This window comes from Comamonas humi, assembly GCF_054782535.1.
Window position 1 is genome coordinate 112,278 of sequence record NZ_BAAGSH010000008.1, and the last position, 55,728, is coordinate 168,005.

The 55,728-nt window shown below is 63.6% G+C and carries 52 protein-coding genes (2 of these 52 running past the window's edge); 32 read left to right on the forward strand and 20 right to left on the reverse strand.

Going from position 1 to position 55,728, the window contains the following annotated elements; translation table 11 throughout:
• The 15 genes from ACYVKR_RS10400 to ACYVKR_RS10470 all read left to right on the forward strand — a co-directional run.
• Positions 1 to 205, forward strand: the final stretch of a protein-coding gene (locus ACYVKR_RS10400) for a LysR family transcriptional regulator (protein ID WP_460480811.1). It extends 710 nt beyond the left edge of the window; only the last 205 of its 915 coding nucleotides appear in the window; the start codon falls outside the window, past its left edge; it ends in the stop codon at positions 203 to 205.
• 24 nt (positions 206 to 229) lie between these two features.
• Positions 230 to 460, forward strand: a complete 231-nt coding sequence (locus ACYVKR_RS10405) for an EexN family lipoprotein (RefSeq protein WP_460480812.1) — start codon at positions 230 to 232, stop codon at positions 458 to 460.
• A gap of 227 nt (positions 461 to 687) precedes the next feature.
• Complete coding sequence (locus ACYVKR_RS10410; protein ID WP_460480813.1) at positions 688 to 2,694, forward strand: conjugal transfer protein TraG; 2,007 nt, start codon at positions 688 to 690, stop codon at positions 2,692 to 2,694.
• Positions 2,691 to 3,137 carry a CopG family transcriptional regulator gene (locus ACYVKR_RS10415; RefSeq protein ID WP_460480814.1) on the forward strand — a complete coding sequence of 149 codons (447 nt, stop codon included), beginning with the start codon at positions 2,691 to 2,693 and terminating at the stop codon, positions 3,135 to 3,137. The genes ACYVKR_RS10410 and ACYVKR_RS10415 overlap by 4 nt, the downstream gene beginning before the upstream one ends.
• A complete protein-coding gene (gene trbB, locus ACYVKR_RS10420) occupies positions 3,134 to 4,156 on the forward strand; it encodes a P-loop NTPase family protein (protein WP_460480815.1) in 1,023 nt (340 codons plus the stop codon). The genes ACYVKR_RS10415 and trbB overlap by 4 nt, the downstream gene beginning before the upstream one ends.
• On the forward strand, positions 4,153 to 4,548 hold the full coding sequence (locus ACYVKR_RS10425) for a TrbC/VirB2 family type IV secretion system protein (protein WP_460480816.1): 396 nt from the start codon (positions 4,153 to 4,155) through the stop codon (positions 4,546 to 4,548). The genes trbB and ACYVKR_RS10425 overlap by 4 nt, the downstream gene beginning before the upstream one ends.
• Entirely contained in the window at positions 4,545 to 4,829 is a 285-nt protein-coding gene (locus ACYVKR_RS10430; RefSeq protein WP_460480817.1) for a VirB3 family type IV secretion system protein, read from the forward strand. The genes ACYVKR_RS10425 and ACYVKR_RS10430 overlap by 4 nt, the downstream gene beginning before the upstream one ends.
• 12 nt (positions 4,830 to 4,841) lie before the next feature.
• Positions 4,842 to 7,304, forward strand: coding sequence for a conjugal transfer protein TrbE (gene trbE, locus ACYVKR_RS10435; RefSeq protein ID WP_460480818.1), 2,463 nt, complete (start codon positions 4,842 to 4,844; stop codon positions 7,302 to 7,304).
• Positions 7,301 to 8,077 (forward strand): TrbJ/VirB5 family protein, encoded by a 777-nt coding sequence (gene trbJ, locus ACYVKR_RS10440; RefSeq protein ID WP_460480819.1) that lies wholly within the window; start codon positions 7,301 to 7,303, stop codon positions 8,075 to 8,077. Before trbE ends, trbJ begins: the two co-directional genes overlap by 4 nt.
• 21 nt (positions 8,078 to 8,098) lie before the next feature.
• The gene (gene trbL, locus ACYVKR_RS10445) at positions 8,099 to 9,430 is read left to right on the forward strand and encodes a P-type conjugative transfer protein TrbL (RefSeq protein WP_460480820.1); all 1,332 of its coding nucleotides are present in this window, start codon (positions 8,099 to 8,101) and stop codon (positions 9,428 to 9,430) included.
• A gap of 42 nt (positions 9,431 to 9,472) precedes the next feature.
• Positions 9,473 to 10,177, forward strand: coding sequence for a VirB8 family type IV secretion system protein (trbF, locus tag ACYVKR_RS10450; protein ID WP_460480821.1), 705 nt, complete (start codon positions 9,473 to 9,475; stop codon positions 10,175 to 10,177).
• Positions 10,174 to 11,175 (forward strand): TrbG/VirB9 family P-type conjugative transfer protein, encoded by a 1,002-nt coding sequence (trbG, locus tag ACYVKR_RS10455; protein ID WP_460480823.1) that lies wholly within the window; start codon positions 10,174 to 10,176, stop codon positions 11,173 to 11,175. Before trbF ends, trbG begins: the two co-directional genes overlap by 4 nt.
• A 2-nt stretch (positions 11,176 to 11,177) precedes the next feature.
• Positions 11,178 to 12,437 carry a TraB/TrbI/VirB10 family type IV secretion system protein gene (locus ACYVKR_RS10460; protein ID WP_460480824.1) on the forward strand — a complete coding sequence of 420 codons (1,260 nt, stop codon included), beginning with the start codon at positions 11,178 to 11,180 and terminating at the stop codon, positions 12,435 to 12,437.
• Positions 12,434 to 12,679, forward strand: coding sequence for a DUF2274 domain-containing protein (locus ACYVKR_RS10465; protein ID WP_395026082.1), 246 nt, complete (start codon positions 12,434 to 12,436; stop codon positions 12,677 to 12,679). The genes ACYVKR_RS10460 and ACYVKR_RS10465 overlap by 4 nt, the downstream gene beginning before the upstream one ends.
• Positions 12,680 to 12,810: 131 nt before the next feature.
• A complete protein-coding gene (locus ACYVKR_RS10470; protein ID WP_460480825.1) occupies positions 12,811 to 13,164 on the forward strand; it encodes a helix-turn-helix transcriptional regulator in 354 nt (117 codons plus the stop codon).
• Between the two features lie 252 nt (positions 13,165 to 13,416).
• Here ACYVKR_RS10470 and ACYVKR_RS10475 read toward each other — a convergent pair whose 3' ends face one another.
• Together ACYVKR_RS10475 and ACYVKR_RS10480 are read right to left on the reverse strand one after the other, a co-directional pair.
• On the reverse strand, positions 13,417 to 15,450 hold the full coding sequence (locus ACYVKR_RS10475) for a hypothetical protein (RefSeq protein WP_460480826.1): 2,034 nt from the start codon (positions 15,448 to 15,450) through the stop codon (positions 13,417 to 13,419).
• Between the two features lie 579 nt (positions 15,451 to 16,029).
• Positions 16,030 to 17,387, reverse strand: a protein-coding gene (locus ACYVKR_RS10480; RefSeq protein WP_460480827.1) for an IS3 family transposase whose coding sequence is annotated in 2 segments (ribosomal slippage) — positions 16,030 to 16,922 and positions 16,922 to 17,387 — 1,359 coding nt in all. Because the reading frame shifts where the segments join, the coding sequence is not laid out codon by codon here.
• 344 nt (positions 17,388 to 17,731) lie between these two features.
• Between ACYVKR_RS10480 and ACYVKR_RS10485 the strand changes: the two genes are divergently transcribed.
• The 3 genes from ACYVKR_RS10485 to ACYVKR_RS10495 are packed head-to-tail and all read left to right on the forward strand — an operon-like array spanning position 17,732 to position 20,605.
• Complete coding sequence (locus tag ACYVKR_RS10485; RefSeq protein WP_460480828.1) at positions 17,732 to 18,205, forward strand: glycine-rich domain-containing protein; 474 nt, start codon at positions 17,732 to 17,734, stop codon at positions 18,203 to 18,205.
• Positions 18,156 to 19,328, forward strand: a complete 1,173-nt coding sequence (locus tag ACYVKR_RS10490; RefSeq protein WP_460480829.1) for a ThiF family adenylyltransferase — start codon at positions 18,156 to 18,158, stop codon at positions 19,326 to 19,328. The genes ACYVKR_RS10485 and ACYVKR_RS10490 overlap by 50 nt, the downstream gene beginning before the upstream one ends.
• Entirely contained in the window at positions 19,325 to 20,605 is a 1,281-nt protein-coding gene (locus ACYVKR_RS10495) for a glycosyltransferase family protein (protein ID WP_460480830.1), read from the forward strand. Before ACYVKR_RS10490 ends, ACYVKR_RS10495 begins: the two co-directional genes overlap by 4 nt.
• Before the next feature lie 73 nt (positions 20,606 to 20,678).
• On the opposite strand, the gene ACYVKR_RS10500 is transcribed toward ACYVKR_RS10495, so the two are convergent.
• Entirely contained in the window at positions 20,679 to 21,839 is a 1,161-nt protein-coding gene (locus ACYVKR_RS10500) for an IS30 family transposase (RefSeq protein ID WP_460480831.1), read from the reverse strand.
• Positions 21,840 to 21,970: 131 nt separating this feature from the next.
• Here ACYVKR_RS10500 and ACYVKR_RS10505 point away from each other — a divergent pair, with 131 nt between their 5' ends.
• Positions 21,971 to 22,264 carry a hypothetical protein gene (locus tag ACYVKR_RS10505; RefSeq protein WP_460480832.1) on the forward strand — a complete coding sequence of 98 codons (294 nt, stop codon included), beginning with the start codon at positions 21,971 to 21,973 and terminating at the stop codon, positions 22,262 to 22,264.
• A 144-nt stretch (positions 22,265 to 22,408) separates the two neighbouring features.
• Here ACYVKR_RS10505 and ACYVKR_RS10510 read toward each other — a convergent pair whose 3' ends face one another.
• The 6 genes from ACYVKR_RS10510 to ACYVKR_RS10535 form a co-directional block, all read right to left on the reverse strand.
• Positions 22,409 to 23,233 carry a hypothetical protein gene (locus ACYVKR_RS10510; RefSeq protein ID WP_460480834.1) on the reverse strand — a complete coding sequence of 275 codons (825 nt, stop codon included), beginning with the start codon at positions 23,231 to 23,233 and terminating at the stop codon, positions 22,409 to 22,411.
• 85 nt (positions 23,234 to 23,318) lie between these two features.
• Positions 23,319 to 24,230 (reverse strand): AbiTii domain-containing protein, encoded by a 912-nt coding sequence (locus tag ACYVKR_RS10515; RefSeq protein ID WP_460480835.1) that lies wholly within the window; start codon positions 24,228 to 24,230, stop codon positions 23,319 to 23,321.
• Positions 24,231 to 24,311: 81 nt separating this feature from the next.
• Entirely contained in the window at positions 24,312 to 24,764 is a 453-nt protein-coding gene (locus tag ACYVKR_RS10520; RefSeq protein WP_460480836.1) for a hypothetical protein, read from the reverse strand.
• Positions 24,765 to 25,690: 926 nt separating this feature from the next.
• Positions 25,691 to 26,071: a hypothetical protein gene (locus ACYVKR_RS10525; protein WP_460480838.1), complete on the reverse strand. Its 381-nt coding sequence runs from the start codon at positions 26,069 to 26,071 to the stop codon at positions 25,691 to 25,693.
• Positions 26,068 to 26,739, reverse strand: coding sequence for an HNH endonuclease (locus ACYVKR_RS10530; RefSeq protein WP_460480839.1), 672 nt, complete (start codon positions 26,737 to 26,739; stop codon positions 26,068 to 26,070). Before ACYVKR_RS10530 ends, ACYVKR_RS10525 begins: the two co-directional genes overlap by 4 nt.
• Before the next feature lie 70 nt (positions 26,740 to 26,809).
• Positions 26,810 to 27,181, reverse strand: a complete 372-nt coding sequence (locus ACYVKR_RS10535; protein ID WP_460480841.1) for an NUDIX domain-containing protein — start codon at positions 27,179 to 27,181, stop codon at positions 26,810 to 26,812.
• 160 nt (positions 27,182 to 27,341) lie between these two features.
• On the opposite strand from ACYVKR_RS10535, the gene ACYVKR_RS10540 reads away from it, so the two are divergent.
• From ACYVKR_RS10540 to ACYVKR_RS10555, 4 genes are all read left to right on the forward strand, one after another.
• Positions 27,342 to 28,100, forward strand: coding sequence for a site-specific integrase (locus ACYVKR_RS10540; RefSeq protein ID WP_460480842.1), 759 nt, complete (start codon positions 27,342 to 27,344; stop codon positions 28,098 to 28,100).
• 7 nt (positions 28,101 to 28,107) lie between these two features.
• Positions 28,108 to 28,344: a tyrosine-type recombinase/integrase gene (locus ACYVKR_RS10545; protein WP_460480843.1), complete on the forward strand. Its 237-nt coding sequence runs from the start codon at positions 28,108 to 28,110 to the stop codon at positions 28,342 to 28,344.
• A 1,010-nt stretch (positions 28,345 to 29,354) separates the two neighbouring features.
• Entirely contained in the window at positions 29,355 to 30,860 is a 1,506-nt protein-coding gene (locus ACYVKR_RS10550; protein ID WP_460480845.1) for a CYTH and CHAD domain-containing protein, read from the forward strand.
• Between the two features lie 45 nt (positions 30,861 to 30,905).
• A complete protein-coding gene (locus tag ACYVKR_RS10555) occupies positions 30,906 to 31,298 on the forward strand; it encodes a YkvA family protein (protein WP_460480846.1) in 393 nt (130 codons plus the stop codon).
• Positions 31,299 to 31,368: 70 nt separating this feature from the next.
• Here the strand turns inward: ACYVKR_RS10555 and ACYVKR_RS10560 are convergent, their stop codons facing one another.
• Both ACYVKR_RS10560 and ACYVKR_RS10565 read right to left on the reverse strand, forming a co-directional pair.
• On the reverse strand, positions 31,369 to 32,067 hold the full coding sequence (locus ACYVKR_RS10560) for a response regulator transcription factor KdpE (RefSeq protein WP_460480847.1): 699 nt from the start codon (positions 32,065 to 32,067) through the stop codon (positions 31,369 to 31,371).
• Positions 32,064 to 34,766 carry a DUF4118 domain-containing protein gene (locus ACYVKR_RS10565; protein ID WP_460480848.1) on the reverse strand — a complete coding sequence of 901 codons (2,703 nt, stop codon included), beginning with the start codon at positions 34,764 to 34,766 and terminating at the stop codon, positions 32,064 to 32,066. Before ACYVKR_RS10565 ends, ACYVKR_RS10560 begins: the two co-directional genes overlap by 4 nt.
• A gap of 384 nt (positions 34,767 to 35,150) precedes the next feature.
• On the opposite strand from ACYVKR_RS10565, the gene kdpF reads away from it, so the two are divergent.
• From kdpF to kdpC, 4 genes are read left to right on the forward strand one after another with little or no spacing between them, the layout of a single operon-like run.
• Entirely contained in the window at positions 35,151 to 35,243 is a 93-nt protein-coding gene (gene kdpF / locus ACYVKR_RS10570) for a K(+)-transporting ATPase subunit F (RefSeq protein ID WP_460480849.1), read from the forward strand.
• Positions 35,240 to 36,943: a potassium-transporting ATPase subunit KdpA gene (kdpA, locus tag ACYVKR_RS10575; RefSeq protein WP_460480851.1), complete on the forward strand. Its 1,704-nt coding sequence runs from the start codon at positions 35,240 to 35,242 to the stop codon at positions 36,941 to 36,943. Before kdpF ends, kdpA begins: the two co-directional genes overlap by 4 nt.
• Positions 36,944 to 36,954: 11 nt before the next feature.
• Complete coding sequence (kdpB, locus tag ACYVKR_RS10580; protein ID WP_460480852.1) at positions 36,955 to 39,021, forward strand: potassium-transporting ATPase subunit KdpB; 2,067 nt, start codon at positions 36,955 to 36,957, stop codon at positions 39,019 to 39,021.
• A 14-nt stretch (positions 39,022 to 39,035) separates the two neighbouring features.
• Positions 39,036 to 39,614 (forward strand): potassium-transporting ATPase subunit C, encoded by a 579-nt coding sequence (gene kdpC, locus ACYVKR_RS10585; RefSeq protein ID WP_460480853.1) that lies wholly within the window; start codon positions 39,036 to 39,038, stop codon positions 39,612 to 39,614.
• Positions 39,615 to 39,820: 206 nt separating this feature from the next.
• On the opposite strand, the gene ACYVKR_RS10590 is transcribed toward kdpC, so the two are convergent.
• The 4 genes from ACYVKR_RS10590 to ACYVKR_RS10605 all read right to left on the reverse strand — a co-directional run bounded on the left by ACYVKR_RS10590 (position 39,821) and on the right by ACYVKR_RS10605 (position 43,967).
• Entirely contained in the window at positions 39,821 to 42,034 is a 2,214-nt protein-coding gene (locus ACYVKR_RS10590) for a RelA/SpoT family protein (RefSeq protein WP_460480996.1), read from the reverse strand.
• A 163-nt stretch (positions 42,035 to 42,197) separates the two neighbouring features.
• Entirely contained in the window at positions 42,198 to 42,401 is a 204-nt protein-coding gene (rpoZ, locus tag ACYVKR_RS10595) for a DNA-directed RNA polymerase subunit omega (RefSeq protein WP_460480854.1), read from the reverse strand.
• Positions 42,401 to 43,039 carry a guanylate kinase gene (gene gmk / locus ACYVKR_RS10600; protein ID WP_460480855.1) on the reverse strand — a complete coding sequence of 213 codons (639 nt, stop codon included), beginning with the start codon at positions 43,037 to 43,039 and terminating at the stop codon, positions 42,401 to 42,403. The genes rpoZ and gmk overlap by 1 nt, the downstream gene beginning before the upstream one ends.
• A 19-nt stretch (positions 43,040 to 43,058) precedes the next feature.
• A complete protein-coding gene (locus ACYVKR_RS10605) occupies positions 43,059 to 43,967 on the reverse strand; it encodes a YicC/YloC family endoribonuclease (RefSeq protein ID WP_460480857.1) in 909 nt (302 codons plus the stop codon).
• Positions 43,968 to 44,038: 71 nt separating this feature from the next.
• On the opposite strand from ACYVKR_RS10605, the gene ACYVKR_RS10610 reads away from it, so the two are divergent.
• From ACYVKR_RS10610 to ACYVKR_RS10630, 5 genes are all read left to right on the forward strand, one after another.
• Positions 44,039 to 45,040 carry a serine/threonine protein kinase gene (locus ACYVKR_RS10610; protein WP_460480858.1) on the forward strand — a complete coding sequence of 334 codons (1,002 nt, stop codon included), beginning with the start codon at positions 44,039 to 44,041 and terminating at the stop codon, positions 45,038 to 45,040.
• Positions 45,037 to 45,858 carry a PP2C family protein-serine/threonine phosphatase gene (locus tag ACYVKR_RS10615; RefSeq protein WP_460480859.1) on the forward strand — a complete coding sequence of 274 codons (822 nt, stop codon included), beginning with the start codon at positions 45,037 to 45,039 and terminating at the stop codon, positions 45,856 to 45,858. The genes ACYVKR_RS10610 and ACYVKR_RS10615 overlap by 4 nt, the downstream gene beginning before the upstream one ends.
• Before the next feature lie 78 nt (positions 45,859 to 45,936).
• A complete protein-coding gene (gene rdgB, locus ACYVKR_RS10620) occupies positions 45,937 to 46,551 on the forward strand; it encodes an RdgB/HAM1 family non-canonical purine NTP pyrophosphatase (protein ID WP_460480860.1) in 615 nt (204 codons plus the stop codon).
• On the forward strand, positions 46,548 to 47,795 hold the full coding sequence (gene hemW, locus ACYVKR_RS10625; RefSeq protein ID WP_460480861.1) for a radical SAM family heme chaperone HemW: 1,248 nt from the start codon (positions 46,548 to 46,550) through the stop codon (positions 47,793 to 47,795). The genes rdgB and hemW overlap by 4 nt, the downstream gene beginning before the upstream one ends.
• A gap of 169 nt (positions 47,796 to 47,964) precedes the next feature.
• Complete coding sequence (locus ACYVKR_RS10630) at positions 47,965 to 49,218, forward strand: MFS transporter (protein WP_460480862.1); 1,254 nt, start codon at positions 47,965 to 47,967, stop codon at positions 49,216 to 49,218.
• A 42-nt stretch (positions 49,219 to 49,260) separates the two neighbouring features.
• Here ACYVKR_RS10630 and ACYVKR_RS10635 read toward each other — a convergent pair whose 3' ends face one another.
• The 5 genes from ACYVKR_RS10635 to ACYVKR_RS10655 form a co-directional block, all read right to left on the reverse strand.
• Positions 49,261 to 50,016 carry a hypothetical protein gene (locus ACYVKR_RS10635; protein WP_460480863.1) on the reverse strand — a complete coding sequence of 252 codons (756 nt, stop codon included), beginning with the start codon at positions 50,014 to 50,016 and terminating at the stop codon, positions 49,261 to 49,263.
• 10 nt (positions 50,017 to 50,026) lie between these two features.
• A complete protein-coding gene (locus ACYVKR_RS10640; RefSeq protein ID WP_460480864.1) occupies positions 50,027 to 52,381 on the reverse strand; it encodes a CHASE2 domain-containing protein in 2,355 nt (784 codons plus the stop codon).
• A 15-nt stretch (positions 52,382 to 52,396) separates the two neighbouring features.
• Entirely contained in the window at positions 52,397 to 54,103 is a 1,707-nt protein-coding gene (locus ACYVKR_RS10645; RefSeq protein ID WP_460480865.1) for a FecR family protein, read from the reverse strand.
• Positions 54,104 to 54,198: 95 nt separating this feature from the next.
• Complete coding sequence (locus ACYVKR_RS10650) at positions 54,199 to 54,900, reverse strand: response regulator transcription factor (RefSeq protein WP_460480866.1); 702 nt, start codon at positions 54,898 to 54,900, stop codon at positions 54,199 to 54,201.
• A 143-nt stretch (positions 54,901 to 55,043) separates the two neighbouring features.
• A protein-coding gene (locus tag ACYVKR_RS10655; protein ID WP_460480868.1) for a tryptophan--tRNA ligase crosses the window boundary here: on the reverse strand, positions 55,044 to 55,728 show its 3' portion. 614 nt of this gene lie beyond the right edge of the window; only the last 685 of its 1,299 coding nucleotides appear in the window; the start codon falls outside the window, past its right edge — the gene reads right to left on this strand; the stop codon is at positions 55,044 to 55,046.

The following is a 55,728-nucleotide window of genomic DNA, read 5'->3' on the forward strand; positions in this document are numbered from 1 at the left end:
CGCTTTTGGGCTGGCCGGAGCGGCCCATATCGCATCGAGCCGGGAGCTTGGGGTTGTCGCCAGGCGCTTGCAGGGCACTCCCCCCATGCTCGTCACCTATCTGCTGCGCCGTGATGCAGAGCCATCCGAGATGTTGGCTCGCTTCATTGCCCGTGTGGCTTCTATGGATACCGACGAAAGCGATAGCCCTGCTGGTGCTTCATGACCTGTCTTTGAAAGGATGAACCTCATGAAAAGCGTTTTGCTGCTGACCATGGCCGCCTTGCTGACCGCCTGCGGCCCCGCCAAGCCCACGGAGACCGTGGATGAATTGGTGGCAAACCCCGCGCGCATCAAGGAAATCCAGCGGCTGTGCAAGGTAGATCGCGCGAAGGTCGGCGACGAACTCTGCATGCGCGCAGCCGCAGCCGCCGAGCGGCGCTTCTTCGGCGACAGGCCGGAGCAGAAGAAGACCCAGTAATCCATCTCGCCGTCGCATCGCAGCATCACCACGGCGGTTGAGTTCCCACTGTTACCTCCCTACGCCGCAGAGCGCTCGCGCCTGCGGCGTTTTTATTGTCTCTGCTGCAGCAATAAATATGGCTTTTTTCGTCTGAATCACTGCCACAACGGCCTTTGACCGGCCCGCGCACTCGCCTTGATCCTCGTGGCTGCGGCACATCCCTGTGCCGTCATGGGAGGCAATCAATGCAAGGGACGAACGTGCTGTTCGGCCAGATCGCCGTTGTGTTCGGCATCGTGATCGCCGGCGTGTGGGCAGCCACACAATGGACGGCCGCCGCCCTGGGCTATCAGCTACGCTTGGGCTTGCCGTGGTTCGATTTCATGGGCGCGCCGGTCTATCACCCATGGCGGCTATTCGAGTGGTGGTTCTTCTTCGACGCCTATGCGCCGCATGTCTTCGACATCGGCGGAGCCATCGCGGGCGGCAGCAGCCTGGTGGCCGTGATGGTTGCCATCGGCATGTCGATCTGGCGCTCGCGGCAATCCAAGCTGGTCACTACCTACGGCTCGGCACGTTGGGCGAATGCGGATGACGTTCGCCAAGTCGGACTGATCCAGTCTGCCGGTGTATTTCTTGGCCAGCTGGACGGCCAGTACCTGCGCCACGAAGGCCCGGAACATGTCCTGACCTTCGCGCCCACGCGCTCGGGCAAGGGCGTGGGCCTGGTGGTGCCGACCTTGTTGAGCTGGCCCGCGTCCGCCGTCATCCACGACATCAAAGGCGAAAACTGGCAGATCACCGCAGGCTGGCGCAGCCGTTTCAGCCACTGCCTGTTGTTCAACCCCACCGATGCGAAGTCAGCGGCCTACAACCCGCTGCTGGAGGTTCGCCGCGGCGCGCATGAAGTGCGTGACGTCCAGAACATCGCGGACATCCTGGTCGATCCCGAAGGGGCATTGGAGCGGCGCAACCACTGGGAAAAGACCTCGCACGCGCTGCTGGTCGGTGCCATCCTGCATGTGCTCTATGCGGGCGAGGACAAGACGCTGCGCGGCGTCGCCAACTTCCTCAGCGACCCGGCCTGCCCATTCGAGCTGACGCTGCACCGGATGATGACCACGCCGCACTTGGACACGGAGCCGCATCCGGTTGTGGCATCCGCAGCGCGCGAAGTCCTGAACAAGTCGGACAACGAGCGTTCCGGCGTGCTGTCCACGGCCATGTCGTTTCTCGGCCTCTACCGTGACCCCACGGTGGCCGAGGTCACCTCGCGCTGCGACTGGCGCATCGCCGACCTGATCGCGGCGGAGCATCCGGTATCGCTGTACCTGGTGGTGCCGCCGTCGGACATCAGCCGCACCAAGCCGCTGATCCGCCTGATCCTCAACCAGATCGGCCGGCGGTTGACGGAATCGCTCGATGGCAGCGACGGCATTGAGCGCCGCCACAAGTTGCTGTTGATGCTCGACGAGTTCCCGGCACTCGGGCGCCTGGACTTCTTCGAGACGGCGCTGGCCTTCATGGCGGGTTATGGCATCCGCAGCTTCCTGATCGCGCAGAGCCTGAACCAGATCGACAAGGCCTACGGCCAGAACCATTCGATTCTGGACAACTGCCATGTGCGGGTAACGTTCGCCACGAACGACGAACGCACCGCCAAGCGCATCTCCGAAACCCTGGGAACGGCTACCGAGTTGCGCGCCCAGCGCAACTATGCGGGTCACCGGCTCGCGCCGTGGCTGGGGCACCTGATGGTGTCGCGCCAGGAAACTGCGCGCCCGTTGCTGACGCCGGGCGAGGTGATGCAGCTACCGCCCGACGAGGCGGTGGTGATGGTGTCCAGCGTGGCGCCGATCAAGGCCAGGAAGCTGCGCTACTACGCGGACGCCAACTTCAAGCGGCGCGTGCTGCCGCCGCCGGTGCTCGCGGCCGGGCGCTATGCCGACGTGCCACCGGCACGCGCTGACAACTGGAGCGGACTGGCGATTCCTGCCGCGCCTGCTTCACTGGGCACGGCATCCGCCGCTGACCTGGAGAACCTGGGTGCGGCCGATGACGGCGGCCCGCGCCGCCAGCCCGAACTCTCCGAGACCGTCGCCTACGACACCGAGCCGGATCACCTCGCAACGGATCTCGCGCTGCTCGATGACGACGACACACCGCTTCCCCTTCCGCGCCAGCTCGACCCAGCCCTGCAGCGTACGGCCCGGCTGGCATCCCTTGACCCCAACGACGGAATCGACCTATGACCCAACACCGACTCAACGTGTTCATCCAGTCCGAGCATGGCAAGCGGCTGGATGAGCTGGCCGCCAAGAAAGGCGTCTCCAAGTCCAGCATCGTCGCCGCTGCCTTGGCGTCCTGGCTGTCGCCCGATACGGGCGACCAGCGCGAGGCAGCGATTGCCAAGCGGCTGGATCGCCTGTCGCGCCATGCCGAACGGCTGGAGCGCGACCAGAACATCCAGATCGAAACGTTGGCACTGTTCATCCGCTACTTCCTCACGGTGAGCACGCCGGTGCCCGAAGCACATCAGGACGCGGCGCGTGCCCAGGGCAAGGCGCGCTTCGAGCAGTTTGTTGAACAGTTGGGGCGCCATCTGCTGCGCGGGCGCAGCCTGGTGCGGGACGTGGTGGAGGAACTGCATCCAGACTCGACGCGCCAGGAGAAGGCGCAGGAGGGGGCCTTATGAATTCCGCACCGCCAGCTTCTTCCACGGCCACCTCGCTCGACCGCCGCATCCAGATGTTGCGCACTGCCATGGGGCCGCTGATCGCCGCCGCACTCGAAGACCCGGACGTGGTGGAAATCATGCTCAACCCGGATCGCACCTTGTGGATCGACCGGCTTTCATCGGGGCGCTCACCGATGGGCGTGGAGCTGTCCGAAGCGGACGGCGAACGCATCATCCGCCTTGTGGCCGCCCATGTCGGCGCCGAAGTCCATCGGGGCCAGCCGCTGTTGACGGCAGAGCTGCCGGAAACCGGCGAACGCTTCGAGGGCATCTTGCCGCCCGCTGCGCCGGGGCCGGCCTTCGCCTTGCGCAAGCGTGCCTTTGGCGTAATCCCGCTGTCGCGCTACATCGAGGACGGAATGATGACCGCCGCGCAGGCGGGCTTGCTGGTGCGCGCCGTGCGCGAGCGCCAGAACATCCTGATCGCCGGCGGCACCAGCACGGGCAAGACCACGCTCGCCAATGCGTTGCTGGCCGAGATCGCCGCCACCGGCGACCGCGTGCTGGTGCTCGAAGACACGGTGGAGCTGCAATGCGCGGCCCGCGACCATGTGCCGCTGCGCACGCGCGCAGGTGTGGTGTCGATGACCGAGCTGGTGCGCTCGTCCATGCGCCTACGGCCTGACCGCGTGGTCGTCGGCGAGGTGCGCGGCGCCGAGGCGCTGGATCTCATCAAGGTCTGGGGCACCGGCCATCCAGGCGGCATCGCCACGATCCATGCCGGCTCCGCACTGGGCGCACTGCTGCGCCTGGAGCAACTGATTCTCGAAGTGGCGGTGAATCCGCCCCGTGCGCTGATCGCGGAAGCGGTCAACGTGGTCATCCACATCGCCGGGCGTGGGCGCAAGCGCCGCATCGAGAGCATCGCCTGCGTCGTCGGCTTTGACGGCGCGGGCTACCAGTTGGAGGACGCACTGGCGCCCGAGCTTCCTCCCATCGATTTCCTTTCCCCCATCCCACCTGGAGAACTTCCATGACGCACGTTGATGCTTGCCATACTTCCGTACATCCATATTTCTCGTCTGGGCTTCATTCCAGCCCCGTGCGGCTGCATGGCGTGGCTCGACCCGCCCTGCAGGGCTTGCTGCTCGTTGCGCTGATGCTGCTGCTCGCCGGCACGGCGCAGGCCGCTGGCTCCTCAATGCCCTGGGAAGGGCCGCTGCAATCCATCCTGGAGTCGATCCAGGGGCCGGTGGCCCGGATCATCGCGGTCATCGTCATCATCGCCACGGGCTTGGCGCTGGCCTTCGGCGATACCTCGGGCGGGTTCCGCAAGCTGATCCAGATCGTCTTCGGGTTGTCGATCGCGTTTGCCGCGTCCTCGTTCTTCCTGTCGTTCTTCAGCTTCTCCGGCGGGGCCGTCGTATGAACGGTCCGCACAATGGCATGCAGGGCCTCGCCCCTGGTTTCGAGGTCCCGCTGCACCGCTCGCTGACCGAGCCGATCCTGCTGGGCGGCGCCCCGCGCACGGTAGCCATCACCAACGGCACGCTGGCTGCTGCTGTCGGGCTGGGCCTGCAACTGTGGATTCCCGGCGTCGTGCTCTGGATCGCTGGCCACGCGCTGGCGGTCTGGGGCGCGCGCGTCGATCCGCAGTTCATGCAGGTCTTCGCCCGCCACATCAAGCACCGGCAGCTGCTGGACGTATAGGGGGATGCCGCCATGCTGAACCTTGCCGAATACCGCCAGCGGCCCGCGCTGCTGGCCGACTGGCTGCCCTGGGCCGGGCTGGTGGCGCCGGGCGTCGTGCTGAACAAGGATGGCAGCTTCCAACGCACGGCGCGCTTTCGGGGGCCTGACCTCGACAGCGCCACGCAGGGCGAGTTGATTTCCACGTCGGCGCGGCTGAACAACGCGCTGCGCCGCCTGGGTTCGGGCTGGGCGCTGTTCATCGAAGCCGAGCGCCGGCTCGCCGCCAACTACCCGCACTCGGAGTTTCCTGAGCCGCTGTCGTGGCTGGTGGATGAGGAGCGCCGTGCCGCTTTCGAGGACTCTGGCAACCACTTCGAGAGCGGCTACCACCTGACACTGGTGTACCTGCCTGCGGAAGAATCGCGCGCCCGTGCCGCCGGGATGCTGTACGAGAACCGTCCGACCGAAGGCGTGGACTGGCGTGAGCGCCTGACCGCCTTCATAGCGGAAACGGATCGCATCTTTGACCTGCTCGACGGCGTGATGCCGGAGATCGCATGGCTCGACGATAGCCAGACCCTGACCTATCTGCACGCGACCATCTCCGCGCGGCGCTACCGCGTGGGCGTGCCCGAGGTGCCATTCCACCTCGACGCCCTGCTGGCCGACGCGCCGCTGATCGGCGGCCTGGCGCCGATGTTGGGCGACCAGAACCTGCGCGTGGCGACGGTGCGGGGATTTCCGACCTCAACCTGGCCGGGGATTTTGGACGATCTCAACCGCCTCGGCTTTGCGTATCGCTGGTTAACCCGGTTCCTGTGCCTCGACAAAGCCGATGCGGAACGAGAGTTGGGACGCCTGCGCCGCCAGTGGTTCGCCAAGCGCAAGAACGTCATTGCGCTGCTGCGCGAAACCATCTTCCAGCAGGAAACTCCGCTGGTCGATACCGACGCCAGCAACAAATCGACCGATGCGGATGCTGCCTTGCAGGAGCTGGGCAGCGACCAGGTGGCCTTCGGCTATGTCACCACCACGGTGACGGTGCTCGATGCCGACCCGGCGAAGGCCGACGAGAAGCTGCGCATGGTGGAGCGCGTGATTCAAGGCCGGGGTTTCGTCACCATCCCCGAGACCTTGAACGCTGTCGATGCGTGGCTGTCCTCGATTCCTGGCCACGCCTACGCCAATGTCCGCCAGCCCATCGTCTCGACGCTGAACCTGGCGCACCTGATGCCAGTATCGGCGGTATGGGCCGGCCCCGAGCGCAATGCGCACCTTGATGGCCCGCCGCTGATCGTGACGCGCACCGAAGGCGCGACGCCATTCCGGTTGGTCACGCACATCGGCGACGTGGGCCATACCTTGGTAGCCGGGCCGACCGGCATGGGCAAGTCGGTGTTGCTCGCCACCTTGGCGATGCAATTCCGGCGCTACCGCGGCTCGCGCATCTTTGCCTTCGATATGGGCCGCTCCATGCGCGCCACGATCCTCGGGCTGGGGGGCGAGCACTACGACCTCGGGACGGGCATGCAGGAGGGGGGCGATATCGCCTTCCAGCCGCTCGCCCGTATCGACCGCGAGGGCTACCGCACCTGGGCGGCCGAATGGATCGAAGGCCGGTTGCGGCATGAAGGTGTGGCCGTCGGCCCCGAAGAGAAGGCCGCCATCTGGTCGGCGCTGGGAAGCCTGGCCGGTGCACCACTGGAGCAACGCACGATGACGGGGCTGTCCGTATTGCTGCAATCGAACGCGCTGCGCCAGGCATTGGCTCCCTATGTGCTCGGCGGCGCGCACGGCAAGCTGCTGGACGCGGATTCGGATCGCCTGGGTTCCTGCTCCGTGCAGTGCTTCGAGATGGAGGAACTGATGCACAGCAAGGCTGCCGTCATGGCCGTGCTGCACTACCTCTTTGCGCGCTTCGATGAACGCTTTGACGGTGCTCCCACACTGTTGATCCTCGATGAGGCGTGGCTGTTCCTCGACGATCCGGTGTTCGCGGCGCGCATCCGCCAGTGGCTCAAGACGCTGCGCAAGAAGAACGTCTCGGTGATCTTCGCCACGCAGTCGCTCGCTGACATCAAGGATTCGAGCATCGCGCCGGCCATCATCGAAAGCTGCGCCAGCCGCATCTTCATGCCGAATCCACAGGCGACCGAGCCGCAGATCCGGACGATCTACGAGGGCTTCGGCCTCAACAGCCGGCAGATCGAGATCGTGGCCACCGCGCAGCCCAAGCGCGACTACTACTACCAGTCCCGTCTCGGCAATCGACTGTTCGACCTCGACCTGGGGCCGGCGGCGCTGGCCTTTGCGGGCGCGTCCACGCCGCAAGACCAGCGCGACATCGACGCGGTGCTCGCTGCAGCCACCAACTCCACATCGTCCGAATCCACTCCGTTCTCAGCTGCCTGGCTGCGCCACCGTGGCCTGCACTGGGCCGCCGACCTGCTGTCCTCGTTCCCATCCCCGCAACCCCAGGAGAAATCACCATGACCATCCGTACCGCATTCACTTCCCGGCTGACTGCGCTGGCCGTTGCCGGCGCCCTGGCTTTCTGCACCGCCCAGCCCGCCCATGCCCTGTTCGGCCTGGGCGGCGGAGGGGGCCGGATCGTGTTCGACCCCACCAACTATGTGCAGAACACCTTGACCGCCGTGCGCATGCTGGAGGAGATCAACAACCAGATCAAGCAGCTGCAGAACGAGGCGCAGATGCTGATCAACCAGGCCCGCAACCTGGCCAGCCTGCCGTTCAATGTGGTGAATCGCCTGCGCAGCAACCTGGCTCAGACCCAGCGGCTGATTGCCCAGGCCAAGGGCATGGCGTTCGACCTGGCGAACATGGACCAGATGTTCAAGCGCCTGTATCCCGAGCAGTACAGCGCCGCGGTCAGTGGCGACCAGATGTTCCGCGATGCCCAGGAGCGCTGGAAGAACACGCTCAATGGCCTGCAGACCACCATGCAGATGCAGGCCCAGGCCTCGCAGAACCTGAGCGACGACGAAGGTGTGCTGGCCGACCTCGTGGGCAAGAGTCAGTCCGCCGCAGGCGCGCTGCAAGCCATGCAGGCCATGAATCAGCTGCTGGCCCTGCAGGCCAAGCAGTCGATCCAGACCCAGCGCTTGCAGATCACGCAGGACCGGGCGGCGTCGCTGGAGCTGGCTCGGCAGGCAGCGGCCACGGAGCGTGGGCGCGAGGTGACGCGGCGCTTCCTGGGGACGGGTACGCCGTACACGCCGCAGACCGTCCATTTCTACGGCAACTGACAAGAAACGGAGGGTAGGGCTATGAACGACGTAGCGGTCATCGACCGCTTTCTCGACACCTTCTCGCGCTATATCGACTCGGGTTTCGGGCTGCTGCAGGGGGAGGTGGCGTTCCTCACGGCCACGCTGATCGTCATCGACATGACGCTGGCTGGACTGTTCTGGGCGTTGGGCCATGCCAGCGGCCAGGGCGAGGACGTGATCGCCAAGCTGCTGCGCAAGGTGCTGTATGTCGGGGCCTTCGCGTACATCATCGGCAACTTCAACACGCTGGCGGGGATCGTGTTCCGCTCCTTCGCGGGGCTAGGCCTGACGGCCAGTGGTTCCAGCCTGAGCATGGGCAATTTCCTGCAGCCGGGGCGGCTCGCCAAGACCGGCATCGACGCGGCGGCTCCTATCCTGGAGCAGATCCAGCAGATGGCGGGCTTCCCGGAGGTGTTCGTCAACCTCACCTCCATCGTGGTGCTGTTCCTGGCCTGGGGCATCGTCATTCTGTGCTTCTTCGTGCTGGCGGTGCAGCTCTTCGTGACGCTGATCGAGTTCAAGCTGACGACGCTGGCGGGCTTTGTGCTGGTGCCGTTCGCGCTCTGGAACAAGACGGCGTTCCTGGCGGAGAAGGTGCTGGGTAACGTGGTGTCGTCGGGCATCAAGGTATTGGTGCTGGCCGTCATCGTGGGGATCGGCACCGGGCTGTTTGCCGAATTCAGGATTCCTGCTGGGGCCGAGCCTTCTATCGACCAGGCGCTGGTCATCATGCTGGCTTCGCTGTCCATGCTGGCCCTGGGCATCTTCGGGCCAGGCATCGCTACCGGATTGGTGTCCGGTGGGCCGCAGCTTGGTGCTGGGGCGATGGCAGGGGCCACGCTCGGGGCGGCAGGCGCTGCCATTGGCGTTGGCGCAGCTGCGGACGGCGCCGGCAGCGCGGTGGCTGCTGGGGCGCGCATGACCCCAGGCGCTGCCCGCATGGCGGCCAGCGATGCGCGTTCTGCGACCTCGGCGTTTGAAGCGGGTTCGTCCGCGGCCGGCGGTGGCTTCAAGGGCGCTGCCGCCGGCGTGGGCAATGTGGCCAGGGCCGGCGCCCAAGCCGCCGGGCAGAAGGTGGCGGATGGGGCGCGATCAATGAAGGCGCGCGTGGCCGCTGCCTTCCGGCCCGACGACGCTGCATCGGTATCGGGTGCCAACGGCGCAGGCGATGCCGCAGCTTCGGCTCCATCCACCGAACAGCCCGCTTGGGCCAAGCGCCTGCACCGCAGGCAGCAGCTCACCCATGCCGCAACCACCACCGCCCACGCGCTGCGCAGTGGCGATGGAGGCAGCTCAAGCCAGGGGCCGAGCCTGCGGGACGACGGGTGAGGACTGACGGCCTTCGATTCCTGAACTCCAAGGAGAAACCCTATGCGATTCAAACGACCGCAGGTGCGCTACGCCGATACGCCGCAGCCTGCCACCCCGTACCAATCAGCGGCCCAGGTGTGGGACGAGCGTATCGGCTCGGCCCGCGTGCAGGCGAAGAACTGGCGCTTCATGGCCTTCGGCTGCCTCACCTTGGCCGTGCTGATGGCCGGCGGCCTGGTCTGGCGTTCCGCGCAGTCCATCGTCACACCCTACGTCATCGAGGTGGACAACGCGGGCCAGGTGCGCGCTGTGGGAGAGGCCGCCACGCCGTACCAACCCAGCGATGCGCAGGTGGCGTACCACCTGGGCCGCTTCATAGGCCTGGTGCGCTCGCTGTCCATCGACCCCATCGTGGTGCGGCAGAACTGGCTAGACGCCTACGACTACACGACCGACAAGGGCGCGGTCGTGCTTAACGAGTACGCCCGCACCAACGACCCGTTCTCGCACATTGGCAAGGAATCGGTGACGGTGCAGGTCAGCAGCGTGACCCGTGCCAGCGACACCTCGTTCAACGTGCGCTGGACGGAGACGCGTTTTGTGAACGGTGCGCTGGATAGCACTGAACGCTGGAACGCGGTGATTTCGACGGTGCTGCAAACCCCGCGCACCGAGCAGCGCGTGCGCAAGAACCCGCTGGGTATCTACGTCAACGGGCTGTCGTGGAGTCGCGAACTGGAAGCGAATGAAGGAGCAAAGCCATGAATGATGTTTTCCGTAAATCCGCCTTGCCGGTGATCTTGCTGGCATCAGCCGTCTTGTTGGCAGGCTGCGCTTCGCAGGGCAAGTCGCCGCCGCGGATTTCGCTCGATGAGCTGGTGCAGGCCCAGCCGCTGCCGGAGGCTCCGAAGCCGGTGGAGGTCGTGACGGTGCCACAGGTGCTGCCGATGCCGGCGCAGATGAAGCCCTTGCCTGAGACGGGCGAAGCGATGCCTGCTGCCGAACCCAAGGACGAAACGCTGCGCGTTGTCCGCGCCAATGCCGAGGCTCGCATTGCGCCCACACGCGAGGGCTACATCAATGCGATCCAGGTATGGCCCTTCACCGATGGCGCGCTGTACCAGGTCTATGCGGCCGTGGGGCGCGTGACGGTAATTGCCTTGCAGCCGGGCGAGGAACTGGTGACGGTGGCGGCTGGTGACACCGTGCGCTGGATCGTGGGCGACACGTCCAGCGGTTCCGGCGCGGACTTGCGGGTGAACGTCATGGTCAAGCCGATCCGTTCGGGCCTCAAGACCAATCTCGTCATCACCACCAGCCGGCGCACCTACCTGCTGGAGTTGACCTCGACCGAGAAGACCTGGATGGCGTCGGTGTCCTGGGAGTACCCCAAGGACAAGATGCTGGCCCTGCAGCGCCAGGCGCAGGCGGCCAGTGCCGCCGCACCGGTGGAGTCAGGGCTGTCGCTGGAGAAGATCCGCTTTCGCTATGCGGTCAGCGGCAGCAATCCGCCGTGGAAGCCGCTGCGCGCCTTTGATGACGGCGAGAAGGTCTACATCCAGTTTCCGCCGGGCATCGCCCAAGGCGAGCTGCCGCCGCTGTTCGTGATCGGCACGCAGGGCGATGGGCAGCTGGTGAACTACCGCTTCCGTTCGCCGTACTACATCGTGGATCGGCTGTTTGGTGCGGCCGAACTACGCCTCGGTGGTGGCAAGAGCGATGTGGTGCGGATCGAGCGCACCGATGGCGTGCGGAGGAATTGAACATGCAGCAAGACGATTCCCCTGAACTTGCCACGCCTTCGGCGGGCAAGGTCGCGCCCGAGGCGGTGGCGCTGCGCGCTCAACCGCACCCGGTCACGCGCCTGAACCGGCGCACCTTGGCCATGCTCACGGGCGGCCTGTCGGTCGCCGTGCTCGGGGCTACGATTTGGTCATTGCAGCCGCATCGGCGTGGTGCGGGCGAGCAAAACGAGCTGTACAACGTGGATCGCATCTCGAAGTCCGAAGGGCTGGATGGCCTGCCTTCGGACTACTCCAAGCTGCCGAAGGTGCCGGAGCTAGGGCCGCCGCTGCCGGGTGATCTTGGCCCTGCCATTGTGGCTTCGCAGCAACCCACCTACATGCCGCCAGGCCATGATCCCGAGGACGCCTTGCGCAAGGAAGCTGAAGCGGCCGCGGCTTCATCGGTGTTCTTCCGCTCGGGGCAGCAGGGCAGGGCTGTGTCACCTGCCGCAGTCGCAATCCCGGCGGCTTCGGCCGGCAGCGCCTTGGCGGGATTCGACCCGCTGGCAGCCGGGCCGGCCTCGACGGCGGCCCAACCTGCGGACCCAATGGCTGCGCAGAACCGGCAGGAGCAGAAAGAAGCGTTTCTGAAAGATGGCTCTGCGGAAACCCGCAATTCCGGGAATCTCCAGATGCCCGCTTCGCCATACCAGGTGATGGCCGGGACGGTGATCGCGGCGGCGCTGGTGACAGGCATCAAGTCAGACCTGCCAGGCGATGTGATCGCCACGGTGACGGAGCCGGTCTACGACTCAGCCACCGGGCGCTTCCTGTTGATCCCGCAGGGCTCGCGCATCCTGGGCAAGTACAACAGCCAGGTGAGTTTCGGGCAGAGCCGGGTGCAGATGGTGTGGAACCGCATCATCCTGCCCGACACGTCTTCGCTGACGCTCGACAGCTTGGTGGGCACCGACCCGGCCGGTTATGCCGGGCTGGAGGATGGAGTGGATCGGCACTGGGGCCGCATCCTGGCCGGCGCGGCTCTGACCACCTTTCTGGGCGTGGGCGCCGAGCTGGCTGCGCCGGAGAACCGGCAGAACGGCAACCGGATCGTCATCTCCGGGCGCGACAGCGCGCAGGACAGCATCAACCAGGTGGGCCAAGAGATGACCCGGCGCAACATGAACATCCAACCGACGCTGACGGCGCGGCCAGGCTTGCCGGTTCGGATCATTGTGGCGAAAGACTTGGCCCTTCGTCCGTACCAGCCACTCTTCTATCAGCGCGGAGGTATCCGATGAGCACCGCAAAAAAGCTCCGCCTCGGCCCTCTGCCCAAGACAGAGAGCACCAAGCTGACCTTCACATGCCTTGCCAGCCTGAAGGCCGACCTCGACCGCTACGCGGCGATGCACGCGCAGGCGTATGGCGAAGCGGTGGATGCTGCCACACTGATCCCGTACATGCTGGAAGCTTTCATGGCCGGAGATCGGGGATTCAGACGCGTCGATAAGCCTAAGGTCTTCGCCCCGAAGCCAGTATGACGGCGATGTAAGCCCGCATGAACACGCTTCACCTTGCTGCGGCAGGTTGGCAGTCATGACCGTTCTCGGCACGCTATGGACTGTGGGCGATGGCAATGGATGCTGTCGCGGTTCCTGCAAGGAGATACCCCATGCGTGCCAGGATTTCAGACGGTCAGAAGCAGTTCCAGCTTGCACAGGCGGATGGCGGCTTGGACGGCGATCGGGCCATGCGTGCCGCGCATTTGCTGCAGGAGGCGCTCAATCTGCTGGGGCAGGGCTTGGCACCGCCATCCGGGCCAGCATCGGATCGGCATGACCGGCTGCTGCGCCTGCCCGAGGTGCAGCGGCTGACCGGCTTGGGCCGCTCCGTGATTTACCAACAGATGCGTGATGGGGTGTTCCCGCGCTCGATCAAGGTTGGGCCGCGTGCGACTTCCTGGTCGGAGGCCGCCGTCCATGGATGGATTCAGCAGCGGGTAGCGGCCAGCAGCGGCTCAGTTTGAATGATTGGATTTTGTTTTAGAAATAGTATTAAATGCTATTTCTTACGCGAATTGGACCGCGAATTTCTCACATCAGCCTTGAGTTGACGCCGACGTCAATCGGCCAAAAAAACCGTTTCTGGCCGCTAGGCGACCGTCTCAATCCGACCCATTGCAGCCGTCCAGGCGGCCAGCGAGCGGCCTCGCTCAGCTCGCCTGCCGAAAGCACGGCGCTCGCGCCTGAAGGTGAACTCCCAGAACGCGCGCACGCGCCTAGGCGGAACCGCCCGGCTGGGCATCAAGGCTTACTCCGTCAAGGAAAGAAAGGTCGACATTAGGATGGCAGTCCAGGGCGCGGTACGCGCCCGTCCAGTCCCCCTCATTGGCCGGCAGGACCGGCACCCATCGCCGGCTCACACCGGCAAGAAGCGGCTCCATCTGAGGCGGAGCCATCATGACTGCCCTAAGCGCAAGGGCGCCCTCTTTGGCTGAGCCGTAGAGCACGCGCTTTCGAATTGGGGTGAAATCCGAGTTAGACTCCTTGACCGCGACCTGAACCAACTCTCCCCGGAAGAACACACTGAGAATGTATTCGTCGACCACCGGCACGTTGTCGACAGCGATCCCCGCGTGGAACGGTGCGTTAAGGACGACAAGTGGAAGTACCTCATACTCTTCAGGGAGATCGAGGCCAACCTGCGCTGCTCGCGCGCGAAATGCTGCCTTGTTTTGCTCCACCGCGACGGCCTTTCGCTTGACCTGTGCAACCGCGTCCAAGACCTTGTGCCTGTGCCGAGCGATCTCTTTCGGCTCCGTGGGCTCAAGGAAGCACTTGGCTTCGCCGATCAGCACGATATGACCCACGATTGCAACAAGATCAATCTCTTCAGATCGCCCCTCAGGCGGCGTGAAGGTCAAGCCTTGGCCTAAGCATTTCGAAGTCCCGGCCAACAAGGGAGAGCGGGCCATGTAGTGAGCAAGCTCGCCCCGGATGTAGGACTCAAAGGCGGTGCCTCGAAGACTCAGGTCCACGCCAAGCTGCCGGAGCCATACGTCAACCAGCCGTCGCAGGTTTGGTGACGAAGTGGTCGCGAATACGGGGATCACTGTGCTCTCACTGGCAGGAAGCAGCGGCTGCGCCCACATCTCCTGTTCGGGGCTGCCGTGAAAGATCAAGAAAACGACCAGAGCCTGGCTGCGCTCACGCGAGGTCCCGCAAGCATCGGTGACGGCGGTCACCAGTGCTTCCATCTGAAGAACAGGTGCGAAGTCGGGCAACCAGGTCTTGGCTTCCTCCGGCTTTGGAAAGACCTTCTTGCTCAATGCGTCCTGGAGCAGATATCCCGTCCTGCTGACGATCGACCAGGCCGTCATGAGTTCATTGACGGTTGCCCCTTTGAGCTGGGCTTGTGGCTCATGTAACAGCTCTGAGTAGTAAGGCTCGCTAGCGTAGGCCCTCATCGTCAACAGCCAGCTCGCCTCTTCCGATTCCAGGTTGATAGGCGTCAGCTGCAGCTTTTGCTTGCGTCCTTCCTTCAATAGCGCCTTCACATCGGTCAACCTGAGCTGCTCGTGCGGCAGGGTCTTTTGCAGATCTACCGAATAGGCTGCGAACTCTCTTGCGAGGCTGTTCTTCCTCGTCCTACCGACAACTTCGCGGACCAGCCATGCCTCGTCATCGCTCGCAAACTCCAAGTGGGGCAGCGAACCACTGCGCACATAGCCGTTCCAAAGACAGTCGTCCCAAAGGGCCTCCAAAGACGCATACACGCTGCCAAGGAAGAAGTCGGCCCGGAGGTCGTCGAAGTTCAGTTTTCCAAACTCTGCATTGCCGGCCATTGAAGGCCCGCGCTCCAGAATCCTCTTCAATGGCACTTGCACGCCATCCACCAAGCTCTGCACCATTTCGTCTGGGCTGAACCGCGCCCCGTAGGGCATGCTGAGCTTCACGCCCGCGATGTCGTGGAGCATGACCGGCTCGTTGGGATGATCTTCCTTGTGCTCTCTGGCGATCTTCTTAATCTCCGACCTCGTGTGCTCCCGAATCATCATCATGTTGTAGTTGACGATCGCAGCGAACGCGCGCACCTTCGTCGTCGGGCGAAAGTTGCTCGAGAACGTGATCTTCAGCTCTTGGCGAATGTGATTTGCTTTGGCGTGGATCAGCAGCCCTGTTTCGTACAGGGCATCGTCAGAATCATCCTCGCGCAGCTTGGAATGCTCGGCGGTCCAGTTCTTCAGCTTGAACTGGCTTCTCAGCGGACCAGCAACTTCATCCAACTGCACCGCAACTCTAAATTTTCCCATGCTCCATCCCCGCAATTAAGGCTCGAGCAGCCTCCGCAAGCGCACTATAGGCCACGAACGGTCCCGCTACTCAGGTATTTCTTTGATGACCGGGGAGCAAATCTCTCGTCAATCCGAAAGTGAATAGTCCAGTGTTTCCGAGACAGACTTGAGCCGTTGGGAATGGCGCCGAATGAAGCGGTGCCGTCCATAGTATTTGGAATTCGCAGCCCAGGACAGGCATGCAGTGAAGCAGCCGTCGGTAACCCTCCGCTTTAGCCTGAAGCAGTCACTTAGGGGGAATGCCTTGAAGGACTGCTACTGGCCAAAGCCGGGCCTAACTACCAGTGGGCGCAGCACCGCAAAGCTGACTTTCGGGGCTGCGCCTTGAGAGTCCAGTTGAGGACAGGCAGTCAACGGGTGCGGGGCGTCATCAATCGGCCAGAAGCAGCCGGTCGCAAATGACTGCTTTCTGGTAGGCTGTCTAAGGTTACTCATTACCACTCGCCACTCGGAACTCATGGCTTACTGCTCCGGGCAATCTGAATCGCCCCGGGATTGAACTGACCCCCAGAAGTTGGACGGTCACGATTCCGCCGATCAGGCGGTGCTTCTCAGCCGGTACTCCACCGGGCTGAGCCCTTGCAGCCCGAGCTTGATGCGCTCGTGGTTGTAGTAGTGGACGTAATCATGCACGCCCGCTTCGAGCGCATCAATGCTGTCGGGTTTGTCGAGATGGAAGTACTCGGCTTTCAGTGTGCCGAAGAAGCTTTCAATCGCTGCGTTGTCGAAGCAGTTGCCTTTGCGGCTCATGCTTTGCTTGACACCATGACTCGCCAGCATCGCTCGGTAGGGCTGCATCTTGTAGTGCCAACCTTGGTCGGAGTGCACGATCAGGTCAGCGGCGGACTTGGCGCGCGAGAGCGCTGTCTCGAGCGTGCCGGAAACCAGCTCGAAGACTGGCCGCCGTGCCATGCGGTACGAGATGATCTCGCCGCAGTACAGGTCCATGCAGGCTGACAGGTAAAGCTTTTGGCCGCGTACATTGAACTCGGTGACATCGGTCGCCCACTTCTGGTTCGGCGCAGTCGCGTGGAAGTCACGCCGCAGAACGTTGGGTACGTGCGCATCACTCATGCCCGGGATATGCCGGGAGCGCTTCTTCGCCCGGATCAACGCACGCAGCCCCATCTTTTGCATCAGACGCTGCACGCACTTGTGGTTGATCGGCTCCGCCATTGAATTACACAGCACTGCCGTGATCCGCCGGTATCCGTAGCGGCCCTTGTGCTCGTCATAAACAGTACGAATTCTGGCCTCCATGGCGCGTTGTTGGTCGACGCGCTGGGCCGCCTGGCACTGGTAGTAGAACGTGCTGCGCGCCAAGCCTGCTACCTCCAACAGGTCCGCCAGTTTATGGTCATGCCTCAACCCGGCAATCAGGCGCGCTTTGTCGGCGCAGCTGACATCTTCGACCGGATCAAGGCATGCAATTTTTTTAGGTACGCGACCTCCGCGCGCAGTTGGTCGTTCTCTTCCCGCAGGGTTTTCTCCGCATCGGCAACGACCGTGCTCAACGGTTCTGCAGAACGTCGTTTTGGCTTCATCTTGGGCTGTTCTTCTTCCCCGCTCGCGCGCGCCTGCAGGCGGCCTTGATCGAGATTGCGTCGCCAGACCACGACCTGGTTGGGATTGCGGATGTCATAGAGCGCTGCGACCTGGCGGCTGGAGAACTGCTCTCGATCCTGATGAACCAGCACCTGCAGCTTGAACTGCGCACTGTACGCGCTGCGCTTGGGGCGCAAGCCGTCGATGCCGTGCAGTCGGTAGTGGCTCACCCAGGTGCGGACCTTCTCCTCAGGCACCGACCACCGACGAGCCAAAAGCTTCGCGCCGCCTTCGCCTGCCAAGAAGCTCTGGACCACTGCCAGTTTGAACTCCGTCTCGTACTTCTTCATGAAACCCCTTGAAGTTCGTCCAACTTCTGGGGGTCAGTTCAAACCCGAGGCGATTCAGCCCATGATGATCGAAGCGAGGGCCAAGTTGACACAGCTGCAAGAATACATGAGGATACTCACACGTGCCGAGTGGCACGAATGGGGGGATGCATGGCAAATTCAAGAAAATCGATCGACCCGAAGAAAACAGTTGTCAAGCGGAAGGCAACAAAAAATGTAGTACCGGATGCAAGTGACAAGCTAGTCGAGGAACTGCTTTTGCGAACCAAGGAACGCTGGTTGAAAGAGTCGTCATTTGCAATAATGTGCTGCACCGAAAATCGCACAGGAACGGGGACTTGATAATGCCTAAAAAATCATTAGCTCCAGTGCAAGAGGTACTTAAATACCAAAACCCTCGGTTGGTGAAATACTTTGCTGAAGAGCATGGATTGTCAACTGCTGAGTCCAAAACACTTTTCAATGACCTTAAGAAGTGGCTTTGGCTTTGTGCGAACCGTGATGCAAATGCCGATGTAGTGTTCTTTAATGACTTGCGCGTGCTGGATTTGTATTGGCATACCTTCCTTTGCTTTACGAGGGATTATGTTGAGTTTTGCGAACGATATTTGGGTGGCATCGTGTATCACGAGCCTGAACCCAATATTGTTGCGAGAAAGCAGGCGAAAAATCCGAATACGGCCGTTGCTAAAAACTTGAAGGTTGCGAGAAGTAGTATTGCTGAGGTAGTTCGTCTGCTCGGCAATCAGCAGGCCAAACGGTGGTTTGTTGAACTACCTGAGCAGTACGGGGCGCGGTTTGCAAAGCAGTTCAACTGAGTTTATCGATCTACGCCAACTAGAAATACTTGAATCGTCAAACGGGGAAGTTGAAATCGACCCTGTTTGGCGAGTCGTAGAAGATATTGGTTTTTTCACTTTTCTCGATGCGCGTGGGCGGCAAATTAGAGTCACTGATCCGACGCAAGTTCGTATTGTGGGATTGCTTGCCAACCGCAGAAAAGCACCATCCGAGCTTTTGGAGTCTTTGGCCAAGGAAACGGGGATGAGCCAGATTGCAATATCTGGTTTCCTGCGCGCCTTACTCGCGCAGGGACTGTTGCGGGCAGTGTTGAAAGACAGTGACCATAAGGCACTAGATAGCTCGCTTGATGTCGAACGATTCCAGCATCAACTTGCTTTCTTTCGCTCTTGCGAACGAGTGGGTAATTCTGCAATTGACATGCAGAACCGCCTTTTCGAGGCTAAGGTGACAGTTGTCGGGATCGGCGGTCTAGGCGCTAGTGTTGCGCAAATACTTCTGGCATCGGGTGTCCGCCAACTTCGCCTTGTTGACGGTGACACAGTTGAACGATCAAATCTCCCTCGTCAATTCTTGTTTTCAGAGCAGGATATTGGCGTACCGAAGGTAGATGCTCTGGCCAAGAGGCTGCTTGCTTTTGATGGAAGGGCCCAGATTGAGCCTGTAAGAGAATTTGTTTCTTCGGAGGAGCAGGCCTTTGAACTGTTAAAAGATAGTGATTTTGTTTTGATGTGCGCTGACGCGCCGGCGATTCGACTCCACGCATGGGTGGGCGAGGCGTGTCTCCGGCAGCGGGTACCCTACCTCGCAATGGCTGGTCCTTGGATTGGACCACTTTTCGTACCGTCCTATTCACCTTGCTATATGTGTCAGTCGCGGTTTAACGCACGGGTGCTGCCTGATGTGGAATTGCACCTGAAGACTTTTCTCGACGCTCCTCATGAGCCTGTACGTCCTGCATTTGGGCCGGGACCGAACCTTACTGCCTGTTTTATGGCCTCGGCAACAATTGAGTACATCACTGGAATTGACAGGCTTGGACTTGCAAAGAAGCGTTTTTTTGTTGATGTACACGCGAGACATGCTGAAGCAGAGCTTCCACGCTATCTAGACTGCACACGATGCGGTTCTAGGGCATGAAATTTCTTTTTATCAGTAAGGGGCTACCCCTCCAAGGCGGAGCGGGAAATTGCGCGACTCAGACTGCTGAAGCACTTGTACGGTTTGGTCATTCCGTGGACTTTTTGACGGATTGCGATGAAATTGCTTCTTCCATGCGAACGCATGGGCATCAGCTAGTTAACTTTTACGCATTTACTCGCATCACTCCTGAGCCTATCGGTGCATTCGAACATTTCCCGCAATCTGGTTTAAGAACTCAAAGGCTCCTTGGTCGCGCCTATTCTCTCGCCCGCGAGCGGGAATATAACGCTGTGATCGGGTGGTATATCCTGCCCTATGGGAGCGTCGCGGCCGCCGTGGCGTCCAAGTACAAGCTTCCATTGATTCTGGTTCACGGTGGTTCTGATTTAAATACGCTTTCGTTGCATCCGGATCTACGCGAAGCGATCTCATCTTGCTTGGGCGAGGCAGCTTTAATTCTTACCGCGTCATCTAACGAAGTTGTAGAGAAGCTAATGTCCCTGGGTGCGAAGGAGACGGCAATACGTTCTGTCGAACGAGCATTTCCGCTTCCTGATTACTACCGGTCCGATAACTACACGGACTTTCAGGCAGTTGCCATGCAAGTGCGATCTGAGCTAGCTGCCTCAATGCAGGGCGATGTTGAGTTGCGCGACCTTTTCCAACTCCTTAGCAAACCCAAAGCGCTTCCACGACCAACTATTGTGCATTACGGTAAGCAGAGTGGAAGCAAACGTAGCATCCAAATCCTGCAAGCGCTTGATCGGCTAGCCTCGGAAGGTGTCGAGTTTGGATATATCGGCTTGTGCTATGGAAGCCGTGACTCGGTACTTACTTCTCTGAAATTTTTGCGCGACTCTTCTCTAGCTGGTCGTTCAATCGTGCTCCCGGCAGTGCATCCGGCGCTGGTCCCTGCGGTTTTGAGAAATGCCAATGTGGGGATTTGTATTGAGGAGTCAGCCTTCGGAGTACCGAATCACCTTTCAGTTATCCCTCGTGAAATGTGGGCTGAGGGGATAGCCGTCGTCCTCTCACGCGAACTTACTTGTGCACCTTTCCTGCGGTGGGTCGCGCACGGGGGAGTAAACGTACAGATTTGCCCTCCCCACAAAGAATACGAAACAATCAGACAGTTGCTTGAGGCTCCAGCTTTTATCAGACAGCTACAAGCTGCTTCGAGGGCTACGTCCCGCGTTGTTGAAGCGGAATTCGGTATAACAAATCCTGTTGCCGATATTATTCATTCTTTTATGAGTCACGTTGCTACGAATTGAATTCTGTTGAATTTGAATGTCTGCTTAGTAGAGTCGTAGTCAAGATGCGCTAGGTCTGCTCTGGGTTGTGGATTCAACCGGTCGATGCAACGCATTCGTTAAACATCTCAGCCGGGGTTCTGTACCCTAAGGTCTTCCTGGGCCTCTCATTCAATTTTCTCGCAATCGCATCCAGTTCATCTTGCGAGTAGCCCGAGACGTCAATGCCCTTGGGAAGGTACTGCCTCAGTAGGCCATTGGTGTTCTCGTTCGTTCCGCGCTGCCATGGGTTTTGCGGATCGCAGAAGTACACCTGGATGTCGGTGGCCACGGTGAAGCGTTTGTGGCCCGCCATTTCCGATCCCCGGTCCCAGGTCAAGGAACGGTAGAGCTCTTGTGGCAGGGTCCGTGCATGCCTGGCCAGCGCCGCAGCAACGGTGTAGGAGTCTTTGTCCACCAACTTGACCAGCATCACGTAGCGCGTCTGACGCTCCACCAGCGTCGCAATCTGGCTGTAGGCATCGCCGAACAACAGGTCACCCTCCCAATGCCCTGGCACTGCCCGATCCTCGATGCAGGCTGGCCGCTCGCTGATGGGCACGGCATCGACGATCCGTCCATGGATGGGGGTCTTCTGGGTGTAGTGGCGTGAGCGACGCATCCCCCTGGTGCGCCGCAAGTGCTCCAGCAGTTCTTTCTTCAAGGCCCCGCGGGTTTGGACGAATAACGTGCGGTAGATGGCTTCGTGAGACACCTGCAAATCCTTGTCGTCCGGGTAAGTTCGTTGGAGCCACCCGGCTATTTGCTCGGGTGACCACTGGCTCTGCAATTTAACCGCCACGATGTGAGCCAGCGCTGGGTTGCTGGCCAACTTGCACGCCTTTGGGCGGCATGCCCGCTCCCAGGCTGCCTCATCGGCTTTGGCTGCCCGGTAGCACGTCTTGCCGCCATTGCGCAGGAGTTCACGGCTGATGGTGGACGCTGCGCGTTGCAAACGCCTGGCTACACAGCGGATGGATTCACCGGCGGCCAGGCTGCGCGATATTTCCTCGCGTTCGGCCAAAGACAGCGCCAAGTGCGCTCGGTGCCTTGCAGCAGGCCGGATGCCACCCGTTGCGCTCAGGATGTTGTGAATGGAGGTGTGCGGCCGGTCAAACAGCTTGCCGATCTCGTGCAAGGTATCGCCAGCTTTCCAGCGATCCCACATCAGGGCCTTCTGAGCTTCGGTGTAGTAAATCCGTGGTCTTTGCTTCATGCCAACACTCCTTCCGCCAGAGGCGGTCATTGTGTTGCATCGACCGGTTGAATCCACAGTCGTTCTGTGACAGTCACAGAGCGGCCAGAAGCAGACATTCAAATCGGACTGACGCTCACGAGCGGGAGACCATGAAGCCAGAGCACCTGATCAACGCAGCGACATCGATTGTTGAGCGCAACCGTTCGCCGAATCTGATTGAGGCAAGGGTCGCTTGGGATGGCTCAACAGGAGTTTTATCGCTGGCATACGTCACGCGCAAGGAGCCTTCAGACGATGACGAGGAATTGTGCGAACTGTCGATGACAGAACTACTTGCAGAGTTTCCTGACGTCGTTACCGCAGAAACAGCATGCTTCATCGTGGGGGCGCGCGCCGTCGACACAGTGGACCATATCGTCTTCCAGGCGGCAGCAGCAGGCTAAACCTGCGCAGCAGGATTCGGCCAAGAGTTGCCGATGGCTTCGAGTGTTGCATCGACCGGTTGAATCCACAAGTAAAAGCGGACGTTCAACGTTGGAGTTCAGCGGCTGCCGAAGGCAGGCCGCTGCAATGACCGGTTAGGCGGATCAGTCGGCGTACCCCGCTGAAACCGCCATCTCATGCAACTCTACCTTTGCAGTTTCGAGGAATGCGATTGCCTCAGCTTCGTTTGAATGAGTTTTCACGTACTCCTCCAAGAACCTGACCTCTGCTTGCTTGAGAACAACAACTAAGTCAGTGAGTATGTTGTTTGCTGCTAGGGCGTGTATCTCCCAGTTTCGGTTGAAGAATGCGTTCCTGTAATACGGCACGTTGTCGTATTCGGTGAGGTTATAGCCAAGAGCTAAAAGGTGTGATCGGATCTCTTCATTTAGCAGCGAATCTGCCTCAGCGAAGTCACTCAGTATTTCTGAGAGCCGATCGACCGCCTTCTTCGCCTCCGCGAAATGGTCCACAGCGATTGTTCCGACATTCAGCTTTACCGCAAACGCCGGGGCGACATGAAGTCTCTCGTTTGCATCTTTCAGGCCGCTCCAGTAGGCCAGCATCTCGGCTTCCAGTCTATGGAGGAAGGCTTCATTTACCTTGAAGGGCTTCTGTCCATGCTTGCTCTCGTGCTGATGCTTCATTGAGCGAAGCGCATTTGCGTCGAACGCCGTAACATCGTCTGTTTCCTTGTGGTGCCGATAGCACAACAAGATTAGGTTTTCTGAGGATCTGCGTTCTTCGTCTGTGGAGTAGGGGTTGTATCTTTGGCCGCCTGGGTTCGCTGCCTCAATGTGGCAAACCTGACCCACAAAGAGATTCCTCGCTGTCACGAGCTCGTGAGTGCATCCCGGAAATGCGCAGACATTTCCAGATTTAGCGAAGAGCGGAATCAGTGCTTCTCGTGTGATGGCGAGTCGAGGCATTCTTGGGGCCGCCTAACGTTTGACATGAGACGCCAGGCCAAGCCCGGCTTACCGGGACTGGTCCTTTCGATGGGAGGGTTAGGTTTCACCAGCCGTAGTACTTCTGGAGCGCACTTGTGAGCAACCCGCCGGCTATCCCCACCTCGATCTGCCAAGCGGTCTCCACCGCTTTGCCCAACATTGAGGATAACCAAGACTTGACCTGAGGGCCAAGACGCCTTTCGCTAACTTCTGGCGCTGTCGCGTCTGCTTCCACGGCCACTTTGAGAGCTTGAATGTCTGGCTCAGAGACCTTGTTAGATTTGAGAAACTCAGCGAGAGCATTGAAGTCACCGCGAGCAACTTCAATGTGAACCTTTTGCTGGCTGTTATTTCCGACAAGAATAGTGACGTTGTCGCCAAAGATGGCGTTGTTAAACATTGAGCCAGTCTCTGGAGACTGGGCAACGTGTTTGATTTCGTCTTCAGACATATCTGCCCCAATCTTCTCGCTGAGATCGAGAAGGAAGTCCAGCAACTTTGATCGAACCTGCACAGTAATTTGAGCAAATCGACCAATTCCTATGTCACACCAAGCTTGCTGAACTCTATAGCCGTTGGTGAGCGCCTTGTTGAACAGCGCTGCGTACTCAATCGGAAGAGGCCTCTGCAAGCCTTTCGTGTCGTTTTTGGCGAGACCTTCCAGTACCACAATCGAATCTCGCATCTCCAGTTCCTCAAATCCTTTGCGCTGCTTCTCTGTGAGATGCATCGTTGGTAAAGGGTGGTCTGTATAGGAGTAGGCATTGTTCGTGACATTGCCTTTTACATGAGCCGAGACGATTCGATACGAGGGAAGTGAGGCCTCGTCTGGGTATCCGTTGATCTCGTGGTTAACCCATTCCACGAGATCCCTTCTTCCAACCTTGTGAAGAAGAACCTTCGTCTTCACCAGCGCATCGGTCAGGCTCGGTTGCGACGAAGAGAGCTCTGCGATGAGATCGACGAGTAGCTTCATGGGTGGATTGTGAAACCTAACGCTTGAGTTAAGCCGCGCCGCGAAGCGGCGTCGGCTTGAATGAATTGTTAGGTGCGCTCGTCAACGAAGTAGTCCTAGCTCAAATGGAACACAGTCCCCTTCGAGACGCTGCATATAGATAATCCCGTGCTCGGCAGCGGTCTCTCGATCTATGTATGTAAGGTGGGGTGGGAGGAGTTTAGGCTCAATCTCATGGATTGTTGGAGCTAGCGTTAGATCGATAAAATCTGAGCCGACAGCTAGCCATGCATGCAAGTTGTAAAGCGGCTTCCTTGCGCCAGACCGCCAATCCGACACATCTTTATCAGTGAAATGAAAGCGTTCCGCACCGCCCATCTCGATGTGGCCTATGACAAATTTCGTTGTTGAGCCGAATATCTGTCTTGCTAGTTTTAGCATTCCGAAATGCACGGTTACGCAGTTACCGGCAAGCTTGCACCCAATGGCTGGAGTTTGAGATGCCAGCTCTCTGGCTTGTTCGTAGAGACTAGCTGCTGTTGTCCGATCAACCATCAAATCTCCTCGCGCACCTAACGCAATGTAGACCGTGTCAACCCGCAGGCCATATCTGGCGCTTGCGGTCTAAATTGGCACGCAAAAAATGCCGCAAGGGGCTTGTAGCTTGGCCCTGTAGCAGGTGCACTGAATGAAAATACAGTGCCAAATCTAGCTATGAAACCCGCCGCCTCTCCTGTGTTGCGTGCTACACGGTTGCTGGATCAGCCCGTGAACGAATTTGTGACAAGCACTATAGTCTACGCACGGAGCAGGCCTATGTGCAATGGGTGCGCCTGTTTATGAAATAGTACGGTTTGTGGCATCGCGAGATATCGGGCTGCAGGAAATCGAGGTTTTTCAGGCCATGCGGGCCAATGAGTGACGGCTTTCAAGCTGCTAGCTGGGTGGCTGCTCAGGGTCGTTCTGTGACAGTCACAGAGCGGCCATGAGCCGCCGCTGGCGGGATCAAGAAGCAGACATTCACCGCTCAAGGTAAGCGGCGCCGGGGCCGAAGGCAGGGGGCATCAACAAGGGCCATGAGAATGCCGAAGGCATGGCCCTTGTTGGCGTCCGCTTGACCGCCCAGCTAGACCTGGCGGCAGGTGCTTGGTCGTTCAAAATCGCTCCGCGCGAGTTTGTAAATCAATGCTTATGTGGCGCCTCGATTGAAAATTGGAACGAGCGAGTCTGATTCACGTAGCGGCTTTCGCATAAATTCGGTGGTGGTGAGAGGCGTAACATCAAATCGGGTGTTGACGCACTGACCAAGTAAGCTAACTCGCCCCAAGAAGACCTCAAAAACGTCCAAGGTGTCTTCGCAATCCGAAGTAAACACAAGCACGATGTCTATATCCGAAAATACATTTGATCGAAAGAACGATCCAAATCCATATAGCGCTTGCACGCCAACTTGCTGCGACGCTATCAACTGAAGCTCGCGCTCAATCAGGCTTCTCGTAGGACCAGTAGTCATTTTCCCATAGCCCCCCAGACATCTCGGGGGTTGTGTATAGACCAATACGTTGCTGAATGCAGAAGAGCTTGGCATCTGTATCGTAGGAGTTCCAGCCTCCGCCAATATAAATAATATTTAGCTTGCCGAAATCAGAAAGTGCCTTTTGAACAAGTGTTATGCTCATTGTGTACTGCCTGCAGCACATGATTTTGAGATGATCCGACTGCCTTGTCCTGTCAATCTCAAAGATGATGTCGTCGTGGCGCTGGATGTTGGTTACGTTGTCGTGATTTTGGAGTAGTCGTTCAAACCAAGTTATGTCTGAAAAGGGTACGCCCCATGCATTATTGCCATTGTTGTTGCTCATTGTGAGAACAGCCTTTCGAATTCGGGGGGGAATGTTGGATAGGAGCTTAGACGATGGTACTGATTCGCTTCAAAGGCTGTTGCATGAATTTGGAAGTCAAGAAAAGCATTTTGTTCCTGTGCGTCCAATAGGTGTCGATTAGCTTCGATTGCATTAATGATTCTGCGATTGTTCGGGAGGATTCTGTCGAGCTTTCGTAAGGCCCATACTATGTGCAGATTTGATCCAGGATCTGTCAATGCTGCTGTAGATTGGGGGCCAAAGTGCTGCCAGAGAGCTTTGTTCTCCGCAAGCATTTGCGTTACATACGTCTTGAGCGCGCCGAGTGTCGGGAACTGGCGCTCACGCCCAATTGACCGGATGGCCGCCTCATGTTGATCCTTCCAATCATGAAGCAATTGTTCGGAGTACTCGCCTGGAGGCGCCTTATCTACCTTCCTGTGGCATGTGGGGCACAGCAGGATCAGGTTTTCATAGGTATCGGAGCCTCCCGCAGCGGTACCTCTCGGTCCAGTGGTGCTCCTGGCGATGATGTGTGCCATTTCACCTACGTTGAAGCTACCTCTCTGGTCGAGAATTACTGTGAGATCTGTTCTGCATGCAGGATTTGAGCAGATTCCAGCTGCCCGTCCCCATAAGATTTTTGTGTCGCTGTCAGAGATGGTCATGGTCGGATTTCCAGGGGCCTAATACCTGAGTTAAACCGTGCCGCGAAGCGGTGTCGGCTTGAACGAATAGCTAGGGCGCAGTAGCCCATGCTTTTATTGAGCTTTGATATCCCAAAGGCAAATTGCTTGGGAGGTCTTCAACTGGAAACGCTTGAATATTCAGATGCTCATAGCTGAGCTTTGGTAGGAGTGGCTCCTTGAGCACACAGCCATAATTGACAACAAAGACATGCTTGCTTGGGATAACCTCAAATAGATAACAGTCTATAAGCCCAGCAACGTCGGCTTTTAGCCTAAGTTCTTCTGAGATTTCACGAACTACGGCTTCTTCAGGAGTTTCGCCAAGTTCAATACGACCACCGGAAAGTTCCCACTCATCGCGGTCGTTAAGTGCCAGGACGCATTTCCCGGGCTCCGGGAGTATTACGCCTTTGATGCTCACGGGAAAGTTCATCAATGCGCCCTAACTCAATGTATCCCGCAGAACCTGCGGAATAAGCTGGACGAGGCGAGATATTCTGGGCACGGCTTCCTCCTGAAAGTGGCTTGTAGCCTGGGTTGGCGATCGATTTTCTGTGTAAAAACACAGGCATGAAAATTCCATGAAACCCGGCACACCTGTTTTGCGCTCCACACGACTGTTGGACCAAGTCCGGGAGCGTGTTCGTTACCGGCACTATAGCCTCAGCACCGAGAAGGCCTACCTGTGCTGGGTGCGCTTTTTCGTTCGTTGGCATGGCCGCACCGGAGGTATGCGTCATCCGCGTGACATGGGGGCGCCAGAGGTGGAGGCTTTTTTGATCATGCTGGCCACCGAGCGCAGGGTATCGGCATCAACGCACAACCAGGCCCTCAGCGCGTTGTTGTTTCTATATCGGGAAGTGCTGAGCATCGATTTGCCTTGGCTGGATGGTGTGAGCCGCCCGGCGCAAAAGCGCCGCATTCCCAGTATGCTGACCAAGGAGGAAGTGGCCGCGCTGTTCCAGTTTCTCAACTCGGACATGCGTCTCTTGGCGCAACTGCTGTACGGCACGGGAATGCGCCTGATGGAAGGACTGCGGCTGCGCATCAAGGATGTGGACTTTGACCGCCATGTGATCGTCGTGCGCGAAGCCAAGGGCAACAAGGATCGGATGGTGATGTTGCCGCGTGCTTTGGCTCCCGCATTGCGTCAGCAGCTTTTGCACGCCCGTCATGTTTGGGAAGAGGGCCGGCAGGCGCAACGCGGCGGTGTGCAAACACCGCATGCGCTGAAGCAAAAATATCCTTTCGGCAGTACTTGGGGGTGGTGCTGGTTGTTTCCATCGCCCACTTTCTCCATCGACCCGCACACATGCTCTACGCCCCCATCATTTGTTTGAAGAACGGTTGCAACGCGCAATCAAGAGGGCCGAGGCCCAGACAGGCATTTGGAAGCCCGTTTCTGTGCATACCCTGCGCCACAGCTTTGCCACGCACTTGCTGCAATCTGGCACCGATATCCGCACGGAGCAGGAGCTGCTCGGCCACAGCGATGTGTCGACCACCATGATCTACACGCATGTGCTGAAAGTAGCTGCGAGCGAGACGGTCAGCCCGCTGGACACCATGGGTTTCAGAGCATGACAGACCGCTTTGAGGTTGCCGGATGAATGTCTCTTGTCGGGCGATCGCTGGCCGACACGAAGGACCGCTGATGGGTACCCTCGGTTTATCGCACTGCCTCATCAAGTCTGCCATCCAACGACAGACCGCTCACGCAACCAAAAGCAGTCCCTTCCAGGAACAACTCCAAGGGCGGCTACGGCCGAACGCAGCCGGTCACGACCAGCGGGCTGGTCAGCCATAACCGGCGCAGGCGATCAAGTCAGCCGGAATACGCAGCTATTTCTGGAGCAGATCCCAGAGGAGGTTGCTAGCGTCCGTGTGGAGCTTACGGCGGTTGTTGGGACCTTGGGTACGGACATTGGGATAGGGCAGATGCTGAGAGAACTATCCCTTGTGGCTTCAGCAAGTGCATGGAAACTTGGTTGTGACTAAGCCTGGAGCCCAGGCAGAATAGGGTCAAATTTCCCCGTTTCCATGACTTGGCTCCCTAGGGGAACTTCAATCTCCGAGGTGTTGATGTAGGTTGGGAAGTTTGGCGCGTAACTATCTGATTTCAAAAATGATAGCAAAGCGGGGGAACAAACGGGGGAACAATCGGCAAAATTGAAGTGAAGCAATCTAGGTTTCATAGGGCCTGAAAACATTCATTCAATTCCCGCCAGCCCTCAAGACACCGCCACACACTGAAAACCAAGGTGTGTGGCGGTTTTTTCTTGTCCCGTAGTGTCCTGTGGAGTCCTGAAATTCGCACCGATTTCGCACCGAAATCGCACCGATCACCGGCTTCCCACAATGCGCAATTCAGGCTTCGGCGGCTGGTAATCCTCGCGGATGAACTTACGGTAGGTCCGGAACCGTTCCCCGCCGCAGGGCAGATTCCGCTCCATTCCCTTGTTTTGCTCGATTGGAGATTGCAGAATTGATCTCTACAACCCTGAGGTGCAACGGCGAGGGCCGCTTCAGCGCTCTCTTCTGCGGCGTCCCTCATGGCCCGCGAACGGCGCGCAATGCCTTCTGAAAGGTCACTGATGGAAGTCGAGTTCAAGTTCCATATTCCCGTTGGTCGCCTGGCCGCGCTGCAGGCCGCGGCACAGCACGGCGATGCCACCACCGTGCGGCTGCAGGCGCGCTACTTCGATACACAGGGCGGTGCGCTCGCGTCGCGCGGCATTGCACTGCGCCTGCGCAAGGAGGGCGACAGGTGGGTGCAGACCGTGAAGGCTCGAGGCGACGGCCCGCTGGACCGGGAGGAGCATGACGTGGAGGTGGAAGCCTCCAATCCGTCGGTGCAGCCCGAGCTGCACGCCGGCACTCAAGCCGGCAAGCAACTGCGTGAGGCGCTGGACGGCACCGAAGGCCCGCTGGAGGAAATCTACCGCACCGATATCGACCGCGCCATCCGCAACCTGTCGTTCGATGGCGGAGTGGTCGAGATGGCGCTCGATACCGGCAAGATCGTGGCCCATGGCGGCAGCGAGCGCGAGAAGCAAGCGCCCGTGTGCGAGCTGGAGTTGGAACTCAAGGAGGGCCCGGTGTCCGGTCTGGTCGAACTGGCCAGGCAATGGGCGGCGCAGCACGGGCTGTTGGTGAACACGGTTTCCAAGGCCGAACGCGGAGAGCGCCTGCTCGCGGCCGAGTGGGGCCGGCCCGCGACCAAGGCGCGGGCCATGGTGGCGCCGGGCGGCATCCGCCAGTTTCTCCGCGGGCCGGCGCTGCAGCGCGCCGCCGTGGCGAATTGCCTGGCGCAGATCCTGGGCAACGCCAGTGAAATCGTAGAGGGTTCGGGCAACGAAACCCACGTGCACCAGCTGCGCACGGGCATTCGCCGGCTGCGCACCGTGCTGCGAGAACTGGACGCCCTGGCTCCGGGCGCCTTCGACCCGGCGTGGGAGCCGCCGCTGGTGGAGGCATTTCGCGGCCTGGGAGAGCTGCGCGACCGCGAGCAGGCGGTGCAGACCATTGGCACCGAGCTTAAGGAAGCAGGTGCGCCGCCGACCGATGCGCCGGCGCCGGCCGGCATCGCGTCGCCGCTGGACATCGTCCGTACGCCGGCCTTCCAGGCCACGCTGATCGCCCTCATGGGCTTTACCGTGTGCCTTGCCGACGGCCGGGCACCGGATACGACCGGGGCTTCCCTCGCAGCCCGCGATACGCGCAAATACTTGCATCGGCGCTTGCGCGCGCTGTACAAAAAGGTGCACAAGGATGCGGGCCGATTCAAGGCCCTTTCCATCGACGAGCAGCACCGCGTGCGCAAGCGTCTCAAGCGCCTGCGTTTCCTGGCGGAGTTCGCGGCCCCGGCCATCCAAGGGGAAGCCGGCAAGTTTCTGGGCAGCCTGCAACCCGCGCTCTCCGCGCTGGGGCGCCTCAACGACGAGCGCGTGGCAAGCACCCTCTATCGCGAGATGGCAGACACGGACCCCAGGGCCTGGTTTGGCGTGGGCTGGCTGGCGGCCAGGCGCAAGGCGTCCGTCAAGGCCACCACCAAGGCATTGGCCAGGATGCAGCGCCCGCCGCCAATGCGCCGGGTCTGAGCTCGATCCGCATTCGACTGCTTGCGCTGTGCCACACTTTCCGGCATGAGCATCAGCGCCTCCATGAAGACCTGGGCCCAGCGCATCAAACGCGATGGCGTGACGCTGTGGTTTGCCGGCAAGCATCCCCACACGCCCTGGTACGCCAAGGCGCTAGGACTGTTCGTGGTGGCCTATGCGCTCAGTCCCATTGACCTGATTCCGGATTTCATCCCGGTGCTGGGCTATCTGGATGATGTGATCCTGCTGCCCGTGCTGATCTGGTTGACCGTCAAGCTGCTGCCGCCCGAGGTGCTGGCGCAATGCCGTGTGCAGGCCGATGACTGGATGCGCGAGGAAGGGGCCAAGCCGCGCAGCCGATTCGGCGCAGTGATGATCGTGGCGCTATGGCTGGCGGCGGCTGCTGCGCTGTGGTTTTGGCTCAAGCCGCATCAATAACCTGTTTACCTTGCGTGGGGTTCCACATCGCATTGCCAGCACGGCACTTGCATGGGGCGCGCTTTGCCGGCTAGCGCTGGCCGCGGAAGCGGTAGCCTATGCCGGACTCGGTGGTCAGGTGTACCGGCTTGGACGGGTCGAGCTCGATCTTCTTGCGCAGGTTGGCCATGTGTACGCGCACGTAGTGCAAATCATCTTCATGGCCCGGGCCCCAAACGGCTTTGAGCAACTGCAGGTGGGTGATGACGCGGTCGGGCTCGCGGATCAGGTGAGTGAGCAGCTTGTACTCGATGGGCGTGAGGTGGATGGGCTCGGGGCCGCGCGCCACCGTGCGGGCGATCAGGTTGACGGTGATGTCGCCGAAGGCGATGGTGCTGTCGCCCGCCGGCGTTTGCTGGAAGTGCCGGCGGAACTGCGTGCGCATGCGGGCCAGCAGCTCGCCCGAACCGAAGGGCTTGACGAGGTAGTCGTCGGCGCCGGCATCGAGCGCCTCGATCTTGTCGGATTCGCGCGTGCGTGCCGACAGCACCACAATGGGCACCTGCGACCAGCCGCGCAGCTCCTTGATCAGGTCCACTCCGTCGCCGTCGGGCAGGCCCAGGTCGAGCACGATGGCATCGGGCCGGCGCGTGCCGGCCTCGATGTGCGCGCGCGTGGCGTTGCCGACCTCGAAGACTTCGTAGCCCTCGGACTCCAGCGTCAGGCGGATGAAGCGGCGGATGCCGGCGTCGTCCTCCACCACGAGTATCTTGGCGCGCAGCTCGCTCATGCGTTGGCTCCGGCCAGGTCCACCTGGCTGCCGTCGTCGGACGGCGGCTGGCCGATGGGGATGGCCACGGTGAAGCTCGCGCCGCCGCCTGCGCGGTGGGCGGCGGTGATGCTGCCACCATGGGCCTGTACGATGGCCCGGCAGATGGCCAGGCCCAGCCCCACGCCGGGGGTGGCGCTTTCCTTGTGGCCGCGCTCGAATTTTTCGAAGATGGTTTTCTCCTTGCCCGGCGGCAGGCCCGGCCCCTGGTCGTCCACCGTCAGCAGCACCGCCTGGCTGTGGGTGCGCGCGGTGATGGCGATGGGCGTGCCGGCCGGTGTGTACTTGGCTGCATTTTCCAGCAGGTTGACCAGCACGCGCTCAAACAGCACGCTGTCGAGGTGCAGCAGCGGCAGGTCGGGCGCGAGATCGACCGCCACCGGGTGCGCGGCCAGCGGCTCGGCGCAGGCCGACAATGCGCTGCCGATGACCTCCTCCAGCGGCTGCCACTGGCGGTTGAGCTGCACCGCGCCGGCCTCGAGCCGGGCCATGTCCAGCAGGTTGGTGACCAGCGCGCTCATGCGCAGCGCCGACTGGCGGATGGACTGGGCGATCTGCCTTTGCGCCTCATCGGGTGCGGATGGGGGCAGCTCCAGCGCATCGGCCATGCCCACCAGCGAGGCCAGCGGCGTGCGCAGGTCGTGCGAGATGGCCGACAGCAGCGAGTTGCGCAGCCGCTCGGACTCGATCTGCACCAGGCTCGATTGCGCGACCTGGATGTAGTGGATGCGCTCCAGCGAGATCGCCAGCAGCGAGGCGCAGGTCTCCAGCAGCTGGCGCTGCTCGGGGCTGAGCGTCAGCCGCTCGCCGGGCTCGATGACGAGCACGCCGCGCGTGCGCATGATGGCCTTGAGCGGCATCACCAGGCAACGGCTCGCGGGCAGCGTGTCGGTGCCCATACCCGCGGGCAGGCTCTTGTCGAAGGACCACTGGGCGATGCCCGCATCGACGGTCGCGGTGCCGCCGGGGATGGTGCGCAGCTGGCCGGCGTCGTCGGCCAGCATCAGCGTGGACGGCATGCGGAACTCGGCGCTGACGAAGCGCTGGCCCAGCTCGGCCACCTGTCCGGGCAGCAGCGCCGAGGCCAGGTCGCGCGACATGCCGTAGAGCCCGCGCACCCGGTGCTCGCGCTGCGTGGCGGCCTCGGCCTGCACCTTGAGGCCGGCCGTGAGCTGGCCCACGGCCAGCGCCACCAGCAGCATGACGGCGAAGGTCACCAGGTACTGCACGTCGCTGACGGCGAACGAGAAGCGCGGCGGCACGAAGAAATAGTCGAACAGCCCGACGCCCAGGAAGGCCGCCAGCACCGCCGGCCCGCGGCCGAACTTCAGGCCTACGCCCACCACAGTGAGCAGGAAGAGCATGACGATGTTCGACAGCTCCAGCACGGCCACCAGCGGCGTGGCCAGCAGCGCGGTGGCCATGCAGGCGGCGGCCGCGGCGGCATAGCCGGGCCAGGCGATCGCGGGACGGCGCGCAGGCTGCGGCACCCGTGCCGCCGGCCTGGTGGTAGCGGGCAAGGCCACCTGCAGGATGTCGAGGTCGCCCGCGAGCTGCATCAGCCGCTCGGCCAGCGCCTGGCGCCAGGGCAGACGCCGCGCCGGGTGGCCCATCACCAGGCGCGACAGGTTGTGCTCGCGCGCATAGCGCTCCAGCGCCGCGGCGGCATCTGGGGCCGCCAGCGTGGCCGCGGTGGCGCCCAGGCGCTCGGCCAGCTGCAGCACCTGGTAGGTGGCCTGGCGGGCGGCTTCGGAGCGTCGCGCCAGCGCCGGCGTCTCCACATGCACGGCATGCCATTGCAGGCCGAGCTGGCTGGCCAGGCGCGCGCAGCTGCGGGCCACCTTCTCCATGCCCGGGCCGGGGCCTATGCAGGCGAGCAAGGCCTCGCGGTTGGGCCACACGGGCTGCACCGACGCGCGCCGGCGGTAGGCCAGCACCTCGCTGTCGACGCGGTCGGCCGTGCGCCGCAGCGCCAGCTCGCGCAGCGCCAGCAGGTTGCCTTTGCGGAAGAAGCTCTTGGCGGCGCGCCGGGCCTGCTCGGGCAGGTAGACCTTGCCGGCCAGCAGGCGCTCTAGCAGTTCGTCCGGCGGCAGGTCGACGACGACCACCTCGTGCGCCTCGTCGAACAACCGGTCGGGCACGGTCTCCCAGACCTGGATGCCGGTGATGCCGCTGACGATGTCGTTGAGGCTCTCGAGGTGCTGGACGTTCATCGTGGTCCAGACGTCGATGCCGGCGGCCAGCAGCTCCTCCACGTCTTGCCAGCGCTTGGGGTGGCGCGAGCCCGGCACGTTGCTGTGGGCCAGCTCGTCCACGAGGACCAGGGCGTTGTCGTGTTCGGCGCCGTAGGCCAGCGCGGCGTCGATGTCGAATTCGGGCAGCTCCTTGCCGCGGTAGGGCAGGGGCTTGCGCGGCAGCCGGGGCAGGCCGGCGGCGGCGGCCTCGGTATCGTGGCGGCCATGCGTTTCCAGCAGCCCGATCTGCACCGGGATGCCCTGGGCCGCGGCCGTCTGTGCGGCCGACAGCATGGCGTAGGTCTTGCCGACGCCGGCGCAGGCACCGAAGAAGATCTTCAGCGCGCCGCGGCGCGCGCGCGCATCGTCGGCCTGCACCTGGTGCAGCAGCTGGTCGGGGTCCGGGCGGGAGGGGGCTTCGGGCATGGCGCAAGTATCCGGCGCCGGGCATCAAGAAGTTATCAAGATTGCCGGCGCCATGCGGCTTTCTTGATGCTTTCTTGATGCCGCCGGGCCAAAGCTTGTCCCCATCTTGATGCCCGTCTTTCTACGATGGGCTGGTGCATGCAGGTGAAGGAAGCTATCAAAAAGCATAGCCGCTGGCGCTTGTTACATGAGCTATTCAAATAGAAAGATATTGGAATTGACCATGTAACAAGCGCAAGAAGCTATCTTTTTTGAATGTTAATCACCCGCCGCATGCACCTACAAGGAGAGAAACATGGATGTCGTTTACCTCGCCATGGGCCTGGCCTTCTGGCTGCTGCTGGTGGCCATGGCCCGGGGATGCGCGGGACTGGAGGGCAAGCAATGAGCTGGCTGTATGTGTTGTGCGCCCTGGTGGCGGTAGGCCTGCTGGTGTACCTGGTCGCGGCGCTGCTGAACCCGGAGAAATTCTCATGACGAACCAAGGCTGGATATTGCTGGCCGTGTTCTGCGCGGCCCTGGTGCTGCTGGCCTGGCCGCTGGGCCGGTACATCCACGCGGTGATGGACGGGCGGCTGCGGCTTGCTGCGAAGGTGGAGGCGCCGCTCTACCGGGCCTGCGGCGTCCGCGCCGAGGCCGAGATGGGCTGGCTGCAGTACGCGCTGGCCCTGCTGCTGTTCAACGCGCTGGGCGCGCTGGCCGTGTATGCGCTGCAGCGGCTGCAGGCCGGGCTGCCGCTGAACCCGCAGGGCATGGCGGGCGTCAGCCCCGACTCGGCCTTCAACACCGCCATCAGCTTTGCCACCAATACCAACTGGCAGGGCTATGGCGGCGAGTCGACCATGGGCTACCTGGTGCAGATGCTGGGCCTGTCGGTGCAGAACTTCCTGTCGGCCGCGACCGGCATCGCGGTGCTCGTCGCGCTGGTGCGCGGCTTTGCGCGCCACAGCGCGCAGGGCCTGGGCAACGCCTGGGTCGACCTGACGCGGGCAACGCTATGGATCCTGCTGCCGCTGGCGCTGCTGCTGTCGCTGCTGCTGGTGCAGCAGGGCGTGGTGCAGAACTTCGATGCCTACCAGCAGTTGCAGACGCTGGAGGGCCCGACGCAGACCCTGGCCATGGGCCCGGTGGCGTCGCAGGAGGCGATCAAGCTGCTGGGCACCAATGGCGGCGGCTTCTTCAACGCCAACTCGGCCCATCCCTTCGAGAACCCGACGGCGCTCACCAACCTGGCGCAGATGCTGGCCATCTTCCTGATCCCGGCCGCGCTGTGCTTTGCCTTCGGGCGCATGGTGGGCGATGCGCGCCAGGGCGTCAGCGTGCTGGCCGCGATGTTCGTGCTGTTCATCGCCGGCGCGGTGGCGGTGATGGCCTTCGAGCAGCAGGGCAACCCGCAGTGGACGGCGCTGGGCGTCGATCAACTGGTCCATGCTGGGCAGGCCGGCGGCAACATGGAGGGCAAGGAGCTGCGCTTCGGCATCACCGGCTCGGCGTTGTTCGCGGCGGTGACCACGGCCGCCTCCTGCGGCGCGGTCAACGCCATGCACGACTCGTTCACGCCGCTGGGCGGCATGGTGCCGCTGGTCAACATGCAGTTGGGCGAGGTGGTGTTCGGCGGTGTGGGCACGGGCCTGTACGGCATGCTGGTGTTCGCCGTGCTGGCGGTGTTCATCGCCGGCCTGATGATAGGCCGCACGCCCGAGTACCTGGGCAAGAAGATCGAGGCCTACGACATGAAGATGGCTTCGATCGCCATCCTCGTCACGCCGCTGCTGGTGCTGGCCGGGACGGCCGTGGCGGTGACCAGCGAGGCCGGGCGCGCCGGCATCGCCAACCCGGGCGTGCACGGCTTCTCCGAGATCCTCTACGCGCTGACCAGCGCGGCCAACAACAACGGCAGCGCCTTCGCCGGGCTGTCGGCCAACACGCCGTTCTACAACGTGCTGCTGGCCGTGGCCATGTGGTTCGGGCGCTTCGGCGTGATCGTGCCGGTGCTGGCCCTGGCCGGCTCGCTGGCGGGCAAGCGCCGCATCGCGGCCACCGAGGGCACCATGCCCACGCATGGCCCGCTGTTCGTCTTTCTGCTCATCGGCACCGTGCTGCTGGTGGGCCTGCTGAACTATGTTCCGGCCTTGGCGCTCGGCCCCGTGGTCGAGCAGCTGATGCTGTGGAAGTGAGGGGAATCACCATGGCTCGTACTGCTTTCCGCCTGCTGGACCCGGCCCTGATCCGGCCTGCGCTGGTGGATGCCTTCAAGAAGCTGGACCCGCGCGTGCAATGGCGCAATCCGGTCATGTTCGTGGTCTATGTGGGCAGCTGGCTCACCACCGTGCTGTGGGCCCAGGCCTGGGCCGGCAACGGCGAGGCGGCGCCCGGCTTCATCCTGGCGATTGCGCTGTGGCTGTGGTTCACGGTGCTGTTCGCCAACTTTGCCGAGGCCCTGGCCGAGGGGCGCAGCAAGGCGCAGGCCGCCTCGCTGCGCGGCCTCAAGAAAGAGACCTGGGCCAAGAAGCTCGAGGCGCCGCGGCACGATGCCGTCTGGTATCCCATCGAGTCGGGCGAGCTCGGCAAGGGCGACGTGGTGCTGGTGCAGGCCGGCGACGTGGTGCCGGCCGACGGCGTGGTCATCGAGGGCGTGGCCTCGGTCGACGAGAGCGCCATCACCGGCGAATCGGCGCCGGTGGTGCGCGAATCGGGCGGCGATTTCTCGGCCGTGACCGGCGGCACGCGCGTGCTGTCGGACTGGATCGTGGTGCAGGTTTCGGTCAACCCTGGCGAGACCTTCGTGGACCGCATGATCGCCATGGTCGAGGGCGCCAAGCGCCAGAAGACGCCGAACGAGATCGCGCTCACCATCCTGCTGGTGGCGCTGACCATCGTCTTCCTGGCCGTGACGGTGACGCTGCTGCCGTATTCGGTGTTCGCCGTGGAGGCGGCAGGCGGCGGCCGCCCGGTGGGCGTGACCGTGCTGGTGGCGCTGCTGGTGTGCCTGATCCCGACCACCATCGCGGGCCTGCTGTCGGCCATCGGCGTGGCGGGCATGAGCCGCATGATGCAGGCCAACGTGATCGCCACCTCGGGCCGCGCGGTCGAGGCCGCGGGCGACGTCGACGTGCTGCTGATGGACAAGACCGGCACCATCACGCTGGGCAACCGCCAGGCCGCGGAATTCTTGCCAGCGCCCGGCGTGCCCAAGCGCGAGCTGGCTGACGTGGCGCAGCTGGCCTCGCTGGCCGACGAGACGCCCGAGGGCCGCAGCATCGTGGTGCTGGCCAAGCAGCAGTTCGAGCTGCGCGCGCGTGACCTGCAGGCGCTGGACGCGGCCTTCGTGCATTTCTCGGCCCAGACGCGCATGAGCGGCGTGGACCTGCCGGGCCGGCAGATCCGCAAGGGCTCGGCCGATGCCATCCGCAAGCAGGTGCTGGCCCTGGGCGGGCGCATGCCGGCGCAGATCGACGCGCTGGTCGACGAGGTGGCCCGCCGCGGCAGCACGCCGCTGGTGGTGGCCGACAACGCCCGCGTGCTCGGCGTGATCGAGCTCAAGGACATCGTCAAGGGCGGCATCAAGGAACGCTTTGCCGAGCTGCGCCGCATGGGCATCAAGACGGTGATGATCACCGGCGACAACCGCCTCACGGCCGCCGCGATCGCGGCCGAGGCGGGCGTGGACGACTTCCTCGCCGAAGCCACGCCCGAGCAGAAACTGGCGCTGATCCGCCAGTACCAGGCCGAAGGCCGCCTGGTGGCGATGACCGGCGACGGCACCAACGACGCGCCCGCGCTGGCCCAGGCTGACGTGGCGGTGGCCATGAACTCGGGCACCCAGGCCGCCAAGGAGGCCAGCAACATGGTCGACCTGGACAGCAACCCCACCAAGCTGATCGAGGTGGTCGAGACCGGTAAGCAGATGCTGATGACGCGCGGCGCGCTGACCACCTTCAGCATCGCCAACGACGTGGCCAAGTACTTCGCCATCATCCCGGCGGCCTTCGTCACCAGCTTTCCGCAGCTGTCGGCGCTGAACGTCATGCACCTGGCCAGCCCGGACTCGGCCATCCTGTCGGCCGTGGTCTTCAACGCGCTGGTCATCGTCTTCCTGATCCCGCTGGCGCTCAAGGGCGTGGCCTACCGCGCGCTGGGCGCCGCCACGCTGCTGCGCCGCAACCTGCTGGTCTACGGCCTGGGCGGCGTGCTGGTGCCCTTTGCGGGCATCAAGCTGATCGACCTGGTCCTCAGCGCCACCGGACTCATCTGATCGAAGGAATCACCATGAAAACGCTTATCCGCCCCGCCATCAGCCTGCTGCTGGTGCTCACCGTGGTTACCGGCGGCCTGTACCCCGCCGTGGTCACCGGCCTGGCCCAGGGCCTGTTCCCGCACCAGGCCCATGGCAGCCTGGTCGTGGACGACGGCCGGGCCGTTGGCTCCGAGCTGATCGGGCAGAACTTCGGTGCGCCGAAGTATTTCTGGCCGCGCCCGTCGGCCACCAGCCCCGAGCCCTACAACGCCGCCAACTCCGGCGGATCGAACCTGGGGCCGCTCAACCCGGCGCTGCAGGAGGCCGTGCGGGCGCGCATCGAGGCGCTGAAGGCCGTCGATCCCGGCAATGCGCAGCCGGTGCCGGTGGATCTGGTCACCGCGTCGGCCAGCGGCCTCGATCCACACATCAGCGTGGCGGCGGCCCGCTACCAGGCGGCGCGCGTGGCCCGCGTGCGCCAGCTGCCGGCGTCGACGGTGGATGCATTGGTCGCCCAGCACACCGAGGCGCCATTGCTGGGCTTTCTGGGCGAGGAGCGGGTGAACGTGCTGGCGCTCAACCGGGCGCTGGACCGCATGGCACCCCGGTGAAGCAGCCGGAATGCAGACGGCATGCCGCTTGCCGGTTCAATATTGTTCGCAATGGCGCGCGCCAGCGCACAGTAGAGTACGCGCAACGGTTTGCGCCGGGCCGAGGACTGCACCCTCCCTCTCTATCCATTTCCTTGGCGGCTGAAAGGCACCGGCTTTTTCTCTGGCACCCGGCGCGCGGGGGTGTGCCGGATTCGCCAGGGGGATCAGTGCTGGGGGATGATGCGGAAGGTCCGCAGCACGAAGGGGAGCCTGGAGAGGTTGCGCAGTATGGTTTCCACGTGCTGCCGGTTCTTCACCGCCAGCACGAACTGCAGGTCCGTGGTGTTCAGCGCCACCTCGTCCTCCATCGTGATGTGCGTGATGTCCGAGCCCATGGCCGCGATCTCGGCGGCGATCTGGGCCAGCACGCCCTTGCTGTTGGCCACGGTGACGACAATGCCGGTTTCGTACTCCTGGGCCTGGTCGTCGGCCCATTCCACCGGCACGAAGCGCTCCGCGTCGCGGGCCCGCAGCTTGTTGCCCACGCCGCAGGCGGCGTTGTGCACGATCAACCCGGCGGAGCGGTCGAGGTAGCCGACGATGGCATCGCCCGGCACGGGGCGGCAGCACTTGGCGTACTGCACCGAGCTGGACTGGCTGCCATCCAGCACGACGTTGTTGCGCAGCGGGTTGCCGGCCTGGGCATAGCGCTCCTGGCTCAGCAGCACGGCATCGGGCTTGTGGCCCTGTTCCGCCAGCAGCTCGACGATCTGCCTGGCCACCAGGATCGCGATGCGCTTGCCCTGTCCGATCTCGCTGAACAGCTCGGCCTGGCTGTGCACCTCGGCTTGCGAGAACACGGCATCCCAGACCGACTGGTCTTCGGCGGAGTCTCCCGGCAGCGCGGAAATGCCTTCGGCCCGCAAGGCCTGCGCCAGCAGCTTCTCGCCCAGCGCGGCGGATTCGCTCTGGCCGCGCGCCTTGAGGAAATAGCGGATCTTGGAGCGCGCCCGCCCGGTGCGCACGAAGGTCAGCCACGAAGGGTGGGGCGTGGCATCGGGCGAGGTGACGACCTCGACGATGTCGCCGCTCTTGAGCTCGGTGCGCAGCGGCACCTGCTCGCCATTGATGCGCACGGTGGAGGTGTGCTCGCCGATGTTGCTGTGGATGGCGTAGGCGAAATCCAGCACCGTCGAGCCGCGCGGCAGCGTCACCATCTGGTTCTTGGGCGTGAAGACGTAGACCGATTCGGGGAACAGGTCCACGCGCACGTGGTCCCAGAACTCGTGGGCGTCGCGGGTCTCGTCCTGGATGTCCAGCAGCGACTGGATCCATTTGGTGCTGAGCTGGTCGGTGCTGGAGGCATTCCTCGCCTGGAACAGCCAGTGCGTCAGCACGCCATACTCGGCCACCAGGTGCATGTCCTCGGTGCGGATCTGGAAGTCCACGTTAACCCCCGACGGGCCGACGACGGTGGTGTGCAGCGACTGGTAGCCGTTCGCCTTGGGCGTGGCCACGTAGTCGCGGAACTTGTTGGGCACTGGCCGGAACAACTGGTGCAGCAGCCCGAGCGCCGTGTAGCAGTCGAGGCGTGCGGGCACGATCAGGCGAAAGCCGTAGGAGTCGGTTACCTGGGCGAAGGAGATATGGCGCGCATCCATCTTCTTGTGGATGGCGTAGATCGTCTTTTCGCGCCCGGCCACCTTGGCCCGGAAGCCGGCCTTGGCCAGTACGGCGTCCAGCTCGGAGTGGATCTTCTGCACCACGTCCTTGCGGCGTGCCTTGGAGCGGTGGGCGGCCTTGTGCAGCGTTTCGTAGCGCCAGGGGTGCAGGTGGCGCAGCGCCAGGTCCTGCAGTTCGCGGAAGACGCTGTTGATGCCCAGCCGGCCGGCGATGGGCACGTAGATGTCCAAGGTTTCGCTGGAGATGCGGCCCCACTTGCTGCGCGGCATGTCCGACATGGTGCGCATATTGTGCGTGCGGTCCGCCAGCTTGATGAGGATCACGCGGATGTCGTGCGCCATCGCCAGCAGCATCTTGCGGAATGACTCGGCCTGGTTTTCCTCGCGCGAGTTGAACTGCAGCTTGTCGAGCTTGGTGAGGCCGTCGACCAGCTCCGCGACCTTGTCGCCGAACTTCGCCACCAGGTCGTCGCGGGTGACGCCGCAGTCCTCCATGGCGTCGTGCATCAGCGCGGCCATGAGTGCGGGTGCGTCCAGCTTCCAGCCGGCGCAGATCTCCGCTACTGCGATGGGGTGGGTGATGTAGGGGTCTCCGCTGCTGCGCCACTGGCCGGTATGGGCCTCGGCGGCGAAGTCGAACGCGGCCTCGACGTCGGCCAGCTCGGCATCGCCCAGGTAGTCCAGCTTTTCCTGGAAGGACGCATAGGCCCGCGCCACGACCGGATAGGACATGGCGGGCCGTGCCGCCTCGGCCATCTCGGGGCGGGAGGCTGGAATCTCTGTGCTGATGGGGGCCGACGTATTCACGCCTTTAATGTAGCGTGCGGGTCCGGTTTTGTGTATCTCCCATGAAAAATGGCACCGCATTGCGGTGCCATTTGGCAATGGGCTGCTGCCGGCATGCAGCCGGCAGCAAATATCAGCCGGGTACTTTTTTCAGCATTTCCAGGCCGACCTTGCCGGCGGCGATCTCGCGCAGCGCGGTGACCGCAGGCTTGTTGCGGCTTTCGATCTTGGGCGTGTGGCCCTGGCTCAGCATGCGGGCGCGGTAGGTCGCGGCCAGCACCAGCTGGAAACGGTTCGGAACTTTTTCCAGGCAATCTTCAACGGTAATACGAGCCATCAAGCTTTCTCCAGGTAATCGGGGATGTTGAGCGATGCGAAGGTGTCGGCGCGGGCGCGGTGCTGCGTCGAATACTTGAGCCGTTGTGCGTGTACAACAGCCTTGAGGTCGAAAAGCGCTCGCTCAAAGAGTTCGTTGATTATAACGAAGTCGAATTTGTGCACCTGCGCCATTTCCTCGGCGGCATTCGCCAGGCGCATCTCGATGACCTCGGCCGCATCCTCGCCGCGGTTCTCCAGGCGCGAGCGCAGCTCTTCCCAGCTCGGCGGCAGGATGAAGATCAGCACGGCGTTGACGAAGCTTTCCTTGATCTGCAGCGCGCCCTGGTAGTCGATCTCGAGCACGATGTCGGCGCCCTTGGCGAGGCGTTCCTCGATGGCCTTCTTGGCCGTGCCATATAGGTTGCCGTGCACATTGGCCCACTCCACAAAGGCGTGGTTGGCGATCATCTTCTCGAAATCCTCGCGGGACGCGAAGAAATACTCGCGGCCGTGCTTTTCCTGCCCGCGGGGTGCGCGGGTGGTGTGGGAGATCGAGCGGTAGACCTGCGAGTCCAACTCCAGCAGGGCCTTGACCAGCGATGATTTGCCGGCCCCGCTGGGGGCCGACACGACGAACAGGTTTCCGGGGTAATCCATAAACGGTGGCGGGAAGAAATTATTCGATGTTCTGGACCTGCTCGCGCATCTGCTCGATCAGCACTTTCATGTCGACGCTGACGCGGGTGAGTTCCAGCGCGGCGGACTTGGAGCCCAGGGTATTGGCTTCGCGGTGCAGCTCCTGGATCAGGAAGTCCAGGCGCTTGCCGATCTCGCCGCCCTTTTTCAGCAGGCGCTCGATCTCGTCGAGGTGGGAGCGCAGGCGCGTCAGCTCTTCCGCGACGTCGATGCGGATGGCGAAGGCCGTGGCTTCGGTCAGCGCACGGTCTTGGGCGGACTCAGGCGGCACATTGCCTTCGGCCAGCGACATGGCCTCCTTCCAGCGCTCCAGGAAGCGGGCCTTCTGCTGGCTCACCAGCTGCGGGATCAGCGGCTCGGCTTGCTGGGCCAACTCGCGCAACTGACCAAGCCGGTCGCGCAGCATCTCGGCCAGGCGGCGACCTTCGCGCTCGCGGGCGCTGAGCAGGTTGGCGATGGCCTGCTTGCAGAGCTCGGCGATGGACTCGGTGTAGTCCTCGGGCGCGCTCTGGCTGGTGCCGCTCAGGCGCAGGATCTCGGCGGTGCTGAAGGGGGTGGCATCGGGCAGCCAGGCGCGCACGGCGTCCTGGAAGCTGCACAGCTGGCGCAGCGTGTTCGGCGAGGCGACCGGAACGCTGGTCTGTTGGTCGCTGTAGACCATCGCCCGCACTTCCACCTTGCCGCGCTTCAGACTATTATCGAGCAGCGTGCGCAATACCGGCTCGCTGCCGCGGAGTTCTTCCGGCAGCTTGAATGTCAAATCCAAGAAACGGCTGTTGACGGAGCGGATCTCCAGTCCAAGGCGACGCGTTGAGGGAGGGGATTCTGCGGCCGCGGCTGCAATGCTTTGCTGGGCCGTGGCATAACCTGTCATGCTGTAAACTGGCATGGGACTTCTGGGGTTGCTTGCGATCGCGCACATTATCGGGCCTCCCGCATACCTGCGTTATTCATCACACTATGTCTAGAGTCAAGCCAGCCCCCCTTCCGACGAATACGGTGATCGGCGACTACCGTGTCGTGCGCCGGATTTCGGCGGGCGGTTTCGGCGTCGTGTACCTGGCGCTGGGCAAGGACGGCCAGCAGGTCGCCATCAAGGAATACCTGCCCGCCAGCCTCACCGCCCGCGCCCCTGGCGCGCTGGTGCCCGAGGTGGAGCCGGAAAAGCTCTCGCTGTACCGCCTGGGCCTCAAGAGCTTCTTCGAGGAAGGGCGTGCGCTGGCGCAGATCACCCACCCGTCGGTGGTGAGCGTGCACAACTTCTTCCGCGAGAACGAGACCGTCTACATGGTGATGAACCACCTGGAGGGAGCCACCCTGCAGGATTTCGTCGTGACGGCGCGCGAGCTCAAGGAGGCCAAGGTCTTCCGCGAGTCCACGATCCGCTCGCTGTTCGACGAGGTGCTGCGCGGCCTGCGCATCGTGCACCAGCACAAGATGCTGCACCTCGATATCAAGCCCGCCAACATCTTCGTCACCAACGACGACCGAGCCGTGCTGATCGACTTCGGCGCGGCGCGCGAGGTGCTCAGCAAGGAAGGCAACTTCGTGCGGCCCATGTACACGCCCGGGTTTGCGGCGCCCGAGATGTACCGGCGTGACGTGGCGCTGGGCCCGTGGACGGACATCTATGCCATCGGTGCCTGCATTTATGCCTGCATGCTGGGCATTCCGCCCAACGATGCCCCCAAGCGCGGCGAGAAGGACCGCCTGGAGCTGGCGCTGTCCAAGGTGCGCGGCGTCTATTCGGACAACCTGATCGAGTTGGTGCAGTGGTGCATGGCGCTCAATCCCCAGTCGCGCCCGCAGTCGGTGTTTTTGCTGCAGAAGGAGCTGGCCCGCGAGGACGAGCGCAGCTACACCAAGCTGTCCGTGGCCGAGAAGCTGCGCATGTCGCTGGATTCGCTGGTCGGCGACAGCAGGAAGACCATGCAACGAGCCGGCGGAGGCCAGCCTAAATGAAGTTTTCGATATTCCAGCTCAGCCGCAAGGGCGGGCGGGAAAAGAATGAAGACAGGATGGGGTACAGCTACACCAAGGAATCCTGTCTCTTTGTGGTGGCCGACGGCATGGGCGGGCACCCGGACGGCGAGGTGGCTGCGCAGCTAGCGCTGCAGTGCGTGTCGGCGGACTTCCAGCGCCTGGCCCGGCCCAAGCTCGACAACGTGGCGGATTTCCTCGAGACGGCGCTGCTCAACGCCCACCACCACATCCTCAAGCACGCGATCAGCCACCACATGGCCGACCCGCCGCGCACCACGCTGGTGGCCGCGGTGGTGCAGGACGGCATGGCGTGGTGGGTGCACTGCGGCGATTCGCGCCTGTACATCATCCGCGACTGCAAGGTGCTGACGCGCACGCGCGACCATTCCTACCTGGAGTTGCACGGCGGCAGCGTTTCGGCGCTGCCCGAGCGGGTCAACCGCAATGTGCTGTTCACCTGCCTGGGGGCGCCGAGCCGGCCGTTCTTCGACGTGGTGGGCCCCGTGGACCTGCAGCGGCACGACCGCGTCATGCTGTGCTCGGACGGCCTGTGGGGCAGCGTGCCCGAGGCCATGATTGCCCGCGAGCTGGGCCAGAAGCCCGTGTCCCGCGCCGTGCCGGATCTGGTGGATACGGCGCTGCGCCGGGCAGGCGCCGGCAGCGACAACGTGACCATCGTGGCCATGGAGTGGGACATGCAGGGCGCCGAGCAGCCGCTGGCGCCCGCCGCCGCCGACGAGGCCGCGCTGCAGGCCGCTGCGCCGCTGGACAGCGCTGGCGGCGAACGGGGCGGCTAGGCGCTTTTTCAATCTTCCATGCCGGGTGGGCTGCGCGCCGATGCGCTGTCCGTGCGGCAGATGCACACAATGGTTCCCATGAAAGTCGTACTCGCTTCCAACAACCCCGGAAAACTCGCCGAACTCCAGGCCATGATGCAGCCGCTGGGCATAGAACTGGTGCCCCAGGGCCAGCTGATGCAGGGCGAGGCGCCCGAGCCCTATGGCACCTTCCTCGAGAACGCCCTGTCGAAGGCGCGCTTTGCCGCCGAGCACACCGGGCTGCCGGCGATCGCCGACGATGCCGGGCTGTGCGTGCAAGCCTTCGGCGGCCTGCCGGGGGTGGACACGGCGTACTACTGCACGCAGTTCGGCTACGAGAAGAGCGACGAGAACAATGTGCGCGCGCTGCTTGAGCAGATGCAGGGCGTGCAGGACCGCCGTGCCGCCATGGTGAGCACCCTGGTGGCCGTGCGCCACCCGCGCGACCCCGAGCCGCTGGTGGCCGTGGGCCGCGTGGCCGGGCTGATCGCCACCGAGCGCACCGGCACGGGCGGCTTCGGCTTCGATCCGGTGATGTGGATTCCCGCGCTGGGCAAGACCTTTGCGCAGATGGCGCCCGAGGTCAAGCACGCGCACAGCCACCGCGGCCGCGCAGTGCAGCAGATGATGGCCTTGCTGCGCGAGCGCTGGCTGGATGAGGCCGCGGCATGAGCGATTCAAAAATAATAGCTATTGGCGCAGAAGGGGAGCGCGCTGTAGCCCAAAAAGACATACAGCACTACATGCGCCCGGGCACCTTGCAGCTCGGCAGCCTGCCGCCGCTGTCGCTGTACGTGCACCTGCCATGGTGCCTGCGCAAATGCCCGTACTGCGACTTCAACTCGCACGAGTGGCGCGGCCAGGGCGGCGAGGTGCCGGAGCAGCGCTATGTCGATGCGCTGATCGCCGACGTGGAGCAGGCGCTGCCGCTGATCTGGGGGCGCTCCATCCACAGCATCTTCATCGGCGGCGGCACGCCCAGCCTGTTCTCGCCGCAGGCCATCGACCGCCTGCTGGCGGCGCTGCGCGCGCGGCTGCGCGTGGAGCCGGGCTGTGAGGTCACGCTCGAGGCCAACCCCGGCACCTTCGAGAAGGACCGCTTCCGCGCCTTTCGCGCGGCCGGCGTCACGCGGCTGTCGATCGGCGTGCAGAGCTTCGACGACCGCTTTTTGCAGGCCCTGGGCCGCGTGCACGACCGCGCGCAGGCATTGGCTGCGGTGGAAGAGGCTGCGGCCGCGTTCGACACCTTCAACCTCGACGTGATGTACGCGCTGCCCGGCCAGAGCGTGGCCGATCTGCGGCAGGACATGGCCACCGCGCTGTCGCTCGCGCCGCCGCACCTGTCGGTCTACCACCTGACCATCGAGCCCAACACCTATTTCGCCAAGTACCCGCCCATCGTGCCCGAGGACGACACGGCCTACGAGATGCTGGATGCCATCACCGAGATGACCGCCGCCGCGGGCCTTTCGCGGTACGAGGTGTCGGCCTATGCCAAGGCCGGGCACCAGAGCGTGCACAACGGCAACTACTGGTCCTTCGGCGACTACCTGGGCATTGGCGCGGGCGCGCACGGCAAGCTCAGCTTCGCGCACCGCATCGTGCGGCAGGTGCGCTTCCGCGATCCGGCGCGCTACATGGAGCAGGCGCTGGCCGGCCAGCCGGTGGCGCGGGAAGAGGAAGTCAAACGCGCCGACCTGCCGTTCGAGTTCATGCTCAATGCGCTGCGCCTGCGCGAAGGCTTTGCGCTGCAGGATTTCATGGAGCGAACCGGCCTGCCGCTGTCCGCCATCGAGGCGCCGCTGGCGCGGGCGCAGCAGCAGGGCCTGATCGAGCGCGACTGGCAGCACGTGCGGGCCACCGAGCGCGGCTTCGACTTCCTCAGTGACCTGCAGGAGCTGTTCCTGGCCGACTGATGCCGACGTGGACGCCGGCCCATTAGTCCGATGGCGCCACTGGGGTTTCACGGTGTAACGACAATACGCTGCCCCGCCCCCTGGTCAGACCCCCGCAGGCCCCTGCGCCTTGCGGCCCGTACCTGCGCGCGCGGCGCTGATTCCCTCTATCCCCTCTGGAAAGTTCTCGATGCAAAACGCGTCTCTCGATGCAGGCTTGGCCGCGCCCCCGCAAGAAGTCAACGGCTATGGCTGGAAGGCCCTGGCCGGCTCGGCGGTGGGCTATGCGATGGACGGGTTCGACCTGCTGATCCTGGGCTTCATGCTGCCCGCCATCAGCAAGGACCTGGGCCTCACCCCCGGCCAGGCCGGCGCGCTGGTGACCTGGACCCTGGTGGGCGCGGTGGCCGGCGGCATCATCTTCGGCGCGCTCAGTGACCGCTTCGGCCGGGTGCGGGTGCTGACCTGGACCATTGTGCTGTTCGCCGTCTTCACCGGCATGTGCGCCTTTGCGCAAGGCTACTGGGATTTGCTGGTCTACCGCACCATCGCCGGCATCGGCCTGGGCGGCGAGTTCGGCATCGGCATGGCGCTGGCCGCCGAGGCCTGGCCGGCGCGCTACCGCGCCCGCGTGTCGTCGTATGTGGCGCTGGGCTGGCAGGTGGGCGTGCTGGGCGCCGCGCTGCTCACGCCGCTGCTGCTGCCGCTGATCGGCTGGCGCGGCATGTTCCTGGTAGGCGTGATCCCGGCCTTCGTCGCCTGGTTCATCCGCAACCGCCTGCACGAACCCGAGGTCTTCGTGCGCCGCGAGCGCCAGGCGGGCACCCGCGGGCAGTCGCTGGCCCAGTCCTTCCGGCTGCTGGTCAAGGACCGCGCCACGGCCAAGGTCAGCGCGGGCATCGTGGTGCTGACCTCGGTGCAGAACTTCGGCTACTACGGCATCATGATCTGGATGCCCGCCTACCTGTCGAACAAGCTGGGCTTCAACCTGACCAAGTCGGCGCTGTGGACGGCGGTGACCATCATCGGGATGATGGTCGGCATCTGGATCTTCGGCCAGCTCGCCGACCGCGTGGGCCGCAAGCCCAGCTTCCTCCTGTTCCAGGCCGGCGCCGCCGTGATGGTGCTGGTGTATTCGCAGCTCACCGACGCCACGGCCATGCTCTGGGCCGGCGCGCTGATGGGCCTGTTCGTCAACGGCATGATGGGCGGCTTCGGCGCGCTGATGTCCGAGGCCTACCCCACCGAGGCCCGCGCCACCGCGCAGAACGTGCTGTTCAACCTGGGCCGCGCCGTCGGCGGCTTCGGCCCGGTGGTGATCGGCGCGCTGGCCGCGCAGCATTCCTTCCAGGTGGCGATCGCGCTGCTGGCCAGCATCTATGTCATCGACATGGTTGCCACGGCAGCCCTGGTGCCGGAGCTGCGGGGCAAGGCGCTCAATTGATGCGAAATCGGCCTCTAGGGCAGATGTAGCAAGCGCCAAGTGCTATTGTTTTGATATTCTTCGCCGGGTCGCGGCCTGCACGGCCAGCGAGACGGCCGCCGCGCCGGCAAAGCCGGCGGCCGTGCCCCAGCGGGGCAGCAGCACCGCGAGCACCAGGCAGAACGCCAGGAACGAATACAGGCCGGTGGCCATGCTCCGCAGCAGCACGGCCGCAAACGCCGCGCCTTGCGCGCGGTGCGAGAAGACCGCCAGCACGCTGCCCAGCACCGGGAAGACGGCCAGCAGGCCGCTCCAGCGCGGGCCCAGCGTCGTTGCGACCAGCGTGACTCCCAGGGTCAGCAGGGCGCCGGCCAGCATGCGCAGCGCCATTTCCGACCGCCCCAGGTGGTGGCCGGCCCCGGCGCTGGAGATGGCCGGAAAGGCATGGGGCGCCAGCAGCAGCGCCGCCAGCGCGATGAGCGCAGAGACCGCTACGGAGTCCGGTGCCCGGGCCAGCAGCGTGGCGGCCGCGAGCCAGGCCGCCATGCCACCGAGCAGCGCCCCGGGCCAGCGAAAGCGCTGGCAGCCATGCGCATAGGCCACGCTGAACGAGACCGAGGCCAGGATGGCGGCAAGCGCCGCCGAGGCCGCACCGGCGGCGAACTGCGGCCCTTGCTCCAGCGCCAGGAAGTACAGGATGGGCCCGGCGACCAGTGGCAGTCCGGCCAGCCAGCCGGCAATGGGTGCGCCCCAGCGCTTGCCCGCCAGCGAGACCAGCAGCAGGAAGGCGGGGACCAGCAGGAGTTTCAGCAACAGCATGGAAGGTGGTTCAGGGACTGTCGGGGGCAGCGGCATGGCGCGGCAGGTACACGCTGAAGCAGCTGCCCTGGCCGACCGTGCTCTGCACCGCGATGCGCCCCTGGTGGCGCTGCACCACGGTGTGCACGAAGGACAGCCCGAGGCCTATGCCCCCGGCCTGCGGCAGCGACTGCTGGTGGAAGCGCTGGAACGGCTGGAACAGCCGCTGCAACTGCTCCGGTTCCATCCCCAGGCCCTGGTCGCAGATGCGGATCACCCAGCAGCCGCGGTCCGCACCTTCGCCAGCGGCCAGGCTGCATTCCACCGTGGTGCCCGCCGGGCTGTACTTGATGGCATTGCCGATCAGGTTGACCAGGCTGCGGTGCAGCAGCGCGCGGTCGCCCAGGCAGAGCATGGGCTCGGCCGCCTGGCTTGGCGGATCGATGTGCTGCACGCTGATCTGCTTGTCGGCCGCAGGGGCCCAGCAGTCGTCCACCGCGGCCTGCAGCACGTCCAGCAGGTCCACCGGCTCGCGGCGGTAGGTCTGGCTCTGGGCGCTGGCCAGCTGCACGAAGCTCTCGGCCATGTCCAGCGACTGCGCGGCCAGGCGCTCGATCTTGCGGTGCAGCTCGGCGGCGTCCATGCGGCCGGGAAAGGCGCGCTCCATCTCCAGCAGCGTGATGATGGAGGACTGCGGCGCGCGGAAGTCGTGCGAGATGAAGCGCAGCGCCTGGTCGCGCTGCTCGGTGGCCTTGTGCAGCTCGGTCAGGTCCACCAGCATCACCAGCCAGCCCTCGGGCGCGGGGTTGGAGAAGGGCTGGCTCAACACCAGCCAGGGCTGCTGTTTGCGGTCCAGCGCCTCGAACTCGGCCGGCAGGGCCCGCAGGTCGGCGGCGTCGCGGATCTGCAGCGCCTCGCCGGTCTCTTTGAAGTGCATGTCCTCAAAAATGTGAGCTATATGCGCAAGTGGGGCAAGCGGTACACCCATTTTTTGCATATAGACCGAGGCGGCCTGGTTGCGCAGCGTGACCAGCCCCTGCGGATTGACGACCAGCGTGGGCGACGGGATCTGGCGCAGTGTGTCGCTGACGAAGCCGTGCATCTGGCGCAACTGCTGCGTGGCGCTTTCCACGGCGTTGATGCGCCGGTCGAGGAAGTCGTCGCGCAACGTGCGTGCGGGCGCGCCGGCGCCGGGCGGCGGCGTGCCCTCCATGTCCTGGCGCAGCAGCTGCATCTCCTGCTGCAGGAACGAGGCCGCGGCGCTGAGCCGGCGCCAGCTCCACAGCGGGTAGATCAGGGCCAGGCCCAGCAGGGCCGCCGCGGGGACCAGCTGCAACTGCAGGTAGGAGCGCGCCGCAAAGCTGAGGAGCAGCAGCGCCGCGATCAGCGCCCACTGCGCCAGCAGTCCGAGCATGGGGCTGAAGAAGGCGATGGCCAGCAGGGCCAGCAGCAGGAAGAGGAGGCTGACGCCGGTGTTGGCGAACGGCGAGGCCTCGGTGACGTGCAGGCCGGCGAGCTGCGCGTCAAGCGCATGCGCGATCAGCTCGACGCCGGCGATGTGGCGCGACGAGGGGCGCGCCGGCGTGGCGAAGAAGTCGCCCATGCCCGACGCGGTGGCACCCACCAGCACGTACTTGCCGCGCAGCGCGTCGGGGGCGATTCGGCCCTGGAGCACGGCCTCGGCGGAGTAGACGGGGTAGGGCTGCTCGCCGCGCGCGAACGACAGGATCTCGGGCTGCCTCTGCACCCAGCTGCTGCCGGGCGCGGGCGGCGCGTGGCCGCGGCAGGCGGCCAGCGGCCGGCCGCCGGCGCACAGCAGGGCCATGCCGAAGTGCGGCCAGGGCCCGGTGTCCTCGCCCATGACGCCAAAGTAGCGCCGGATGACGCCGTCTTCGTCCACGCTGACATTGACATGCCCCAGCTGCCGCGCGGCATTGCGCAGCGCCGCGATGGGCAGCTCGGCGCCGGCGTCCACGCCGGTCATGCGCCAGTCCACGGGCAGCACCACGTTGCCGGCGCGGGCGATGGCCGCGGCCAGCAGCGCGTCCTCCTGCGGGGCCGCGGTGTCGCGCTCGTTGAACAGCACGTCCATGCCGATAGCGCGTGGCTGCTGCTGCGCGATGGCATCGATGAGCCGCGCATGGACCGAGCGGCGCCAGGGCCAGCGCCCCAGGTCCTGCAGGCTGGCGTCGTCGATGGCCACGATGGCGATGTCGCCGCTGGCCGGGCGAGCGCTGATCCAGCCGGCCACGTCCTGCACCAGCCGGTTCAGCACGCGGGGTTTGCCGGCATGGGCCGCCCAGGCCACGCAGACGGCGAGCAGCAGGGCCAGCAGGCCCCATTCGGTCCAGCGGGTCTGGGTACGGCTCAGCGGCAGGCGGCGCATGCGGGCGTCGCTGGCCTAGCGCGGGCTTTGCACCGGCTTGCCGTCGCGTGTGCGTATCACCAGGTTGCCGTCGCCGCCGGTGGCGATCAGCGACTTGACGCTGAGCTTGCGTGGCTCGGAGTACTTGCTCTTGAGCCCGGAAGGGTCGAGCACCTGGATGCGCACGTAGTAGTCACCGGGCGCGAGCTGCTCCGAGGTCCAGCGCGGCTGCTCGAGGCGCGCCTCGGTCACCGCGCCGTCGAACTGCGCGCTGGGCGAGAGCTGCAGGTTGAACTGCTGGCCGGCCTCGGCGGGCCAGGAAAGCTGCAACTGCTGCGACATGGCCGCATCGCCCACGCCCAGGCTGTCGGCGCCCAGGCTTGGCGGGTTCCGGCCGGCGCGGAAGGCCTGCGGCTTGGCGAATGGGCCCTGGTCGAGGCTGCCGTCGCCCAGGCGGCGGATGGTGGCGGCGCGCCAGAAGTAGTTGCCTGCCGGCAGACCCTGCAGGCCGCTGTTGCAGCGCTCGAGCTGCTGGAAGTCCTTGAGCGGTTGCGTGAACTGCGCATCGGCCGCCACCTGGATGCGGTAGGCCACGATGCCCGCGCCGCCTTCGGTGCAGACCAGCTCGCCGTCGTCGGTGCCGATCAGGCCCTGCGGCGCAGGGCTCTGGTACAGCGGCGGCACCGGGTGGGCCTTGACCTTGATGGCGCGCACGGCGGGGCGGCCCGGAATGTCCTGGGCGTCCAGCGCCCGCGCGGCCACGTAGTAGCTGCCGTCGGGCACGGCGGGCATGGTGGCCGTGGGCTGCGCAAAGTTCTTGCGGTAGACGAGCTGCTGCAGCGCCTCGTCGCGGGCCACGGCCACCTGGTACTGCCTGGCGCCGCCCACGGCGCCCAGGCGCACGGTGAGGAAGTCCGCGTCCTCGAAGACGGCGGGGTTGTCCTGCAGGCCGGGCGCATCGAGCTGGCGCACGACGGAGCCCGCCTTGCCATCGGCACCCACGGCCAGGCCCGAGCCGGCCGCCACGGCCGCGGGCCGCGCGGCGTGGGCGGCATTGACCGCCACCACGCCCTGGTCCACCGCGGTCACGGCACTGCCGCTGTCGGTCAGTTGCACCGAGAAGCGGGTGCCGCGCACGCTGGTCGTGGCCAGCGGGGTCTTGATGTCGAAGCGGCGCTTGGTCCGGCCCTCGGAAGGGTTCACGGCCGAGTCCACGCCGCCTTTCTTCAGCTCGATGACCGACTGCTGCGCCTGGCTGCGCTGGTTCTGCCGCAGCTGCTGCAGGTGCAACTGCGAGTTGGCGGCGATCTGCACGTGGCTGCCGTCGGACAGCTTCAGCGTGGCGTTGCTGTTGTCGGCAACCTCGATGTCGTCACCCTCGGTCAGCGTCATGCCCACGGCCAATGGCTGCCAGGGCTGCTGCGCGCCCGAACGCGTCTGCGCCGTGCCCTGCAGGTGCTCGACGGTGGCGTTCTGGTAGCCGATGAGCGCCTTGGGGATGAGGATCACCGAGCCTACGGGCAGCTGGCGCGGGTTGCGCACGCTGTTCACGCGGCCCAGCTCGGGCCATTGCTGCGGGTCCTGCAAATAGCGTTGGGCGATGCGCTGCAGCGTGTCGCCGGGTTGCACCACATGCTGCAGGTCGGGTAATTGGTCCGCCGATGCCGCAAGCGCCGGCAGCGGGGTCCACGCATACCAGGCCAGGCACAGGCTGGCGTATATCGGCGAACGTGTTGCTCTCAAGATCATCTCCAGTCTGGGCGCCATTGTAAAAAACAAAGCCAATGCATGCATGCATTGGCTGTTTGCTATGGGCTGGCCGAATGTTATTGGCTTTTTCAGGCTGGCTCGGGCGTGGCCTTCACGGCTTCGAAGCGGTAGCCCACGCCGTAGACGGCGTTGATGACATAGCCGTGGTCGGGGCGCAGGTCGAGCAAGGTGCGCAGGCGCGAGACATGGGTGTCGAGCGAGCGCGAGATCACGTCGGAGTTCTGGCCCCAGATGATTTCGCGCAGGTGGTCGCGCGACAGCAGCCGGCCCATGTTCTGGAACAGGAAGAGCGCGAGGTCGTACTCGCGGTTCTTCAGCTCGATGACCTGGCCATCCACCTCCAGCACGCGCGACTCGGTCATGAACTTGTAGCGCCCGAACTCCAGCGTGCCGGTGGTGGAGGCCGGGTAGGCGCGGCGCAGCAGGGCGCGCACGCGGGCCACCAGCTCGGACACGCGCAGCGGCTTGACCATGAAGTCGTCGGCACCCGACTCCAGCCCCTCGACCACGTCGGCCTCGGCCTGGCGGTTGGTGATGAACAGGATGGGCAGTTCCTTGCTGATGGTGTCGCGGATGCGGCGCACGATCTCGGGGCCGGAGAGGTCGGGCAGGTTCCAGTCGATGATCAGCAGGTCGTAGGTTTCGCGGCGCAGGTCCTTGAGCAGGGCGGTGCCGGTGGTGTGGTTCGTGCAGGCGTGGCCCTCCGCCGCCATGGTCTGCGACAGCATCTCCAACTGCACGGGATCATCGTCCAACGCCACTACTCGCATAGCATCCTCTCTAAGGCCAGCTGGCCGCGCTCATGGCAAAGCCGCACATGATACGAATTATGAATATCCAACAACAATCTCACAAGGATATACGAGTCCCGCGCACCCGCGCGCCAAGTGCCTGTCGGACGGGGCCGGTATCTTCATTTCTGCGCGGCATCGGCCAGGGCCTGCAGCGCCTGCTGCACGTCGTCGGCCGTATAGCCATCGCCCACCTGCACCGCATGCGCTAGCGCCGCGAGCTGGCCGGGCTGCTCGCGCAGCTGCGCGATCATCAGGCCGGCGTCGCGCGGCGCGGCAAAGCCGTTGCTCTGCAGCAGCACGCCGCCGTCGTGGTCGACGAGCTTGAAGTAGAACTGGCCATCCGCCTCGCGGTACTGCTTGAACGCGGCGTTGCCCACCTTGGCCTTGGCGGCCGGCGCGGCGGCAGCGGCCACCTGCAGCGGGCGCAGGCCCACGGCATGGCGCAGCTCGCGCAGCAGCGGCGTGGCGTGGGCGCGGGCCTTTTCCGCGCCCTGGCGCAGCGCTTGCTCGACCTGCTCGGGGTGGGCCATCAGCTCTTCGTAGCGGGCGCGCAACGGTGCGATCTCGCGGTCGATGCGCTCGAACAGCATGGCCTTGGCGTCGCCCCAGGCAATGCCGTCGGCGTAGGCCTGGCGCAGCTGCGCGGTTTCATCCAACGAGGCGAAGGCCTGGTAGATCTGGAACAGCGCCGAGCCTTCGACTTCCTTGGGCTCGCCGGGCGCGCGCGAGTCGGTGACCAGGCCGCCGATCAGCTTGCGCAACTGCTCGCGCGGCGTGAACACCGGGATGGTGTTGTTGTAGCTC

What these genes read in the sequence shown, in the direction of transcription:
- ACYVKR_RS10405 (WP_460480812.1), top strand. Translation starts at nt 230, where the DNA reads ATGAAAAGCGTTTTGCTGCTGACCATGGCCGCCTTGCTGACCGCCTGC.
- ACYVKR_RS10410 (WP_460480813.1), top strand. Translation starts at nt 688, where the DNA reads ATGCAAGGGACGAACGTGCTGTTCGGCCAGATCGCCGTTGTGTTCGGC.
- ACYVKR_RS10415 (WP_460480814.1), top strand. Translation starts at nt 2,691, where the DNA reads ATGACCCAACACCGACTCAACGTGTTCATCCAGTCCGAGCATGGCAAG.
- trbB (WP_460480815.1), top strand. Translation starts at nt 3,134, where the DNA reads ATGAATTCCGCACCGCCAGCTTCTTCCACGGCCACCTCGCTCGACCGC.
- ACYVKR_RS10425 (WP_460480816.1), top strand. Translation starts at nt 4,153, where the DNA reads ATGACGCACGTTGATGCTTGCCATACTTCCGTACATCCATATTTCTCG.
- ACYVKR_RS10430 (WP_460480817.1), top strand. Translation starts at nt 4,545, where the DNA reads ATGAACGGTCCGCACAATGGCATGCAGGGCCTCGCCCCTGGTTTCGAG.
- trbE (WP_460480818.1), top strand. Translation starts at nt 4,842, where the DNA reads ATGCTGAACCTTGCCGAATACCGCCAGCGGCCCGCGCTGCTGGCCGAC.
- trbJ (WP_460480819.1), top strand. Translation starts at nt 7,301, where the DNA reads ATGACCATCCGTACCGCATTCACTTCCCGGCTGACTGCGCTGGCCGTT.
- trbL (WP_460480820.1), top strand. Translation starts at nt 8,099, where the DNA reads ATGAACGACGTAGCGGTCATCGACCGCTTTCTCGACACCTTCTCGCGC.
- trbF (WP_460480821.1), top strand. Translation starts at nt 9,473, where the DNA reads ATGCGATTCAAACGACCGCAGGTGCGCTACGCCGATACGCCGCAGCCT.
- trbG (WP_460480823.1), top strand. Translation starts at nt 10,174, where the DNA reads ATGAATGATGTTTTCCGTAAATCCGCCTTGCCGGTGATCTTGCTGGCA.
- ACYVKR_RS10460 (WP_460480824.1), top strand. Translation starts at nt 11,178, where the DNA reads ATGCAGCAAGACGATTCCCCTGAACTTGCCACGCCTTCGGCGGGCAAG.
- ACYVKR_RS10465 (WP_395026082.1), top strand. Translation starts at nt 12,434, where the DNA reads ATGAGCACCGCAAAAAAGCTCCGCCTCGGCCCTCTGCCCAAGACAGAG.
- ACYVKR_RS10470 (WP_460480825.1), top strand. Translation starts at nt 12,811, where the DNA reads ATGCGTGCCAGGATTTCAGACGGTCAGAAGCAGTTCCAGCTTGCACAG.
- ACYVKR_RS10475 (WP_460480826.1), bottom strand. Translation starts at nt 15,450, where the DNA reads ATGGGAAAATTTAGAGTTGCGGTGCAGTTGGATGAAGTTGCTGGTCCG.
- ACYVKR_RS10485 (WP_460480828.1), top strand. Translation starts at nt 17,732, where the DNA reads ATGCCTAAAAAATCATTAGCTCCAGTGCAAGAGGTACTTAAATACCAA.
- ACYVKR_RS10495 (WP_460480830.1), top strand. Translation starts at nt 19,325, where the DNA reads ATGAAATTTCTTTTTATCAGTAAGGGGCTACCCCTCCAAGGCGGAGCG.
- ACYVKR_RS10500 (WP_460480831.1), bottom strand. Translation starts at nt 21,839, where the DNA reads ATGAAGCAAAGACCACGGATTTACTACACCGAAGCTCAGAAGGCCCTG.
- ACYVKR_RS10505 (WP_460480832.1), top strand. Translation starts at nt 21,971, where the DNA reads ATGAAGCCAGAGCACCTGATCAACGCAGCGACATCGATTGTTGAGCGC.
- ACYVKR_RS10510 (WP_460480834.1), bottom strand. Translation starts at nt 23,233, where the DNA reads ATGCCTCGACTCGCCATCACACGAGAAGCACTGATTCCGCTCTTCGCT.
- ACYVKR_RS10515 (WP_460480835.1), bottom strand. Translation starts at nt 24,230, where the DNA reads ATGAAGCTACTCGTCGATCTCATCGCAGAGCTCTCTTCGTCGCAACCG.
- ACYVKR_RS10520 (WP_460480836.1), bottom strand. Translation starts at nt 24,764, where the DNA reads ATGGTTGATCGGACAACAGCAGCTAGTCTCTACGAACAAGCCAGAGAG.
- ACYVKR_RS10525 (WP_460480838.1), bottom strand. Translation starts at nt 26,071, where the DNA reads ATGAGCAACAACAATGGCAATAATGCATGGGGCGTACCCTTTTCAGAC.
- ACYVKR_RS10530 (WP_460480839.1), bottom strand. Translation starts at nt 26,739, where the DNA reads ATGACCATCTCTGACAGCGACACAAAAATCTTATGGGGACGGGCAGCT.
- ACYVKR_RS10540 (WP_460480842.1), top strand. Translation starts at nt 27,342, where the DNA reads ATGAAACCCGGCACACCTGTTTTGCGCTCCACACGACTGTTGGACCAA.
- ACYVKR_RS10550 (WP_460480845.1), top strand. Translation starts at nt 29,355, where the DNA reads ATGGAAGTCGAGTTCAAGTTCCATATTCCCGTTGGTCGCCTGGCCGCG.
- ACYVKR_RS10555 (WP_460480846.1), top strand. Translation starts at nt 30,906, where the DNA reads ATGAGCATCAGCGCCTCCATGAAGACCTGGGCCCAGCGCATCAAACGC.
- ACYVKR_RS10560 (WP_460480847.1), bottom strand. Translation starts at nt 32,067, where the DNA reads ATGAGCGAGCTGCGCGCCAAGATACTCGTGGTGGAGGACGACGCCGGC.
- ACYVKR_RS10565 (WP_460480848.1), bottom strand. Translation starts at nt 34,766, where the DNA reads ATGCCCGAAGCCCCCTCCCGCCCGGACCCCGACCAGCTGCTGCACCAG.
- kdpF (WP_460480849.1), top strand. Translation starts at nt 35,151, where the DNA reads ATGAGCTGGCTGTATGTGTTGTGCGCCCTGGTGGCGGTAGGCCTGCTG.
- kdpA (WP_460480851.1), top strand. Translation starts at nt 35,240, where the DNA reads ATGACGAACCAAGGCTGGATATTGCTGGCCGTGTTCTGCGCGGCCCTG.
- kdpB (WP_460480852.1), top strand. Translation starts at nt 36,955, where the DNA reads ATGGCTCGTACTGCTTTCCGCCTGCTGGACCCGGCCCTGATCCGGCCT.
- kdpC (WP_460480853.1), top strand. Translation starts at nt 39,036, where the DNA reads ATGAAAACGCTTATCCGCCCCGCCATCAGCCTGCTGCTGGTGCTCACC.
- ACYVKR_RS10590 (WP_460480996.1), bottom strand. Translation starts at nt 42,034, where the DNA reads ATGGCCGAGGCGGCACGGCCCGCCATGTCCTATCCGGTCGTGGCGCGG.
- rpoZ (WP_460480854.1), bottom strand. Translation starts at nt 42,401, where the DNA reads ATGGCTCGTATTACCGTTGAAGATTGCCTGGAAAAAGTTCCGAACCGT.
- gmk (WP_460480855.1), bottom strand. Translation starts at nt 43,039, where the DNA reads ATGGATTACCCCGGAAACCTGTTCGTCGTGTCGGCCCCCAGCGGGGCC.
- ACYVKR_RS10605 (WP_460480857.1), bottom strand. Translation starts at nt 43,967, where the DNA reads ATGCCAGTTTACAGCATGACAGGTTATGCCACGGCCCAGCAAAGCATT.
- ACYVKR_RS10610 (WP_460480858.1), top strand. Translation starts at nt 44,039, where the DNA reads ATGTCTAGAGTCAAGCCAGCCCCCCTTCCGACGAATACGGTGATCGGC.
- ACYVKR_RS10615 (WP_460480859.1), top strand. Translation starts at nt 45,037, where the DNA reads ATGAAGTTTTCGATATTCCAGCTCAGCCGCAAGGGCGGGCGGGAAAAG.
- rdgB (WP_460480860.1), top strand. Translation starts at nt 45,937, where the DNA reads ATGAAAGTCGTACTCGCTTCCAACAACCCCGGAAAACTCGCCGAACTC.
- hemW (WP_460480861.1), top strand. Translation starts at nt 46,548, where the DNA reads ATGAGCGATTCAAAAATAATAGCTATTGGCGCAGAAGGGGAGCGCGCT.
- ACYVKR_RS10630 (WP_460480862.1), top strand. Translation starts at nt 47,965, where the DNA reads ATGCAAAACGCGTCTCTCGATGCAGGCTTGGCCGCGCCCCCGCAAGAA.
- ACYVKR_RS10635 (WP_460480863.1), bottom strand. Translation starts at nt 50,016, where the DNA reads ATGCTGTTGCTGAAACTCCTGCTGGTCCCCGCCTTCCTGCTGCTGGTC.
- ACYVKR_RS10640 (WP_460480864.1), bottom strand. Translation starts at nt 52,381, where the DNA reads ATGCGCCGCCTGCCGCTGAGCCGTACCCAGACCCGCTGGACCGAATGG.
- ACYVKR_RS10650 (WP_460480866.1), bottom strand. Translation starts at nt 54,900, where the DNA reads ATGCGAGTAGTGGCGTTGGACGATGATCCCGTGCAGTTGGAGATGCTG.